The organism is Streptomyces sp. NPDC086147, assembly GCF_040702165.1.
Classification (GTDB): Bacteria; Actinomycetota; Actinomycetes; order Streptomycetales; family Streptomycetaceae; genus Streptomyces.
The window spans coordinates 958,948-1,016,618 of sequence record NZ_JBFBJO010000001.1 but is presented as its reverse complement, the minus strand read 5'-3'; the positions used below and the strand labels follow the sequence as shown (position 1 = coordinate 1,016,618).

48 protein-coding genes (2 of these 48 only partly in view) are annotated in these 57,671 nt (G+C 73.6%); 19 read left to right on the top strand and 29 right to left on the bottom strand.

The window, feature by feature from the left end:
* From AB0398_RS04765 to AB0398_RS04750, 4 genes are all read left to right on the top strand, one after another.
* Nucleotides 1-1,814, top strand: partial view of a hypothetical protein gene (locus AB0398_RS04765; protein WP_366372300.1) — the 3' portion only. It extends 355 nt beyond the left edge of the window; only the last 1,814 of its 2,169 coding nucleotides appear in the window; the start codon falls outside the window, past its left edge; its stop codon occupies nt 1,812-1,814.
* On the top strand, nt 1,750-2,475 hold the full coding sequence (locus AB0398_RS04760) for a hypothetical protein (RefSeq protein WP_366372299.1): 726 nt from the start codon (nt 1,750-1,752) through the stop codon (nt 2,473-2,475). The genes AB0398_RS04765 and AB0398_RS04760 overlap by 65 nt, the downstream gene beginning before the upstream one ends.
* Complete coding sequence (locus AB0398_RS04755; protein WP_366372298.1) at nt 2,475-3,131, top strand: hypothetical protein; 657 nt, start codon at nt 2,475-2,477, stop codon at nt 3,129-3,131. The genes AB0398_RS04760 and AB0398_RS04755 overlap by 1 nt, the downstream gene beginning before the upstream one ends.
* 97 nt (nt 3,132-3,228) lie before the next feature.
* Complete coding sequence (locus tag AB0398_RS04750) at nt 3,229-3,462, top strand: DUF397 domain-containing protein (protein WP_125661844.1); 234 nt, start codon at nt 3,229-3,231, stop codon at nt 3,460-3,462.
* Nucleotides 3,463-3,547: 85 nt separating this feature from the next.
* On the opposite strand, the gene AB0398_RS04745 is transcribed toward AB0398_RS04750, so the two are convergent.
* The 7 genes from AB0398_RS04745 to eccB all read right to left on the bottom strand — a co-directional run bounded on the left by AB0398_RS04745 (nt 3,548) and on the right by eccB (nt 10,314).
* A complete protein-coding gene (locus tag AB0398_RS04745; RefSeq protein ID WP_366372297.1) occupies nt 3,548-3,856 on the bottom strand; it encodes a WXG100 family type VII secretion target in 309 nt (102 codons plus the stop codon).
* 14 nt (nt 3,857-3,870) lie between these two features.
* The gene (locus AB0398_RS04740) at nt 3,871-4,203 is read right to left on the bottom strand and encodes a hypothetical protein (protein WP_366372296.1); all 333 of its coding nucleotides are present in this window, start codon (nt 4,201-4,203) and stop codon (nt 3,871-3,873) included.
* Nucleotides 4,204-4,234: 31 nt separating this feature from the next.
* A complete protein-coding gene (locus AB0398_RS04735; RefSeq protein WP_366372295.1) occupies nt 4,235-5,488 on the bottom strand; it encodes a S8 family serine peptidase in 1,254 nt (417 codons plus the stop codon).
* A gap of 13 nt (nt 5,489-5,501) precedes the next feature.
* Complete coding sequence (locus AB0398_RS04730) at nt 5,502-6,932, bottom strand: hypothetical protein (protein WP_366372294.1); 1,431 nt, start codon at nt 6,930-6,932, stop codon at nt 5,502-5,504.
* 22 nt (nt 6,933-6,954) lie between these two features.
* Complete coding sequence (locus AB0398_RS04725; RefSeq protein WP_366372293.1) at nt 6,955-7,413, bottom strand: hypothetical protein; 459 nt, start codon at nt 7,411-7,413, stop codon at nt 6,955-6,957.
* 87 nt (nt 7,414-7,500) lie between these two features.
* Entirely contained in the window at nt 7,501-8,757 is a 1,257-nt protein-coding gene (gene mycP / locus AB0398_RS04720; protein ID WP_366372292.1) for a type VII secretion-associated serine protease mycosin, read from the bottom strand.
* Between the two features lie 12 nt (nt 8,758-8,769).
* The gene (gene eccB, locus AB0398_RS04715; protein WP_366372291.1) at nt 8,770-10,314 is read right to left on the bottom strand and encodes a type VII secretion protein EccB; all 1,545 of its coding nucleotides are present in this window, start codon (nt 10,312-10,314) and stop codon (nt 8,770-8,772) included.
* A 191-nt stretch (nt 10,315-10,505) separates the two neighbouring features.
* Between eccB and eccE the strand changes: the two genes are divergently transcribed.
* The 8 genes from eccE (at nt 10,506) to AB0398_RS04675 (ending at nt 22,439) form a co-directional block, all read left to right on the top strand.
* Nucleotides 10,506-11,822 carry a type VII secretion protein EccE gene (gene eccE / locus AB0398_RS04710; protein ID WP_366372290.1) on the top strand — a complete coding sequence of 439 codons (1,317 nt, stop codon included), beginning with the start codon at nt 10,506-10,508 and terminating at the stop codon, nt 11,820-11,822.
* Nucleotides 11,822-12,706 carry a hypothetical protein gene (locus AB0398_RS04705; protein WP_366372289.1) on the top strand — a complete coding sequence of 295 codons (885 nt, stop codon included), beginning with the start codon at nt 11,822-11,824 and terminating at the stop codon, nt 12,704-12,706. Before eccE ends, AB0398_RS04705 begins: the two co-directional genes overlap by 1 nt.
* Before the next feature lie 217 nt (nt 12,707-12,923).
* Nucleotides 12,924-16,391 (top strand): SCO5717 family growth-regulating ATPase, encoded by a 3,468-nt coding sequence (locus tag AB0398_RS04700; protein WP_366372288.1) that lies wholly within the window; start codon nt 12,924-12,926, stop codon nt 16,389-16,391.
* Between the two features lie 192 nt (nt 16,392-16,583).
* Nucleotides 16,584-18,422: an ABC transporter substrate-binding protein gene (locus AB0398_RS04695; protein WP_366372361.1), complete on the top strand. Its 1,839-nt coding sequence runs from the start codon at nt 16,584-16,586 to the stop codon at nt 18,420-18,422.
* A gap of 3 nt (nt 18,423-18,425) precedes the next feature.
* Complete coding sequence (locus AB0398_RS04690; protein WP_366372287.1) at nt 18,426-19,487, top strand: ABC transporter permease; 1,062 nt, start codon at nt 18,426-18,428, stop codon at nt 19,485-19,487.
* Nucleotides 19,484-20,464: an ABC transporter permease gene (locus AB0398_RS04685; RefSeq protein WP_366372286.1), complete on the top strand. Its 981-nt coding sequence runs from the start codon at nt 19,484-19,486 to the stop codon at nt 20,462-20,464. Before AB0398_RS04690 ends, AB0398_RS04685 begins: the two co-directional genes overlap by 4 nt.
* Nucleotides 20,461-21,426, top strand: coding sequence for an ABC transporter ATP-binding protein (locus AB0398_RS04680; protein WP_366372285.1), 966 nt, complete (start codon nt 20,461-20,463; stop codon nt 21,424-21,426). The genes AB0398_RS04685 and AB0398_RS04680 overlap by 4 nt, the downstream gene beginning before the upstream one ends.
* Complete coding sequence (locus AB0398_RS04675; RefSeq protein WP_366372284.1) at nt 21,423-22,439, top strand: ABC transporter ATP-binding protein; 1,017 nt, start codon at nt 21,423-21,425, stop codon at nt 22,437-22,439. The genes AB0398_RS04680 and AB0398_RS04675 overlap by 4 nt, the downstream gene beginning before the upstream one ends.
* A 74-nt stretch (nt 22,440-22,513) precedes the next feature.
* On the opposite strand, the gene AB0398_RS04670 is transcribed toward AB0398_RS04675, so the two are convergent.
* The 9 genes from AB0398_RS04670 to rimP all read right to left on the bottom strand — a co-directional run bounded on the left by AB0398_RS04670 (nt 22,514) and on the right by rimP (nt 34,302).
* Nucleotides 22,514-23,482 (bottom strand): bifunctional riboflavin kinase/FAD synthetase, encoded by a 969-nt coding sequence (locus AB0398_RS04670; protein WP_366372283.1) that lies wholly within the window; start codon nt 23,480-23,482, stop codon nt 22,514-22,516.
* A 31-nt stretch (nt 23,483-23,513) separates the two neighbouring features.
* Entirely contained in the window at nt 23,514-27,200 is a 3,687-nt protein-coding gene (locus AB0398_RS04665) for a trypsin-like peptidase domain-containing protein (protein ID WP_366372282.1), read from the bottom strand.
* A 207-nt stretch (nt 27,201-27,407) separates the two neighbouring features.
* Nucleotides 27,408-28,307 carry a tRNA pseudouridine(55) synthase TruB gene (truB, locus tag AB0398_RS04660; RefSeq protein WP_366372281.1) on the bottom strand — a complete coding sequence of 300 codons (900 nt, stop codon included), beginning with the start codon at nt 28,305-28,307 and terminating at the stop codon, nt 27,408-27,410.
* Nucleotides 28,304-28,744 carry a 30S ribosome-binding factor RbfA gene (gene rbfA, locus AB0398_RS04655; protein ID WP_365546253.1) on the bottom strand — a complete coding sequence of 147 codons (441 nt, stop codon included), beginning with the start codon at nt 28,742-28,744 and terminating at the stop codon, nt 28,304-28,306. The genes truB and rbfA overlap by 4 nt, the downstream gene beginning before the upstream one ends.
* Nucleotides 28,745-28,773: 29 nt before the next feature.
* On the bottom strand, nt 28,774-29,067 hold the full coding sequence (locus AB0398_RS04650) for a DUF503 domain-containing protein (protein WP_030217805.1): 294 nt from the start codon (nt 29,065-29,067) through the stop codon (nt 28,774-28,776).
* A gap of 148 nt (nt 29,068-29,215) precedes the next feature.
* Nucleotides 29,216-32,299, bottom strand: coding sequence for a translation initiation factor IF-2 (gene infB, locus AB0398_RS04645; protein WP_366372280.1), 3,084 nt, complete (start codon nt 32,297-32,299; stop codon nt 29,216-29,218).
* A 145-nt stretch (nt 32,300-32,444) separates the two neighbouring features.
* Nucleotides 32,445-32,726, bottom strand: a complete 282-nt coding sequence (locus tag AB0398_RS04640) for a YlxR family protein (protein WP_366372279.1) — start codon at nt 32,724-32,726, stop codon at nt 32,445-32,447.
* A gap of 74 nt (nt 32,727-32,800) precedes the next feature.
* Nucleotides 32,801-33,802, bottom strand: coding sequence for a transcription termination factor NusA (gene nusA, locus AB0398_RS04635; RefSeq protein ID WP_366372278.1), 1,002 nt, complete (start codon nt 33,800-33,802; stop codon nt 32,801-32,803).
* 2 nt (nt 33,803-33,804) lie between these two features.
* Nucleotides 33,805-34,302 (bottom strand): ribosome maturation factor RimP, encoded by a 498-nt coding sequence (gene rimP / locus AB0398_RS04630; protein ID WP_366372277.1) that lies wholly within the window; start codon nt 34,300-34,302, stop codon nt 33,805-33,807.
* A gap of 180 nt (nt 34,303-34,482) precedes the next feature.
* Between rimP and AB0398_RS04625 the strand changes: the two genes are divergently transcribed.
* The 4 genes from AB0398_RS04625 to AB0398_RS04610 all read left to right on the top strand — a co-directional run bounded on the left by AB0398_RS04625 (nt 34,483) and on the right by AB0398_RS04610 (nt 37,434).
* Nucleotides 34,483-35,046: a hypothetical protein gene (locus AB0398_RS04625; RefSeq protein WP_366372276.1), complete on the top strand. Its 564-nt coding sequence runs from the start codon at nt 34,483-34,485 to the stop codon at nt 35,044-35,046.
* A complete protein-coding gene (locus tag AB0398_RS04620) occupies nt 35,043-35,459 on the top strand; it encodes a DUF4439 domain-containing protein (protein ID WP_366372275.1) in 417 nt (138 codons plus the stop codon). The genes AB0398_RS04625 and AB0398_RS04620 overlap by 4 nt, the downstream gene beginning before the upstream one ends.
* Nucleotides 35,460-35,491: 32 nt before the next feature.
* On the top strand, nt 35,492-36,400 hold the full coding sequence (locus AB0398_RS04615) for an aminoglycoside phosphotransferase family protein (RefSeq protein ID WP_366372274.1): 909 nt from the start codon (nt 35,492-35,494) through the stop codon (nt 36,398-36,400).
* A 107-nt stretch (nt 36,401-36,507) separates the two neighbouring features.
* Nucleotides 36,508-37,434: a slipin family protein gene (locus tag AB0398_RS04610; RefSeq protein WP_366372273.1), complete on the top strand. Its 927-nt coding sequence runs from the start codon at nt 36,508-36,510 to the stop codon at nt 37,432-37,434.
* Between the two features lie 59 nt (nt 37,435-37,493).
* On the opposite strand, the gene AB0398_RS04605 is transcribed toward AB0398_RS04610, so the two are convergent.
* From AB0398_RS04605 to AB0398_RS04565, 9 genes are all read right to left on the bottom strand, one after another.
* Nucleotides 37,494-39,194 carry a proline--tRNA ligase gene (locus tag AB0398_RS04605; RefSeq protein ID WP_366372272.1) on the bottom strand — a complete coding sequence of 567 codons (1,701 nt, stop codon included), beginning with the start codon at nt 39,192-39,194 and terminating at the stop codon, nt 37,494-37,496.
* Nucleotides 39,195-39,264: 70 nt separating this feature from the next.
* Nucleotides 39,265-39,810, bottom strand: coding sequence for a GNAT family N-acetyltransferase (locus AB0398_RS04600; protein WP_366372271.1), 546 nt, complete (start codon nt 39,808-39,810; stop codon nt 39,265-39,267).
* A gap of 58 nt (nt 39,811-39,868) precedes the next feature.
* Nucleotides 39,869-40,714 carry a GNAT family N-acetyltransferase gene (locus AB0398_RS04595; RefSeq protein WP_366372270.1) on the bottom strand — a complete coding sequence of 282 codons (846 nt, stop codon included), beginning with the start codon at nt 40,712-40,714 and terminating at the stop codon, nt 39,869-39,871.
* 141 nt (nt 40,715-40,855) lie between these two features.
* Nucleotides 40,856-42,013, bottom strand: a complete 1,158-nt coding sequence (gene ispG, locus AB0398_RS04590) for a flavodoxin-dependent (E)-4-hydroxy-3-methylbut-2-enyl-diphosphate synthase (protein ID WP_030217821.1) — start codon at nt 42,011-42,013, stop codon at nt 40,856-40,858.
* A 103-nt stretch (nt 42,014-42,116) separates the two neighbouring features.
* Complete coding sequence (locus AB0398_RS04585) at nt 42,117-43,424, bottom strand: site-2 protease family protein (RefSeq protein WP_366372269.1); 1,308 nt, start codon at nt 43,422-43,424, stop codon at nt 42,117-42,119.
* A complete protein-coding gene (gene dxr, locus AB0398_RS04580; RefSeq protein ID WP_366372268.1) occupies nt 43,421-44,671 on the bottom strand; it encodes a 1-deoxy-D-xylulose-5-phosphate reductoisomerase in 1,251 nt (416 codons plus the stop codon). Before dxr ends, AB0398_RS04585 begins: the two co-directional genes overlap by 4 nt.
* 34 nt (nt 44,672-44,705) lie before the next feature.
* A complete protein-coding gene (aroA, locus tag AB0398_RS04575) occupies nt 44,706-45,941 on the bottom strand; it encodes a 3-phosphoshikimate 1-carboxyvinyltransferase (protein WP_366372267.1) in 1,236 nt (411 codons plus the stop codon).
* Between the two features lie 275 nt (nt 45,942-46,216).
* A complete protein-coding gene (locus AB0398_RS04570; protein WP_366372266.1) occupies nt 46,217-47,662 on the bottom strand; it encodes an aldehyde dehydrogenase family protein in 1,446 nt (481 codons plus the stop codon).
* Nucleotides 47,663-47,822: 160 nt separating this feature from the next.
* Nucleotides 47,823-48,785 carry an EamA family transporter gene (locus AB0398_RS04565; protein WP_366372265.1) on the bottom strand — a complete coding sequence of 321 codons (963 nt, stop codon included), beginning with the start codon at nt 48,783-48,785 and terminating at the stop codon, nt 47,823-47,825.
* A 143-nt stretch (nt 48,786-48,928) separates the two neighbouring features.
* Here AB0398_RS04565 and AB0398_RS04560 point away from each other — a divergent pair, with 143 nt between their 5' ends.
* Nucleotides 48,929-49,144, top strand: coding sequence for a hypothetical protein (locus tag AB0398_RS04560; RefSeq protein ID WP_366372264.1), 216 nt, complete (start codon nt 48,929-48,931; stop codon nt 49,142-49,144).
* Nucleotides 49,145-49,190: 46 nt separating this feature from the next.
* Here the strand turns inward: AB0398_RS04560 and AB0398_RS04555 are convergent, their stop codons facing one another.
* A complete protein-coding gene (locus AB0398_RS04555) occupies nt 49,191-50,744 on the bottom strand; it encodes a PucR family transcriptional regulator (protein WP_366372263.1) in 1,554 nt (517 codons plus the stop codon).
* A gap of 83 nt (nt 50,745-50,827) precedes the next feature.
* The gene (locus AB0398_RS04550) at nt 50,828-53,296 is read right to left on the bottom strand and encodes an ATP/GTP-binding protein (RefSeq protein ID WP_366372262.1); all 2,469 of its coding nucleotides are present in this window, start codon (nt 53,294-53,296) and stop codon (nt 50,828-50,830) included.
* A 313-nt stretch (nt 53,297-53,609) separates the two neighbouring features.
* On the opposite strand from AB0398_RS04550, the gene gabT reads away from it, so the two are divergent.
* Nucleotides 53,610-54,944: a 4-aminobutyrate--2-oxoglutarate transaminase gene (gene gabT / locus AB0398_RS04545; RefSeq protein ID WP_366372261.1), complete on the top strand. Its 1,335-nt coding sequence runs from the start codon at nt 53,610-53,612 to the stop codon at nt 54,942-54,944.
* A gap of 106 nt (nt 54,945-55,050) precedes the next feature.
* Nucleotides 55,051-55,800 carry a phosphatase PAP2 family protein gene (locus AB0398_RS04540; RefSeq protein ID WP_366372260.1) on the top strand — a complete coding sequence of 250 codons (750 nt, stop codon included), beginning with the start codon at nt 55,051-55,053 and terminating at the stop codon, nt 55,798-55,800.
* On the opposite strand, the gene AB0398_RS04535 is transcribed toward AB0398_RS04540, so the two are convergent.
* Nucleotides 55,751-57,559, bottom strand: a complete 1,809-nt coding sequence (locus tag AB0398_RS04535; RefSeq protein ID WP_366372259.1) for a glycoside hydrolase family 18 protein — start codon at nt 57,557-57,559, stop codon at nt 55,751-55,753. The genes AB0398_RS04540 and AB0398_RS04535 overlap by 50 nt on opposite strands.
* A gap of 111 nt (nt 57,560-57,670) precedes the next feature.
* A protein-coding gene (locus AB0398_RS04530) for a hypothetical protein (protein WP_366372258.1) crosses the window boundary here: on the bottom strand, nt 57,671 shows a 1-nt sliver of it. 479 nt of this gene lie beyond the right edge of the window; a 1-nt sliver of its 480-nt coding sequence is all that appears in the window; the start codon falls outside the window, past its right edge; the stop codon is cut by the window's right edge — 1 of its three bases falls inside, at nt 57,671.

Sequence of the window (57,671 nt, the reverse complement as noted above, 5' to 3'; positions counted from 1 at the left end):
ACGACTTCAGCAAGGTCAGCCCCCAGGAGGCCAACACCATCCGCCACGATCCGGACCTGCGGAACGTGGAGATGTCGTACACGAGCAAGATCAACGACGCGGTCAAGGCGGTCACGGAGTTCGACGCGGACGTCAAGACCGCCCTGCTCAACGCCTCCGGCGCGGACGGCACCGCGCCCCTGGGCTTCAACGCGAAGCCGGTCGGCGACGTCGAGGCCGTCGAGGCGCTGGCGCTGTCGGAGAAGGTGCGCGAGGGCAAGGCGTCGAAGGCGGAGCTGGAGCACTACCGGGAGATCCTCGAACAGAACTCGAAGGACAAGCACTTCAGCGAGGCCTATCTCGACGGCCTCGGCGCGAAGGACGCGCTGAAGATCGCGGACCAGATGAACCTGGCGTCGAACGAGCGGGGCATCTCGGACGCCGAGAAGAAGCTCTACAACTCGATCAACGCCGGCCTCGCGGACACGATCGCCTCCGGCACGAAGGACCCGAACGGCTACGCGTACCGGCCGTTCGTGGACGGGCTCAAGAAGCTCGGCACGGAGAACCTCGCGAGCAACGTCAGCCCGACCAACGGCTACCAGATGCTCGTCACGCTGATGAACCAGGGAGACCCCAAGGCGTACGGCAAGGAGTTCCTGAACGAGATCGGCGGCGACATGATCCGGGCCGAGAAGGAGAAGCCGAACATCTGGCTGCACTTCTTCGACGGCCAGCGGCCGAACATCGTCCACGACCCGCTGGACGGGCTGCTCAACATCATGAGCAAGGACCCCAAGGACGCGGAGTACTTCCTCGACCCCAAGGCCCCCGGGAACGAGAACGAGCACCTGAAGTTCCTCCTCACGGACCGGAAGTGGCCGGACCCCGTGATGAACACCCTCTACTCGGCGCCCATGGAGATGGACGACCCCTTCAAGGCGACGGGCCTCGGCAACGCCATCCAGGCGGCGGCGACGGGGCACGAGCCGGGCGAGAAGCTCGGCCCGGTCGGGCCGCACACCGAGGGGCAGGCGCGGGTCATGCAGAACGCCGTCAGGATCCTCGACCAGGAGATGAACGGCGACGAGTTCCCCGACGAGCTGAAGAACATCCAGCAGCCGATGGCGCGCGCCCTCGTCGACTACGTGGCCGACACGCACGTGACGCTGGGCGGCCAGGAGGCCTCCTACGGCGGGATCAAGGGCAACGACGACATCACCGGCTCGGGCGACAACGCGCACATCGCGGTGGGCCAGGGCAGTCTCGTCCGTGTCATGCGCGGCATCGCCGACGACGGCGCGGCGTACTCCCTCCTCTACGAGGCGGAGCGCAACTACGGTGCCTCCGAGCTCGCCGGCGCCCCCGCGTACAACGGCGACAAGACGCACGGTTCGAGCGCGGACTGGAACGACCGGGGCCGGGACATCGGCGCGGCGATGGGCGCGCTCAACGGCATCGGCGCGGACGTCTACAAGGACAAGGGCGACGACAAGGTCGAGTGGGCCGAGGACACGGCCGAGTACGCGGCGATCGGCGCGAACGGGCTGATCGGTGAGATCCCGATCGCCGGAACCGCGGGTGGCGCCCTCATCGACACGATCAAGTACGACTGGGTCAAGGACGTCACCGAAGAGGCCGAGGCGCAGGGCAAGCAGGACGCGAGCAACAATTACGCGAGCGGCATGGAGGGCACCAACCGCCTGTTCGACGCCTGGGGAGAGAAGAATGGCACCACGGAAGACGGAGCCTGGAAGGAGTCCAAGAACAGTGCCAACGAGGCCTACGACACCGGGCGGAACGCCGCCAAGGCGCACCTCCAGCACGGCCAGTAGGCGCCGGGCGCGGTTCGCCCTGCTCGCGGCGACGGCACTGGTGGCGACGGCGTGCAGTGCCGACGCACAGCCGCGGGCGGAGCGTCCGGACGACTACGCCTGTGCGGTATCGGCCGGCTCCCCCGAGGCGAAGCTGCTGTCCCGGGTGATGCGGACGGACTCCTTCACGACCCGGAACGGCTACCCGAGCCCCCTGTTCGTCGAGAAGGCGCAGGACCGCCTGCGCGAGTACCTGAAGGAGGCGAAGGCACCCGCCGTCAGGCAGTGTTTCTTCTTTCCGGACGGACGGAGCGACGACGGCCAGACGACCGTCGAGTACGGGTGGGTCCCCCTCTCCGACGCGCGGAAGGGAACGGACGCGGCCGGCACCCGCCGCTACAGCCTGAACGGGGCGACAGGGCGGTCCGGCGACGTCACCACCGATCTCTACGTGCGGTGCGAGCTGCCCGGCGAGCTGAAGGAGCCCTCGAAGGGGGTCCTCCTCCACGCGGGCGTCTCGTTCACCACGAACCTGGGCACCGTCGAGGACCACGGCACCCAGGACCAGCAGATGTCCTTCGTCTATCTGATGACGCGCCGGGCCACGGAACTCCTCGGCTGCGAGAACGAGCCGCTGGCGAAGGACCCCGTCGTGAAGCCCCTCAACGGAAGCACCCCCTGATGATCCACGTGAAGCACATCGCCCGGAGCGCGGCGGGCGCCGCCCTCCTCCTCGTCCTGGCCGGCTGCGGGAGCGGCGGGGAGGAGGCCGGAGGGGCCCTGAGCGTGGACCGGGTGGTCGAGGTCGCCGAGAAGTCCGGCAAGGAGGGGGCCGACACGTGTCCGCTGCCCTACGACGCCGGCGCGGCGGCCGAGGCCGCGAAGCTGGACCGGAGCGTGGAGCCGGGGGCGGCCGGCGCCGAGGCCGATGAGCCCGTCGCGATCGCCGAGGGCGGGCGGACGACGGACCCGCAGTCGCCCTGGGCGGGCAAGCCGGGGGCACTGATCAGCTGCTCGTACCACCTGGACGGGGAGGACCTGAAGGTCCGCACCGGCGCTGTGAGCGAGGGGAGCGCCGTGTACCTCCAGGCGCCCGTCATCCAGGCCGCCGGCGGCATGGACCTCTCCGCGCTCAAGGCGTACACCGTCAAGGGGGCCGAGGCGAAGCCCGGGGAGGCCGTGCAGAGCGGGGACGGGAACGTGGTGACGGTCCGGCTCGACTCCGGCGGCAAGGGGGACGTCGCCCTGGTCCTGACCGTCGGCGACTCCGGGAAGACCTCGCTGGAGCGCGGCCAGGTCCTCGCACTCGCGCGGGCCTTCGCCTCCCAGGCGAAGTGAATCCCCCGGTTCCGTCTGACAGCGCGTCCGCCGGGCGTCCATGATGGGACCCGCTGCACCGTTCCACCTTTCCCACCGCACGAAGGAGCAGAGCCAGATGGGCACCCAGCAGGAGAAGGACGAGCTGTACGCGCTCGACATCAGCGGTGTCGAGTGGCAGGGAGCCCCCGGCACGAGCCCCGACGAGGAGCGCGTGGAGATCGCCCACCTGCCGGGCGGCGCCATCGCGATGCGTTCCTCCCTCGACCACGACACCGTGCTGCGGTACACCAAGGCCGAGTGGGACGCCTTCGTCCTGGGCGCCAAGGACGGGGAGTTCGACCTGCGGTAGGGCGTACGAGAACGCGGAAGGGCCCGCTCCCCCCGAGGGAGCGGGCCCTTCGCACATCCCCGAGGGGCCACGGCGCGAACGCGGTTCAGTACGACTCGGTGAAGAGGCGGGAGGCCTTCACGTCGGTGGCGCGGTAGCTGTCCTTGCCCTGCTCGACGATCTTGGCGACCTTCTCCAGCCGCTCCTTCATGTCATCGGCGCGCTTCTTGTACTTGCCCTGGAGGATCTCGTACTCGCGGTGCGCGTCACCGTCCCACGTGTCGGTGACGACCTTGAGCGCGGTGTCCATCTCCTGGATGTCCTTGATGATGTTCTGCGAGACCGCGCGGATGCGGTTCGCCATCTCCTGGACGCTCTCGTACCGTACCCGGGTGCCGGCGCTGTCGACAGACATTTCGTCCCCTTTTCTTAGAGGTTGTTGAGCGCGGAGCTGTTGTTGGCGGCGGCGAACGCGGCACGGACCTCGTCGTCGTTCGCGTTGCTGAGGTTCTTCGTCTCGCCGACGGCGTTGAGCAGCACATTCAGCAGACGGCGGATGGTGTCGTGGTCCTCGTTGAGGAGCGTCTGGGCCTGCTTGAAGCCCACCGCGCCGACACCGGTCCAGCCGGCGCTGCACGTCTCCAGGATGTTGGCGAGCTCACGCGCCTGCTTGGAGACCGCCTCACCGGTCTCCGTGATCTTGTTCTTTGCCTTGACGACCGGGTCGTCTGCGAGTCCGAACCCGCCGGCGGGAGTGCTCATTCGTGCTCCTCGGTTGGTGAGATGACCTTGCTCATGCGTCTGTCGACGCTCTCCTGCGTACTACCACCGTCACGACGGCGCCCAGGACGGCGACGACGGCGACGGCGCTCGCGGCGACGGCCCAGAGCGGGAGACCGCTCTCCTCGGACCCGGTGGCCGACCCGGTCTTCGCGGGTGTCCCGGGGCCCGTGGTCGGGCTCGTGCCGCTTGCCCCCGTGTTGTCAGGAGAGGGGGAAGTCTGCGATGCGGAGGGGGCGGGCGGCTTGCTCGCCCGCGCGGCGAGCAGCGGATTGACGTCCGGGTCGCCGGGGTTCCCCTTGCCCTCCAGGAGCACCTGGGCGGGACGCACGGAGCCGTAGCCGATGTACTTGCTCGGCACGGGCCCGTTGTGCCCGGCGGTCTCCAGCATGACCCGGAGGACCTGGTTGGCGGTCCAGTCGGGGTGGGCGGACCAGATGAGGGCGGCGGTGCCGGAGGCGACAGCCGTGGCCTGGCTGGTGCCTTGGGTGGCGCAGTACTTGTTCTTGTTCTCGGTACAGCGTCCCGGGATCTCGACGCCGGGGGCGCTGAGGGCCAGGTGCGAACCGTAGTTGGAGAACTTGGCGGTCTTGCCCTTGGTGTCGAGGGCGCCGACGGCGACGACGCCGGGAATCGCCGCCGGGTACTCCTGGTTCCCCGAGCCTTCGTTACCGGACGCCGCGAAGATCAGGGCACCCTTCTCACGGGCGTAGTCCACCGCAGCCTGCCACTCGGCGGTCTCCTTCTTGTACGCGGTTCTGCCCAACGAGATGTTGAGGACCCGGGCCCCGTTGTCGACCGCGTACCTGATGCCCCGGCTCGCCAGGACGTCCAAGCCCTCGGAGACGAAGTCACCGACCTTGACCGGCAGGATCGTGGCGTCCGGGGCGACTCCCTTGACACCGCCGCCCGTTCCGTTGCCGGCGATGATGAGGGACATGTTGGTGCCGTGGCGCTCCGCGTCCTCGCCGTCCACGCGACCGGGCCCCTCGCCCCCGTCGTAGAAGTTGCGGCCGGGCAGCACCTTCCCCCGCAGCTCCGACACCGTCGAGTCGACTCCGGTGTCGATCACGGCGACCGTGACGCCCTTGCCCGTGGCCACCTTCCACAGCTCGTCCGCCTTCATCGCGTCCAGGTACCACTGGCGCGACCGCATGTCGTCCGCCTGCGCCGCCGTCGCCGCGACGGTCCACGTCGCGACGACGGCGGTCAGGGCGCCGAGCAGTCCGACCGCTCGGCTGCGAACGGCCCGGGTGGGGAGGGACATCAGGGAAGGGCTCCTAGTCGATGACGGGCGGGACGATCCGGCGCTGTCCCGAGGTCCACGTCTCCTCGTCCTCGGACAGGTAGTCGGGACGGTTGCGCGTCTCGCGACGCTCCTCCTCGCCCGGTCCGGTCGAGGCCGGAGGACGGACGAGTCCCGTCCCGCCGGGGGTGAAGGCGCGCCCACCCGTGGTGGACGCGGCGGCGGACCCCACGGTTCCGCCCGGCTGGGTCGCCAGTCGGCGGCCCGCCACGCCGGGCGCGCCGACGGGAGTACCGCCGTGCATTCCCCCGCCGGGGCCGTGCATGCCGGCGGCGCCGCGACCGTACGGGGAGGCACCGCGCTCCTCGCCGATGACCGTGCCCATGGGCATCCGCCCCATCTGCTGGCCGGCCACGGGACGTCCGGGGACCTGCCGGCCGCCGGTGATGCCCTCGGTCCGGGGACCGGGGCCCAGCGGGCTGGGGCCCGTGAGGCCGGGGGCACGGCCGACCGGACCCGTCGCGGTCGGGCCCGGGACGACCGGACGCCCGAACTGCTGGCCGCCCTGGGGCCCGGCCTGCGGGACGAGGGGCGGAGCGAGCGGCGGGAGCACGGGCCCCGGTCCGCTCGTCGTCGGGGGCTGCAGAACCGGGGGCTGTGCCGTGGGCCGGGTCGGCGCCTCCGGCGCGACGGTCACCGAGTCGAGGTTGGTGTCCACCGCCCTGTCCGGCGGCGCGACCGGCGGAGTGGGCAGGGTCGGCGTGGTCGGTGGAGTCGTCGGCGTCGGTGTCGTCGGCGAGTTCGGTGTCGTCGGCGGGGACAGCGGCGTGACCCGGTCGGTGCCACCGGTGCCCGGCTCGGCGGACCGCAGGGACGACGAGTGGCCGGCCGGGGCGGAGCCCGTACCCGCGCCCGAGGACGTACCGGAGCCGGCTCCGCCTCCGATCCCGTACTCGTACTCTCCCTCACCTCGTCCCACCGATGTGAGCGGCTTGAACTCCGGCTGCCGCTCCGCCGCCATCCGGTCCCGCGTCGTTTCGTAGTACGACGACAGACGCTGGAGCTGCTGGATCGCCTCCTGGAGCTTCGGGCCCTTCTCGGCCTCCAGGCGGGCCTTCTCCTTCTCCGGGTCCGCGAAGCACATGCCCGCCGGCTTCGGCACGGCGGCCTTCGCCTCGGTGAGGGCCTGGCCGGCGCGCTTCATCTCGTCGGAGACGACCTTGGTGAAGTCGCCGAGGACCAGGGTCTCGGAGACCATGCCCGCACCCCACTTGCGGAACGCGTCGCCGCCCTCGCCCTCCCACTCCACACGGCTGATGTAGTGCCGCAGGTCGGAGGCGATGGCGAGGATCTTGGGCACCGCGGCCGCGAGGGCGGTGCCGCTGCCCGACAGCTCCTCGGGCTTGGCCGCCGCGATCATCGCGTACAGGGCGTCCAGGGACTTCCCCTCGAACTCTCCCGACATCGTGTGTTCCTCCCCCGTAGCGTCAGCTGAATCCGCCGGTGTCGGCGGTCCCGTGCGTCGGTGTGGTCGGCTGCTCGGGCTTGGGCGCGCCCTGGCCCTCGGTGCCGTAGTGCTTGTTGTGGTCCTTCTCGACGGACTTCTGGATCGTGGCGAAGCGCTGTCGCTCCTCTTCGTCCACGCCCGCGTATCCCTTGTCGGCGATCTGGGCGCGAATGCCCATCGCCTCGATCGTCTCGCCGAAGATCTTCGTCAGCTCTTCGAGCCGCGTGCGCACCTTGTCGTACGCGCCGTGCAGTTCGGTCGCGGCGGCGAAACCCGTGCCGTACGCGTCCGGTGTGATCTTCTGCTCGCCGATCTTCTTGTGCTCGGCGGGCGAGCCCTTCAGGTCGTCGAGCAGTTTCTGCATGCGCGTCTGGAATGTCTGGAGGGTCACCTCTCCGACTTCCAGGTCCTTCTTGCCGTTCCCGTCCGGCCCAGCCACGTCAACTCCCCCGTCCCGCAAGAACAACGGCCACTCTAGCTACTCGGTACGACAGTTCCAACTGCAAAGCCCTGTTCGAAGGACCCGTCAAGGGTGTACCCCCTTGCGGCGACGGCTGTCACGGATGACGGTGGCGGTTCCGGCCACCACGGCCACCAGGACGCCGCCGATGCCCAGCGCGTAGGTGGCGAGCCGTTCGGAGCGCTCCTGGGGCGTCTCCGACAGCGCCAGGCGGGCCGGCTCGGGGGCCGGCGGCCTGGGCGGGCCGGGGTCGGGCGTGGGCGAGGACGGCGGCGTCCCGGGGAGGTCGGCGAGGGCCCGTACGGGGTCCACCACGCCCCAACCGACGTGGTTGTCATGCCCGTTGACGGAGCGGACGGCGGTCTGCTCGATGCGGGCGACGACCTGGGCCGGGGTCCACTTCGGGTACTTGGCGCGGAGCAGGGCGGCGACTCCGGCGACGTACGGGGCGGAGAAGCTGGTGCCGTTGTCGACGCACTGGCCGCCGCCGGGGACGGTGGAGACGATGTCGACGCCGGGGGCGGCGACGCCCACGAAGGTCCCGGACTGGGAGAAGGCGGCGCGCTCGTTGTTGCGGTCCGAGGAGGCGACGGCGAGGACGCCGGGGAAGGCGGCCGGATAGGTGTTCTTGAGGGCGCCGTCCATGCCGTCGTTGCCCGCCGAGGCGACGACGACGACGCCCTTGGATATCGCGTTCGCGACGGCCCTGGCCAGGGTGGATTCCGGCGAGAGGGCCTGGGTGGTGTCCTGCGAGATGTTAATGACGTGGGCCTTCTTCGCGACGGCCCAGTCGATGGCCTCGGCCATCGTGTCGGTCTTGCCGCTGTTCTTCTCGTCGTTCTGCCGGATCGGGATGATCGTCGCCTCGGGGGCGAGCCCGACGAAGCCGGTGCCCTTGCGGGGACGGGCGGCGATGATCCCGGCGACCTTGGTGCCATGGCCGACCTCGTCGACGGTGCCGTCCGTCTTGCCGCGCTTCTCGTCGCCGGAGCTCGGGTTCTTCTTGTCGGGCTTGAGGTAGTCCTTGCCCGCCTTGGCGTCGACGGCGGTGCGCAGTTGCGGGTTGACGTCGTCGACTCCGGTGTCGATGACGGCGATCCGGACGCCCTTGCCCTTGGTGTCCTGCCACAGTTCATCGAGCAGGACCCGCTGGAGCGGCCAGGGGGTGCCCTCGATCTGCTTCTTCATGGGGAAGGTGCACTCGCCGCCGCCGTCGAGGGCGGGCCCGTCCTGCGGGGGCGCGGCGGCGGCCGCGGGGGCCGCCAGGAGGAGGGCGAGGGTGCCGGCGGTGAGCAGGGCCGCCGTGCGGTGCGTGGTCGTCACCGGTGCCACCCCCTAGGAACCCTGCGGCTGGCGCGCGCTGTTGGTGTCGAGGCGCGGGCCCTTCGAGAGGAACTCGGACCACTCCATCGGCACGAGGACCGGGGTGACCTTCTCGTAGCCGAGACGCTTCTGGGCGTCGCTGGGTTCCGGGCGCCCGTCGCTCTGCTTCTGCTCTCCCGCGCCGATCTCGGAGCGGCCGGAGTCGGAGTCGCCGTTGGCCTGGACGGCGTACCGCAGGCCGGTGTCGGTGACGAGGAAGAGGGAGCCGTCGGGCGCCTTCTGCCGGCCCTGGATCTGGGTGTAGAGGAGGCCGGTGCCGGGCGTGACGTACGTGCTGGTGCCCCCGGCGGTGATGTCGGCGGGGTAGTCGCGGCCGGCCCAGGTGGTGAGGGTCGTCCCGCCCTTCTCGTCGACGTGGGTGAGGACGCTGCAGACGGTGTCGCGGGCGCCGGAGCCGGAGGCGGCGTTGACCTGGGCGGACTTCAGGCGGGGCCAGCGGACGCCGTCGTGGAAGGGGGTGGGGTCCGGGTCGACGGAGGAGGCGTCGACGGTGGTCGCCCGGCCGTCCATGTCGAGGACGCCGGTCTGCGGGGAGTTGATGAGGAGCCAGGCGGTGAAGGGGGTGACGGGCTGGACCTTCCCGGCGAGCACGACGTAGTGCTGGGGGCCGGAGCCGGTCTGGGCGAGGAGGACCATGCCGATGCGGTTCTCGGTGCCGGTCAGGGTGTTGCCGGGTATGCCCGCGGACTCCCCGACCTTCCCGTCGAGGCGCGGGAAGTCGATCTCGTCGCCGGTCTTCAGGGTGGCGAGCCAGTCGTCGGTGACGGGCTGCGGGTCCTTGCCGAGGCCGACGAGGGCGGTGAGGAGGCCGGTGGAGTCGGCCTTCACGGGGTACTTGGTGCCGGTGTGGTCGATGAGGAACTGGGTGTTCCCCTTCTGGCCCTTGACGTACAGGACCTGCCCGTCCTTGAGCTGTCCGGCGCCCTCGGTCCGCTTGAGGTCGCGCTCGGCGAAGAGGAAGGTCGCCTTCTGGACCCCGGCGCCCCTGCCGCCGCCGGGCTGCTCGCAGACGGCCCACCGCTTGGCCTTCCCCGCGTCGTCCGCCGTGGGCAGCCGGTCGGGGGCGTAGGGGATGCCGAGGATCGGGCCGCGCGGCGGCTTGCCCTCGTCGAGCTTCTTGTCCTCGACCTGGATGACCTGGAACTTGTCGGGGGCGAGCAGGAGCCGGGCGGAGGCGAGGTTGAGGACGGGGTGGAGCAGGGTCTTCCTGCCCTTGCCCTTGCCGGTCTCCAGGACGACGTACCGGGTCGTCGACTGCTTGCCGACGATCACGCGGGTGCCGGGGTCGTCCCAGCCCTTGGGGGCGGTGGGCTTGAACATGCCCCAGGCGCCGAACCCGGCGACGACCAGCGCGGCGACGATCACTCCGGGGAGGACCGCGCGCAGCGGCCTCGGCGCCCCCTCCTCCGTACCGGAGGGAGAGGGTTGGAGGAATGCCGCCACCGTGCGCTTCTTCGCAAAGGTGTACGCGTTGAGCTCGTCCCGCCGCGATGCCATGAGTCCCCATTCTCGTCAGGCGCGATCTTCTCGCGGGGCGACCGGGGTGATGGCACCCGGGCCCCGGCCGTCGGACCGGCCCCCTACTATGCCTGCTGTCCCGTGGGGTTCGTGGGGCGGGTAGGGTGATCCGGCCGCCAAAGCCCTGGCGGGCCAGGGTCATCGGGACGAATTGAGGGGGATTCTCCATCATGGCTTCCGCGACGCGGAGGCGGCCCGCCGCGGCCTCCGCCTCCGCACCCCCGTCCGCGACCCCGCCCGCGGGGTCCGGCTCCTCGGTCGCGCCGAGGCTCCAGGCCCGTCCCGGTCATTTCGGTTCGTTCCGATTGCAACAGCTCGTACTGGTCGAGGTGGCGGCGGCGCTGCTGCTCGTCGCCTGGGCCGTGGAGCCGATGCTGCTCGTCCCGGCGGGCGTGGTGGCCGTCGTGCTCGTCCTGCTGGCCGTGGTGCGCCGGCACCGGCGCTCGCTGCCCGAGTGGCTCGGCACCTTCCTCGCGCTGCGCGCCCGGACGCGCCGGACCTCCTCGTTCACGGTGCCCGAGGGCACCGAGCCGGGGTTCGCGCCGATCATGGAGTGCGACCCGGCGCTCCAGACCCACACGTACAGCGACCGCGACCGGCGCCCGGTCGGCATGGTCGGGGACGGCACCTTCCTGACCGCGGTCCTGCGGGTCGAGTCGGACGGCACGGCGCTGCGCCCGGACCGCTCGGCGCGGCCGCTGCCGGTCGGGATCGTCCGGGACGTGCTGAGCGTGGACGGCGTCCGGCTGGAGTCGGCGCAGATCGTGCAGCACACGCAGCCGGCGCCCGCGCCGCACCTGCCCGCGCAGTCGATGGCGGCGCGCAACTACGGGCCGCTCCAGGCGCAGACGGGTTCGCCCGCGCTGCGGATCACCTGGATCGCGCTCAAGCTCGACCCCGAGCTGTGCCCCGAGGCGGTCGCCGCGCGCGGCGGCGGCATGACGGGCGCGCAGAAGTGCCTGGTGCGCGCGGCGGACCAGCTGGCGAGCCGGCTCGCGGGCGCCGGGTTCCGGGCGAGCGTGCTGACCGAGCAGGAGCTCACCTCGGCGCTCGCCACGTCCAGCTGCGCGAGCCCGATGGCGATCGCGCAGGCGGGCCGGGGCCGGGCGCAGGAGCGGCGGACGCAGGAGACCGCCAGGACCTGGCGGGTGGACGACCGCCGGCACACGACGTACTGGGTGGGCCGCTGGCCCCAGTTGGGCGGCCGGAACGGCGGCGCGGGCGCGTCGATGCCGCAGCTGGTGGCCCTGCTGACCTCGCTGCCCGCGCTCGCGACGACGTTCAGCCTGACGCTGAGCGGCGGGGACCGGCAGGAGGTGACGGTGACCGGACACGTACGGATCACCGGGCGCAGCGACGAGGAACTGGTGACCGCGCGGCACGAGCTGGAGCGCGCGGCGCGCGGGGTGAGGACGGGGCTCGTGCGACTGGACCGGGAACAGGTGCCCGGCGTCCTGGCGACGCTTCCGCTGGGGGGTGCGCGCTGATGTCCACCGCCACGCCCCAGGGCGCCCAGCCGGCCGCGGGCGCCCCCGGCGCTCCGGGAGCCCCCGGCGCCTTCGGCGCGCAGTCGGCCTCCGGCACGTACGGCGGACAGCCCGCCTCCGGTACGTACGGCGGGCAGGCCTCCCCCGCCGCTCCCCTCCCCCGGCCCACCGGACGGAGCGGACGGCCCCGGTTCGGCTTCGGGCTCGTCGGTCCGCGCCGCGACCGGCACTCCATATCCGTGGAGCAACTCGACGCGCTGGCCCTGCCGGTGGGCGACGACGGCGTGGTGATCGGCGTCGACGCCGAGGGCCGCCCCGCCGTGCTCGGCATCAACCGGCCCGTCCCGTACGACGTCACCCTCATCGGCGGTCTGTGGACCGCGCAGATCCTGGCGCTGCGGGCCGCCGCGACGGGCGCCCGGGTGGCGGTCGAGACCGGCCGCGCGCAGGCGTGGACGGCCCTCGCCCAGGCGGCGGGCGGCGGGCAGCCGTGCATCACGCTGCACGACGTGGGCCGGGTGCCGCCGCAGGGCGCGTCGGCGGGCAGTCCGGTGGTCGTGGTGCGCGACTGCGGCATGCGGCCGCCGCGCGGCCGTGTCGTGTCGGCGCCCTGGCAGTCGGTGGTGACGCTGCTCCCCTATCTGAGCCCGGTCGCGCCCCGCCTCCTGGAGAAGTCCTCCCTGGTCGGGGTCCAGCGGGTGTCCCCGGACGAGGCGGACCGGATCGGCCGCATCATGAACCTGCCGCCCCAGGAGTACGGGGCGCTGTCCACGCTCGCGGACGGGGTGACCCTCTGGTGCACCCCGGACGACCGCCAGTTCGTGATGACACAGGCGACGGACGCCGAGACCGGATTGTTGGGCGGCGCGCGCCGGATGGACTGAGCGGCGCCAACTCGCCCCCGTACGTCCCTTTTTCCGTTGTTTCGCATGGTGGGGGTTCTCACTCTGCGGCGCGGCCGGGTCACTTGGGGGCCGGACCGGGCCGCGGGGACGGGTGGGGAGGGTCCGCCGGGCCCGCCCGGGGGTTGCCCGCGCCGATTAGGGTGGAAGGGCCCCGCCCACGACGGCACACGGGTGCTCGACCACACCAGGAGGCAAAGTGAACGGCGATCGCGACGAGATCCACGGGGGTTGGAATCCGCCCGCCGACGATCAGTCCGACGCGGATCCCGCCGAGATGACGGGTGAGTTCACCATCGACTACACCCCGCCCGCCTGGTACACGCAGAACGCGCCGGGCGGTACGGGAGCGGGCGGTGCCACTCCCCCGCCGCCGAGCGGAGCGCCGGTCCCCGTGCCGGGCGTCCCGGCGGGCGGCGGTTTCGAACCCCACTGGAGCCCGGCCCCGCCGGCCCCGCCGGTGGCTCCCGCGACTCCTGCGGTTCCTGTGCCCCCGGCCACTCCCGCGCCCCTTGCGACCCCTGCGGTTCCTGCGGCTCCTGTCGCGCCGGAGCCGGCGCCGCCCGTCGCGCCCGCCGCCGTTCCGGGTGTTCCCGCCCCGGTGACCGGGACTCCGGCCGGGGGGACCCCGTCGGCGGGGATCCCGTCGGCGGCGGTGCCGCCGGTGGGCGGGACCCCGGTGGGCGGATCTCCCGTGGCCGGTCCTCCCGCCGCCGGGCCGGGGACCCCGGTGCCGGGCGGCCCCGCTCCGCAGGAGCACGCCGTGCCGGGCGGTTCGCTGCCGGACGGCTTCACGGCCGGCGGTGCCGCGCCGAGCGCCTCCGTGCCGGGTGCGCCGGTGCCCGGTGGTTCCGCGCCCGACGGCCCGGCGCCCGAGGCCGCCGCCTCCTCCTTCGGGGGCGGAGACGTGGAGAGCGGTGCCACCGTGCGCTTCTCCCCCGCCGCGCTCCGGCGCGAGTTCGCGGAGCGAGCGGCGGAGGAGGCTCGGAGCCCGGCGACGGACGCCGCGGGTGAGAGGGCGGACGCCCCCGCGGGCCCGAACGACGCCCCGGCCCCGACCGATGCTCCGGTTCCGGCCGACGCTCCGGTCCCGGCCGAGGGCGACGACGCCCCGGCGGGCTCCGACGAGACTTCCACCGAGGGTCCCGAAGAGACCGAGGCCGCCGAGCCGTCCGTGACAGGCGGCGACGACGGCGTGCGGGACGCCGAGGAGCCGGCCGAGGCCGTCGCCGCCTCCGACGCCGTCCCGGGCCCCGAGGACCGGCCGGCCGAAGCCGGCGCGGAGCCGGAGCCGGAGACCAGGGCGGTGACGGAGGCGGAGGCCACGGCCGGCGCGCCCTCGGACGCTCCCGCCCCACCGCTCCCGGCCGCCGACGCGCCGCAGGGCTTCGGCCCCGGTCCGGCCGCCCCCTACCCCAACGCCTTCCCGGCCCCCGCGGGCCCGCCGCAGGCCGGGGCCGCGCCCGGACTGCCGCCGCTGCCGCCGTCGTTCCAGCCGGCCGCCCCCGGACCCGCCCAGCAGTGGCCCGCGCAGCCGGCGCACGCCCAGCAGGCGTCCGCCCAGCCGGTGCCCCCGGCCGCGCCGCTGCCGCCCACCGCAGCCGCCTGGCCGTCGCCCGCGGCCGCGCCCACCGCGCCCGGCCCCGTACCGCCGCAGGCGCAGGAGCCCGGCGGCTACGGCTACCCGCAGCAGGCCCCGCAGGCGCCCCCGGCCCCGGCCCCGCAGCAGGGCGGCTACGGCTTCCCGCACCCCGGTACGCCTCCGCAGCAGCCCGGTTACGGCTACCCGCAGCAGCCCGGCGGTGTGCCGCCGCAGGCCCAGGAGCCGGGCGGTTACGGCTTCCCGCACCCCGGCGCCGTACCCCCGCAGGCTCCCCGGCCCCAGCCGCAGCCCCCGCACGACGCGCAGCCGCCCGTCGACCCCCGGACCGGCGGCGCCTGGCCCTCGCCCGTGACGCACGACCAGCGGGAGCGGTCCGTGCCGGGCGCCCCGCTCGGGTACAACGCGGCCGTCGAGCTCTCCTCCGACCGGCTGCTGCGGAACAACAAGCAGAAGCCCAAGTCCAGCCGCACCCCCGGTGCCGCCTCCCGCTTCAAGCTCGGCGGCAAGAAGGAGGAGGCGGAGCGGCAGCGGAAGCTGGACCTGATCCGGACGCCGGTCCTCTCCTGCTACCGGATCGCGGTCATCTCGCTCAAGGGCGGCGTCGGCAAGACCACGACGACCACCGCGCTCGGCGCGACCCTGGCGACCGAGCGGCAGGACAAGATCCTGGCGATCGACGCCAACCCGGACGCCGGCACCCTGGGCCGCCGGGTGCGGCGCGAGACCGGGGCGACCATCCGCGACCTGGTGCAGGCGATCCCGTACCTCCACTCGTACATGGACATCCGCCGGTTCACCTCGCAGGCGCCCTCAGGTCTGGAGATCCTCGCCAACGACGTGGACCCGGCCGTCTCGACGACCTTCAACGACGAGGACTACCGGCGGGCGATCGACGTCCTGGGCAAGCAGTACCCGATCATCCTGACCGACTCGGGCACGGGCCTGCTCTACAGCGCCATGCGCGGGGTGCTCGACCTCGCCGACCAGCTCATCATCATCTCGACGCCCTCCGTGGACGGCGCCTCCAGCGCGTCGACCACCCTGGACTGGCTCTCCGCGCACGGCTACGCGGATCTGGTGCAGCGCTCCCTCACCGTCATCTCCGGCGTCCGCGAGACCGGCAAGATGATCAAGGTCGAGGACATCGTGCAGCACTTCCGGACCCGCTGCCGCGGGGTCGTGGTCGTGCCCTTCGACGAGCACCTGGCGGCCGGCGCCGAGGTCGACCTCGACATGATGCGGCCGAAGACCCGCGAGGCGTACTTCCACCTGTCGGCCCTGGTGGCCGAGGACTTCGTACGGGCGCAGCAGGCGCAGGGCCTGTGGACCGGCGACGGCCAGGGCGCGCTGCCCCCGCACATGGCCCCGCCGATGCCGGGTCAGCAGGGTCCCGGCCAGTCGATGCCGGGTCAGGGGATGCCGGGTCAGCCGTACCCCGGTCAGCCGGGGCAGTACGGCCAGCCCGTCCCCGGCCAGTTCACCCCCGGACAGCCCGCGCCCGGCCACTTCGCGCCGGGACAGCCGGAGCAGCCGGGCCAGCCCGGTCAGCCGGGGCAGCCGGGTCAGCCGGGGCAGTACGGCCAGTACGACCAGCCCGGTCAGCCGATGCCGGGTCAGTACGGACAGCCCGCGCCGGGCCAGTTCGCCCCCGGACAGCCCTCCCCCGGGCAGCCGTACGCCCCCCAGGCCCCCCAGCCCGGTCAGCCCTACCCGCCGCAGGCGTACCCGGCCCCCGGCCGGACCGGACAGCCGGGACAGGACCCCGGCCCGATGCCCGGTCAGTTCGCCCCGGCCCAGCCGATGCCCGGTCAGTCGGCCCCCGGCCACCCGGCACCCGGTCAGCCGTACGCGCCCCAGGCGCCGTACCCCGGACAGCCCTACCCGTCGCAGCCCGGTCAGCCGGGTGCTCCGGGCGCTCCCGGCATGCCCCCGGCCTGGCAGCAGCAGCCCGCGCCGGGACAGGTTCCGCCGCAGGAGCTTCCCGAGCAGTACGCCGGGCAGCCGCTGCCGCCGCAGGCGCCGCCGCAGGTCCCTCCGCAGGCGCCGCCAGCCCCTCAGCAGTAGGGCGTCACAGGAGTAGACCAATGAGGCCCCGTATCGGTCGTCCGATACGGGGCCTCTTGGCGTTCCCGCAGACCACAAGGGGTTTGAGTCATCGTTGACGACGGCAGACCACCGCTGATACACCTTCGCTTCACTCACCGACAGCCCAAGATCCACGACAGAAACTCCGACGCGAGGTCACGTCCCATGGTCATGGTCACGAAGGTTCCACCCCGCCCCGCCCCCGCCCGAAGAGCCCTCCGGATCCTGCTCGCCTCCGGTCTCGCCGCCACCTCGCTCGTCGTCGTCCCCGGCACCGCGCGGGCGGAGGACGACAAGTCGGGCGGCACCACGCTCACGGTGGCGGTCTCGCAGAGCATCGACTCGCTGAGCCCGTTCCTCGCGCAGAAGCTCACCTCGACGAGCATCCACCGCCTGGCCTACGAGTACCTGACGAACTACGACCCGAAGGACGCCCGTACGGTCCCGGGCCTGGCGACCGCGTGGAAGCCGTCGCCCGACAAGCTGACGTGGACGTACACGATCCGCGGGGACTCGCTCTGGTCGGACGGGACGCAGGCCACCGCCGAGGACGCGGCCTGGACCTTCAACAAGATGATGACCGACCCGAACGCCGCCACCGCCAACGGCAGCTTCACGGCCAACTTCGAGAAGGTCACCGCGCCCGACCCGCAGACGCTCGTCATCAGGCTGAAGAAGCCGCAGGCGACGATGACCGCGCTCGACGTGCCGATCGTGCCCAAGCACGTCTGGGAGAAGGTCGGCGACTTCTCGAAGTTCAACAACGACCAGCAGTTCCCGATCGTGGGCAACGGACCCTTCGTCATCACCGACTACAAGGTCGACCAGTACATCAAGCTCAAGCCGAACAAGAAGTTCTGGCGGGGCGCGCCCAAGTTCGACGAGCTGGTCTTCAAGTACTACAAGGACGGGGACGCCGCCGTCGCCGCCCTCCAGAAGGGCGAGGTGTCCTTCGTGCCGAACCTGACGCCGGCCCAGGCCGACGCGCTGAAGGCCCAGAAGGACATCAAGGTCAACGACGCCCCCGGGCGCCGCTTCTTCGCCCTCGCCACCAACCCGGGCGCCAGGGCGCGGGACGGGAAGGGGTTCGGCAACGGGCACAAGGCGCTGCTCGACCCGGCCGTGCGCAAGGCGCTCTTCCTCGCGGTCGACCGCGCCACCCTCGTCGACAAGGTCTTCCAGGGCCACGCCGTCGAGGGCGAGGGCTACATCCCGCCCCGCTTCGGCTCGTACTTCTGGAAGCCCGACGGCGACCAGGAGCGGAGGTACGACCCGGAGGAGGCGGCGCGGGTCCTGGACGCCGCCGGGTACCGGAAGAACGGCGGGGGCAAGCGGGTCGGCAAGGACGGGAAGGCGCTGGACTTCCGGATCCTGTGCCACGCCACCGACCCGAACGACAAGGCGGTCGGCAAGTACCTCCAGGAGTGGTGGGGCGAGCTCGGCGTCGGCCTGAAGGTCGAGTGTCTGGACAGCGTCTCGGACCCGTGGGTGAAGGGCGACTACGACCTCGCGTTCGACGGCTGGTCGGTCAACCCGGACCCGGACTACGTCCTCTCCATCCACACCTGCGGCGCCCTCCCGGCCACCCCGAAGGACAGCGGGGCCACCGACAACTTCATCTGCGACCAGGAGTTCGACGGGCTCTACGCGCAGCAGGCGGTGGAGTACGACGCCGCCAAGCGGGCGGATCTGGTGAAGCGGATGCAGTCCCGCCTGTACGACACGGGGTACATGAACGTCATGGCCTATCCGAACGCCCTGGAGGCGTACCGCACGGACCAGATCGCGTCCATCACGACCATGCCCGAGGCCGCCGGGAACCTGTGGGGCCAGGACGGCTACTGGAGCTGGTGGTCGGCCGTGCCGGCGGCCTCGGCCTCCGGCGGGTCCGAGGGGAGCGGCTCCTCCACCGGGGTGATCGTCGGGATCGGCGCGGCCGTGGTGGTCGTGGTCGGTCTCGGCGTCGTCCTCGGCCTGCGCCGCCGGTCCACCGCCGACGACCGCGAGTAGTCCGTGACGACGACCAGCACCCCCGCCGACGTGGTGCGGGCCGACCAGGCCCGCACCACGGACGGCGCGCCCCGCACCGGCGCCTCCTCCGGCTACCTCCGTCACGCGGCGGGGAAGCTGGGCGGCGCGCTCGTCTCGCTCTTCGCCGTGCTCGTCACCAGCTTCTTCCTGTTCCGGATCATCCCCGGCGACCCGGTGAGGGCGATGACCCACGGCATGCCCACGTCGGCCGAGCAACTGGCCACGTTGAGGCGACAGTTCGGGCTCGATCTGCCGCTCTGGCAGCAGTTCACGGACTACTGCGCGAAGGCCCTGACGGGCGACCTCGGCACCTCGTTCCAGTTCCGCGCCCCCGTCGGGGAGCTGATCTGGGAGAAGCTGCCGGCGACGCTGCTGCTCACCGGGGTCGCCGTGGTGATCTACTCGGCGCTCGGGCTGTGGCTCGGCACCCGTTCGGCCTGGCGCCACGGCGGCCTCGGGGACAGGTTGAACACGGGGATCGCCCTGACCCTGTGGTCGGTGCCGTCCTTCTGGCTCGGTCTGCTCCTCATCATCGTCTTCTCCGTCGGCGCGGGCCCGGTCCCCGGGCTCTTCCCGACCGGCGGCATGGAGTCGGGCACGGGCGAGACCGGTCTCGCGTACGTCCTGGACGTCGCCCACCACCTGGTCCTGCCGGTGGTGACCCTGGTGGCGGTCGGCTACGCGCAGACGCTGCTCGTGATGCGCTCCTCGCTCCTGGACGAGATGGGCGGCGACTACCTGACGACGGCGCGGGCGAAGGGGCTGCGCGACGACGTCGTGCGGCGCCGGCACGCGGTGCCGAACGCGCTCCTGCCGACCGTGACGATGATCTTCATCAACCTGGGCCACGTGGCGGCCGGTTCGATCCTGGTGGAGACGGTGTTCTCCTGGCCGGGGCTCGGCGGGCTCTTCTACCAGGCGCTCAGCGTGCCCGACCTGCCGCTGGTGCAGGGCCTGTTCGTGGTCTTCGCCGGAGCGATGATCCTGATGAACCTGCTCGCCGACCTGCTCTATCCGCTGCTCGACCCCCGGGTGGGCCGATGACCTCCTCCACGACCTCCACGACGCCCGCGCCGGAACCCGCCCCGGAGCCCCCGGCGGAATCCGCCCCCGGACCCGCGCGGAAGCCGTCCTCCGCGGCCTCCCTCGCCCGGCAGCGCCGCAAGGCCTCGGCGATCCGCTTCTGGAAGCGGTACCGCACCCACCGCGCCGGTCTGTACGGCCTCGCCGGGCTCGTCCTGATCGCCCTGCTCGCGCTCGCCGCCCCGCTGCTCGTCGGCGCCGACGTGCAGTCGGTGACGGAGGCGCCGGGCACGGCCCTGGAGTCCCCGAGCGCCGAGTTCCCGCTCGGCACCGACCAGTTCGGGCGCTCGCTGCTCGGGCTGCTGGTCTGGGGGGCGCGGATCTCGCTGCTCGTCGGTCTGCTCGCGGCGGCCCTCTCGGTCGCCATCGGCACCCTGGTCGGGATCGTCGCCGGGCACTACGGCGGCTGGTTCTCGACCGTCGTCATGCGGATCACCGACTGGTTCCTGGTGATGCCGACGCTGGTCCTGGCGATCGTGCTCGCCACCGTGATGTCCCGCTCGATGTGGACGGTGGTGCTCGCGATCGGGGTGACCTCGTGGCCGACCACCGCCCGTCTGGTGCGGGCGCAGACCATCGCGGTGGAGTCGCGCCCGTACATCGAGCGGGCGACCGCGCTCGGCGGTGGCCACGGGCACGTCATGACCCGGCACGTGCTGCCGAACGTGATGCCGCTGGTCCTCGCGCAGACCACCCTCGGCATCTCGACCGCCATCCTCACCGAGGCCACCCTCGCCTTCCTCGGCCTGGGCGACCCGACGGTGGTCTCCTGGGGCGGGATGCTCCAGGACGCCCGCGAGGCCGGCGCGGTCTCCTCCGGGCACTGGTGGTACCTGGCCCCGCCCGGGATCGCGATCGCGCTCGTGGCGCTGGCCTTCACGCTGTGCGGCCGGGCCGTCGAGTCCGTGCTCAACCCGAAGCTGGGGGTGGGGCGATGAGCCTCCTGGAAGTACGGGACCTCAGGGTGACGTACGGGTCGGGCGCGGCGGCCGTGCCCGCCGTGCGCGGGGTCGACCTGACCCTGGAGCCGGGGACCAAGCTGGGCGTGGCCGGGGAGTCGGGCTGCGGCAAGTCCACGCTCGCGCTCGCGCTGCTCCGGCTGCTTCCCGCCTCGGCGCGCCTGGAGGGCGAGATCCTGCTCGACGGCGAGGACGTCCTCGCGATGTCGTGGGGGCGGCTGCGGGCCGTGCGCTGGGCGGGCGCGTCGATCGTCTTCCAGGGCGCGATGCACTCGCTGAACGCGGTGCACCGGATCGGGGACCAGATCGCGGAGCCGCTGCTCGTGCACGGCCGGGCGACCCCGGCGGCGGCGCGGAAGCGGGTCGGCGAGCTGCTCGAACACGTCGGCCTGCCCGCCGCCCGCGCCGCCGCGTATCCGCACGAGCTGTCCGGCGGGCAGCGGCAGCGCGTGATGATCGCGATGGCACTCGCCTGCGATCCGCGGCTGATCGTCGCGGACGAGCCGACGACCGCCCTGGACGTGATGATCCAGGCGCAGATCCTGCGCCTGATCGAGGGCCTGGTCGCCGAGCAGTCGATCAGCCTCCTGATGATCAGCCACGACCTGGCGGTCCTCGCCGACACCTGCGACCGGCTCGCCGTGATGTACGCGGGCCGGGTCGTCGAGGAGGGCCCGGCGCGGGAGGTGTACGAGGCGGCCGCGCACCCCTACGGGCGGGCGCTGTCCTCGGCGTTCCCGCGCATCGGCGACCCCGCCTCCCGGCGGGCGCCGCGCGGTCTGCCGGGCGATCCGCCGGACCCGGCCGACCTGCCGGGCGGCTGCGCCTTCCACCCGCGCTGTCCGGTGGCGGTGGACGTCTGCGGGGACCTCGACCTGGAACTGCGGGAGGCGGGCGCGGGGCGCCGGGCCGCCTGCGTGCACGTGGGGAGCGCTTCATGAGTACGGACACCTCCGCGCGCCCGGAGACGGGGACGGCGACCGGGTCGCTGCTCTCGGCCCGGGACCTGCGCGTGGTCTTCCCCGGACGCCGGGGAGCGCCGCCCGCCCGGGCGGTGGACGGCGTGGACCTGGACGTCGGCGCGGGCGAGATCGTGGCCCTCGTCGGAGAGTCGGGCTGCGGCAAGACGACCCTGGCCCGCTCGCTGCTCGGCCTGGTCCGGCCCACGGCGGGCACGGTCTCCTTCGACGGGGAGCCGCTCGGGTACTCCTCCGGGGCCCTGAAGTCCTACCGGAAGCGGGCGCAGCTGGTCCTCCAGGACCCGAGCGGTTCGCTGAACCCCCGGCACACCGTGTACGACGCGGTGGCGGAGGGGCTGCGGATCCACGGGTACGCGGGGGACGAGCGGGCCGCCGTCGCCGGGGCCCTCTCCCGGGCCGGGCTGCGCCCGCCGGAGCGCTTCTTCCTGCGCTACCCGCACGAGCTGTCCGGCGGGCAGCGGCAGCGGGTGGTCATCGCGGGCGCGCTGGTCCTGGAGCCCGAGCTGATCGTCGCGGACGAGCCGGTTGCCTCCCTGGACGCGTCCGTGCGGGGCGAGATCCTGGCGCTGCTGCTGCGGCTGCGCGACGAACTGGGCCTGTCGGCGCTGGTGGTGACGCACGACCTGGGGCTCGCGTGGAACATCGCGGACCGGGTGGCGGTGATGTACCTGGGCCGGGTCGTGGAGACGGGCCCGGTGGAGACCGTCCTGACGAACCCGCGGCACCCCTACACGCGGGCGCTGCTCTCGGTGCTCCCGGAGTCCGAGGGGCCGCCGGTGGTGCTGACGGGCGAGCCCCCGGACCCGTCCCGGATCCCCTCCGGGTGCCGCTTCCACGCCCGCTGCCAGATCCTCGCCTCGGGCGCGGCGGCGGCGGTCGCGGACCGGTGCCGGGGCGAGGACCTGCCGGTCCTGCCCGGCGGCGGGGCGGGCGCGGTGGCCTGCCACTGGGTGGGCGGTGGGAAGGCGGACTGACCGGGCCGAGGCGCCCGGCCCCGGGCCGGGCGCTTCGGCCACGGCGGGTCGGACCTGCCCGCGGCCCCGGCGGGTCAGACCTGCTCCGGGTGCTCCCGGTCGTACTCCCCGGTCAGCTCGCGGCAGCGCTTCACGTCGTCCGCCATCGCCAGGAGCAGGTCGTCCAGGGTGTCGAAGCGCAGCATCCCGCGCACGTACGCCAGGAAGTCGACGGCCACGTGCAGCCCGTACAGGTCGAGGCCCTCGCGGTCGATCGCGTACGCCTCGACGGTCCGCTCGGTGCCGTCGAACTGCGGGTTGGTGCCGACCGAGATCGCCGCCGGCATCCGCTCGCCGGCGGCGGTCAGCCAGCCCGCGTAGACGCCGTCCGCCGGGATCGCGGTGTGCGGCAGGGTCTCGACGTTGGCCGTCGGGAAGCCGAGTTCGCGGCCGCGCTGGGCGCCGCGGACGACGACGCCCTCGACGCGGTGCGGGCGGCCGAGGATCTCGGCGGCCCCGGCCATGTCGCCCTCGGCGACCAGACGGCGGGTGAGGGTGGAGGAGAAGGGCTGGCCGCCGCCCGCGCTGCCGCTGACGTACAGGTCGACGACCTCGACCTCGTAGTCGTAGGTGGTGCCGAGCTCGGCGAGGAAGGCGACGTTCCCGGCGGCCCGGTGGCCGAAGCGGAAGTTGGGGCCCTCGATGACGGCCTTGGCGTGCAGCTTGTCGACGAGCACCTTGACGATGAAGTCGGCCGGGGAGAGCTGGGAGAACTCGGCGGTGAACGGCAGCACGAGCACCGCGTCCACGCCGAGGCCGGCCATCAGCTCGGCGCGCCGGTGGTGCGGGGCGAGCAGCGGCGGGTGGCTGCCGGGGCGCACGACCTCGGAGGGGTGCGGGTCGAAGGTGACCACGACGGAGGGGACGCCGAGCTCGCGGGCGCGCTCGACGGCCCGCCCGACGATCAGCTGGTGCCCGCGGTGCACACCGTCGTAGGAGCCGATGGTGACGACGCTGCGCCCCCAGTCCTGGGGGATGTCCTCCAAGCCACGCCAGCGCTGCACTGTGACCGCTCCTCGTCCGCCTGTTCGCCGATTACGCAGGTCTAAGACTGCCATGCCCACGCCCGTCGGCACGCATCGGCATGGAAGTGCCGGGGAAGCGCAGCGCGTCGAGGGCCTCGATGCCGAGGAGCGGCGCCCAGTCGCCGGGGGCCGCGACGATCCAGCCGCCGAGGAGTTCGGTGAAGACGGGCCGCTCGCGGACGAGGGCGGCGAGGAGCCGGTCGAGCCGCGCGGCGCCCTCGGGGGTGCGGACGCACAGCAGGCCGGCCCGGTGGGTGAGCTGCCGGGTGCGGGGCTCGCTGCGCCGCTCCGCCTCCTCGGCGGCGGCCGTCACGAGGGCCTCCGCGACGGAGGAGTCCCCGGCCTCGGCGCCGTACCGCTCGTGCTCCAGGAGTACGTCGAGCAGCTCGGCCCGCAGATGGCGGGAGGCGCCGGTGCCGGGGGCGGCGAGCACGGGGGCGAGGGCGCGGCGGAGCGGGACGGACCGGCTCCGGACCAGATCGCCGACCAGCGGGAACAGCACGGCCCCTGCCTCGGGTCCGGCTTCGAGGCGCCGGTCCACGAAGGCGGCCACGTGCGGGGCGTCCCCGGGATGGAGGAGGGCGTGGTCGCGGACGAGGGCGGCGGCGCGGCGGGCGAGGGCGGGCGCGTCGATCCCGGCGAGGGCCTCCAGGACCGCGGCCGGGTCCCCGCCGGGGGCGTCCAGGCGGGTCCGGAGGGCGTCGAGGGCCTCCCCGGGGTGGGTGGCGAGGGCCGCGACGAGGGCGTCGACGGGGACGCCGGGCTCGGTCGCGGCGCGGGGCAGGTGCCGGGCGCGGGACTCGGGGTCGCGGACCAGGAGGCCGAGGGCGGCGCCGTGCAGGTCCCGGTCGGCGGGGCGGGCGAGGAGGGCGAGGGCGGCGTAGCGCAGGAGCTCGCGGTCGGCGGGGGCGGTGGCGCGGCCGGCGGCCAGGTGTCCGTACGCGGTGGCCGCGGCGCGCCGCTCCGGGCGCCCGTCGTCGTGGGCCCAGCGGTCGACGGCCCGGCAGAGGGCGGAGGTCTCGTCCCGGGCGAGCGCGGCGAGGAGGCCGTCGGCGAGGGGGTGGGCGGTGGCGACGAGGGCCTCGCACAGGTCGTCGATGGCGAGGTCCCGGTGGGCGTGCAGGAGGGCCTGGGCGGCGGTGGCGACGGTGGCGTGCGGGGCGGCGGGCAGCGGCCGGGCGTCGCCGAACCAGCGGCACAGGAGCGGCTGGACGCCCCGGGGGTCGGCGGCGAGCAGCTCCGCGACCGTGCCGAACCAGCGGTCCCCGCCCGGCGGGTCGGCGGTGACGAGCCGCCGCAGCAGGTCGATCCGCTCGTCCTCCCCGACCGCGAGGCCCCGCCAGAACGCGGGTCCGAAGGCGGCGAGGGCGGGGGGCCGCCCCGGGCGGGCGCCGATCCGGTCGGCGAGCAGCCGCAGGACGGGCAGGCAGGACCGGGGGTCCGGGATCCGCCGCAGGCTCTCCCCGAGCAGCCGCGCGGCCCACCAGGCCCCGTCCCCGTCCTTCCCGGCGTCCGCGAACCGGGCGAGCGCCTCGACGAGCCCGGCGAGCCGCGGCACGGACCCGCCCGCCCCCCGCTCCCGGTGTTCGAGCAGCAGCGCCTGGAGCACGGGCCCGATCCGGTGCCGGGGCACGGGCGGCGCCTCGGGGACCCCGGCGACCGGGCCGGGGAGGGCGGCGGGGGGTACGGCGGGAGCGGAGGTGCTGGGGCCCGGGGCCGTGCGGGGCCCGGGCACGTCCGGGCCCGCCGGGGAGCCGGGGCTCGCGGGGAGGTCGGGGTCGGTCGCCCCGGCGAGGGGCCGGGAGCCCGCTTCCGTGCCCCCGGGGGCGCCCGGGGGCACGAGGGGTCCGGCGGCCCCCGGGCCGGTGCTCCCGGGCGCGGGACCCGGCACCGGGCCGGGGGCGTCCGGGGGCGCGGCCGGGGCGCGGTCCTCGTGGTGGGCGTGGACGAGAGCGTGGAGGGCCGTGTCCAGGTCCAGGTGGGCGGCCTGGAGCCAGTCGGCGAGCTCCTCGTGGGCGAAGCGGTAGCCGGAGCCCGCCGGGACGAGGAGGCCCTCGGTGAGGACGGCCGGGGCCCAGCCCTCCCGCCAGGGGAACAGCTCCTCGAAGGAGGCCCGGTCGAGGACGCCGTGGCCGGGGCCGAGGCAGCGGCGGGCCGCCTCGTGGACCCGGCCGGTCACGCGCGCGGCGAGCCGGCGGACGGCGGTCCCCCGGACCGGGGGCCGGGTCCCGGCGGCGATCCGGACGGCGGTCCGCAGGCACATCAGGTCGAGGTGGGCGGTGAAGACCTCCTCGCGGCAGGGCCGTCCCGGCACCTCGCCGGGCAGCGCGGCGCGGACCTCGGCGAGCAGCCGCAGGGCGAGCGGGTGCCGGGCGTCCGCCTCGGCGAGGTCCGTCTCCCGCAGCCCGTACCCCTCGCGCACGGCCCGCGCCTCCGCCTCGGTGTACGGACCGAGGACGACGGCCGGGGGGAGCCCGCTGCCGTCGTCCCCGGTCGCGGGGCGGTGCGGGGCCTCCGGGCCGTAGAGGGCGCCGGCCCGCTCCCAGAGCTCGGGGCGGCAGGCGGTGGCGAGCCGGACCCCGTGGGCGCGGAGCCACCGCTCGGTGGCCGCGGTCCAGGCGGGGAGCCGGTGGGCGAGGAGCGGGGGCATCTCCTCGGGGCCGTCGAGAACGACGAGGAGCGGCCGGCCGGCCTCCCTGGCGAGGGCGGCGGCCCGCTCGGGGGTGGCGGTGGTGGTGTCGCCGAGGGCGCCGGAGGCGGTGACGATGCGCCCGGCCCGGTCCAGGGCGCGGCCTACGGCGTCGGCGAGGGAGTGGTCCTCGGCGCGCAGGTCGGCGCCGCGCAGCCGGACGGTGGGGGCCGGAGCCTCGCCCCGGGCCCGGCGGGCGCAGAGCGCGGCGAGGGCGGTGGTGCGGCCGGTGCCGGGGGCGCCGACCAGGGCGAGGACGGGGGCGTCCCCGGCGGTGAAGCGGTCGAGTTCGCGGGCGCACCCGGCGCGCTCGACGGGTTCGGGCCAGGGCCCGGGGTCCCGCACGGGGCCGGTGGAGGTGGCGGTGAGCTCCAGGATCCCGGCGAGGTTGAGGTCGGGGCCGTAGGCGGGGACGGTGGCGGCGTTGCGCCGCAGCAGGTCGGTGAGCGGGCCGTCGGGCCGGAGCGGAACCGCGTATCCGGCGGCCCTGCGGCCGCCGTGGAGGGCGGTGCCGAGGACGGCGAGGACGGTGCCGGTGGCGGTGTCGAGGACGGGGCTCCCCGCAGCCCGGCCGCCGCGCCGGAGCGCCTCGGCGCCCTCGGTGCCGATGGCGAGTTCGAGGGCCTCGTCGAGGTCGTGGAAGCGGTCGGCGGCGGTGTACGTGACGGTGGCGGGGCCGAGGACGCGCGCCTCGCGCCAGCCGTGGGCCTCGATCCGGACGTACGTGCCGGGTTCGATCTCGGGGCGGGTGGCGAGCGGCAGGGGGCGGACGCCGAGTCCTTCGCTGCGGACCAGGGCGAGCCCGCTCTCGGGCAGGGGGGTGACGGCCCCGGCCTCGGCGAGCCAGCTGCGGTCGTCGGGCCCGCGCAGCAGCACGCGGCTGAGCCCGTCGACGGCTTCGTGGCTGGTGACGACCGTCCCGTGGTGGTCGGCGAGGAATCCGGTGCCGCGCGTCCGGCCCGCCGGATCGCAGATCCGCACCAGCGTCGCCAGGTCCCCGCGTCCCATGGTGACGACGGTAGGCGGCCGGTGATCGGGCGACGGCGCACGGAGGTGAACGCGCCCCCTCTCACTCCCCCTTGTGCTCCGAGCGCCTCCCCGGTGGGGTGAATCTCCGTGACTTTCCGGGACAGGGTCCCGGTGGGGGAACGAGAGTGGGGCGGGTACGCGCGCGTACCCGCCCCATTCATGGGCCGTTCCCGTTCCGTCGGCTCCTCAGCCGAAGACCGCGAGGCTCTTCGCCTTGCCCCGCTGGTCCTCTACCAGTGCGAGCAGCTTCCCCTCCGGTCCGAAGACCGCGACGGGGCCCTTGGGATACTCCGGCATCTCCAGGCGGACGCCGTTGAGCAGCAGCCGGGCGCGCTTCTCGTCGACGTCCCAGCGCGGGAACGCCGCCGCGGCCGCGTCCGCGACCGGCATGACCGTCAGCTCCTCCTGGAGCCGTTCCAGGGTCCTGGCCGAGTCCAGCTTGTACGGGCCGACCCGGGTGCGGCGCAGCGCGGTCAGATGGCCGCCCACGCCGAGCCCGGCGCCCAGGTCGCGGGCGAGGGCGCGGATGTACGTGCCGGAGGAGCAGACCACCGAGACGACCAGGTCGACCACGGGGGTGCCGTCCTCGGCGACCGCCTCGCGGACGTCGTACACCCGGAAGGAGGAGACGGTGACCGGGCGGGCCGGGATCTCGAACTCCTCGCCGCCGCGCACGCGCGCGTACGAGCGCTTGCCGTCGATCTTGATCGCGGAGACCTTCGACGGCACCTGCATGATGGCGCCGGTCAGCTCCGCCACACCGGCGTCGATCTGCTCGCGGGTGACCTTCGAAGCGTCGACCGACGCCGTGATCTCGCCCTCGGCGTCGTCGGTGATCGTGGTCTGGCCCAGGCGGACGGTGCCCAGGTACTCCTTCTCGGTCAGCGCGAGGTGACCGAGGAGCTTGGTCGCCCGCTCCACGCCGAGGACGAGGACGCCCGTGGCCATGGGGTCGAGCGTTCCGGCGTGGCCGACGCGGCGGGTCTTCGCGATCCCGCGCATCTTGGCCACGACGTCGTGCGAAGTGAAGCCCGACGGCTTGTCGACGATGACAAGGCCGTCGGGCGTGGGGGTCTTGTCGCTCATTCGGCGGTGTCGTCCTCGCCCGGCTTCTTATAGGGGTCGGCTTCGCCCGCGAAGCCGGCGCCCGAGGACGCCTCCCGCACCTGGGCGTCGGAGGCCCGCGCCTTGTCGAGGAGGTCCTCGATGGTGCGCGCGTTCTCCGGGAGGGCGTCGGCCACGAAGGTCAGCGTCGGGGTGAACTTGGTCCCCGCCGCCCGGCCCACGGCCGAACGGAGGACGCCCTTGGCGCTCTCCAGACCCGCCGCGGCGCTCGCGCGCTCCTCGTCGTCGCCGTAGACCGTGTAGAAGACCGTGGCCTCCCGCAGGTCACCGGTGACGCGGGTGTCCGTGATGGTCACGTGCGTACCCAGGCGGGGGTCCTTGATGCCGCGCTGCAGCTTCTCGGCGACCACCTCCCGGATGAGGTCCGCCAGCTTCTTCGCCCGCGCGTTGTCGGCCACTGGTCCTTCTCCTTCTTCGCCTTGCTCGATCAGTCTTCATCAGTGTGGAGCCTGCGGCGCACCGACAGCAGCTCCACCTCCGGCCGGGCGGCGACGAGCCGCTCGCACCGGTCCAGCACGTCGCTGAGGTGTCCCGGGTCCCCCGTCACCATCGCGACGCCGATCTCGGCCCGCCGGTGGAGGTCCTGGCCGCCGACCTCCGCCGCGCTCACCGCGAACTTGCGCTGGAGTTCGGCGACGATCGGCCTGACGACGGAGCGCTTCTCCTTCAGCGAGCGCACGTCGCCGAGGAGCAGATCGAAGGACAGTGTCCCCACGTACATGTGTGTCCGGATGTCCCGCCGGTTCGGGGTCAGTGGCCCCGCCCACCAGAGGGCGGGTACACCAGGAACCGTACACGCAACGGCCGGGGCCGATCGACGGAATAAGTTCCGCCGACCGGCCCCTGCTCACTGCTGCGATCGGACGCGATCAGGCGCGCGGCTTCTCGCGCATCTCGTACGTCGCGATGACGTCGTCGATCTTGATGTCGTTGAAGTTTCCGAGGTTGATACCGCCCTCGAAGCCTTCGCGGATCTCGGTGACGTCGTCCTTGAAGCGGCGCAGACCGTGGATCGTGAGGTCCTCGGCGATGACCTTGCCGTCGCGGACGAGGCGCGCCTTGGTGTTGCGCTTGACCTCGCCCGAACGGATGAGGACACCGGCGATGTTGCCCAGCTTGGACGAGCGGAAGACCTCGCGGATCTCCGCCGTGCCGAGCTCGACCTCTTCGTACTCCGGCTTGAGGAGGCCCTTGAGCGCCGCCTCGATCTCCTCGATCGCCTGGTAGATGACCGAGTAGTACCGGACGTCGACGCCCTCGCGCTCCGCCATCTGCGCGGCACGGCCGGCCGCACGGACGTTGTAGCCGATGACGATGGCGTCGGAGCCCATGGCCAGGTCGATGTCCGACTCGGTGACCGCACCCACACCGCGGTGCAGGACGCGGATGTCGACCTCTTCGCCGACGTCGAGCTGGAGCAGCGAGGCCTCCAGGGCCTCGACCGCACCGGACGCGTCGCCCTTGATGATGAGGTTGAGTTCCTGGACGAGACCGGCCTTGAGCACCTTGTCGAGGTCCTCCAGGGACACCCGGCGGACGCGCTTGGCGAAGGCGGCGTTGCGCTCACGCGCGGCGCGCTTCTCGGCGATCTGACGCGCCGTACGGTCCTCGTCGACCACCAGGAGGTTGTCGCCGGCACCCGGCACGTTGGTGAGACCGAGCACCAGGACGGGAGTCGACGGGGCCGCCTCCTCGACGTTGTTGCCCTTGTCGTCGAGCATCGCCCGGACGCGGCCGTACGCGTCGCCGACCACCACGGTGTCGCCGATGCGCAGCGTTCCGCGCTGGACGAGGACGGTCGAGACCGCACCGCGGCCGCGGTCGAGGTGGGACTCGATCGCGATGCCCTGCGCGTCCTGGTTCGGGTTGGCCCGCAGGTCGAGCGAGGCGTCGGCGGTGAGGACGACGGCCTCGAGCAGGGAGTCGATGTGCAGACCCTGCTTGGCGGAGATGTCGACGAACATCGTGTCGCCGCCGTACTCCTCGGCCACCAGGCCGAACTCGGTCAGCTGACCGCGGACCTTGGTCGGGTCCGCACCCTCGACGTCGATCTTGTTGACCGCGACGACGATCGGGACGCCGGCGGCCTTGGCGTGGTTGAGCGCCTCGATCGTCTGCGGCATGACGCCGTCGTTGGCCGCGACCACGAGGATCGCGATGTCGGTCGACTTCGCACCACGGGCACGCATGGCGGTGAACGCCTCGTGACCCGGGGTGTCGATGAAGGTGATCTTGCGGTCCTCGCCGTTGACCTCGGTGCCCACCTGGTAGGCGCCGATGCCCTGGGTGATGCCACCGGCCTCGCCCGCGACGACGTTCGTCTTGCGGATCGCGTCGAGCAGTCGGGTCTTACCGTGGTCGACGTGACCCATGACGGTGACGACCGGCGGACGGGAGACCAGGGCCTCTTCACCGCCCTCGTCCTCACCGAACTCGATGTCGAAGGACTCGAGCAGCTCGCGGTCCTCCTCCTCGGGCGAGACGATCTGAACGGTGTAGTTCATCTCCTCGCCGAGCATCGTCAGCGTGTCGTCGGAGACGGACTGCGTGGCCGTGACCATCTCGCCGAGGTTCATCATCACCGCGACGAGCGACGCCGGGTTGGCGCCGATCTTCTCGGCGAAGTCGGTGAGGGAGGCACCGCGCGACAGGCGGATGACCTCGCCGCCACCGCGGGGAAGCATCACGCCGCCCACGGACGGGGCCTGCATGGCCTCGTACTCCTGGCGCCTCTGACGCTTCGACTTGCGACCGCGACGCGCGGGACCGCCGGGACGGCCGAAGGCGCCCTGCGTGCCACCACGGCCACCGGGACCACCGGGACGACCGCCGAAGCCGCCGGGACGACCGCCGAAGCCGCCGCCACCGCCGGGACCACCCGGACGACCGCCGCCGCCACCGGGACCACCGGGACGGCCGGCGAAGCCGCCGCCGCCACCGCCGGGACCGGCCGGACGACCGGCGAAGCCGGGACGACCGCCGCCGCCACCGCCGGGACCGCCCGGACGGCCGCCGGGGCCACCGGGACCACGGCCGCCGGGGCCGGGACGCGGGCCGGCAGCGGGACGCTGCGGCATCATGCCCGGGTTCGGACGGTTACCGCCGGGCGCGCCGCCCGGACGGGGAGCCTGCGGACGGGGCATGCCGCCCGGGGTGGGACGGGCGCCGCCCTGACCCTGCGGGCGCGGGGCGCCGCCGGGGCCGCCCTGCGGACGCGGGGCGCCCGGAACGGCACCGGGGCCGCCGGGACGCGGGGCACCGCCACCGGGACGCGGCGACTGCGGACGCGCCATGCCGGTGGAGCCGCCCGAGGTGAACGGGTTGTTGCCCGGACGGGGACCGGCCGGACGGGCACCGCCCGGACGGGGGGCCTGCTGGCCGCCGGGGCGCGGAGCACCCTGGCCCTGCGGGCGGGGCGCCTGCTGGCCCGGACGGGCGGCCGGGCGGGGGCCCGGGGTCGCGCCGGCGGGACGCTGCTGCTGGGCGGCCGGGGCCGCCGGAGGCGCGGTGAACTCCGGGGTCGTCGGAGCCGGGGAGGCCGGCGCCGGCTTCGGCGCGGCCGGGGGCTTCGGACCCGGGGTGGGACGACCGCCGGCGGGGGCCGGGGTCGAGGGCTTCTCCGCGGCCGCGGGCTTGGGCGCCGGGGTGGGCGCGCCAGGCTTCGGGGCGGCGGGACGTACAGCCTGCGCCGGGGACGGCGCGGGGGAGGCCTGCGCCGGCTTCGGCGCGGCGGGGGCGGGCGTCGCCTTGCGGGGCGCGCCGGGCTTGGCAGCGGTCTTGCCGGCGTTGCCGCCGGGACCCTGCAAAGCGTCAGTCAACTTGCGCACGACCGGCGCCTCGATCGTCGAGGACGCCGAACGGACGAATTCACCGAGTTCTTGGAGCTTGGCCATGACGACCTTGCTCTCCACGCCGAACTCCTTGGCGAGTTCGTATACCCGGACCTTAGCCACTTCGCTCCTTTGAGGTCCGGTTACCGCCGGACCGTCGCTACTTCATGGGCGTACTCATCGCGTACTCATCGAGTGCTCATCGCAATCTCGACCTACTTCCAACTCGCGAGGTACCTGACCGCACGGTGTTCCGTGCCGTACTTCTTCACTGCTGTGCCGATCGCTCGACATGACGGCGGAGTGCCGCGGTGTCGAGCGGACCCTGGACCCTGAAGGCCCTCGGGAACGCTCGGCGGCGGACCGCCAGATCGAGACAGACCACGGCGGGGTGCAGGTACGCACCCCGGCCGGGCAGCGTACCGCGATGATCCGGAACGCACTCGTCCTTGTTCACCACGATCCGCAGCAGATCGCTCTTGGCCGCTCGCTCCCGGCATCCCACACAGGTTCGCTCAGGGCATACGCGGGCGTGCGTCCGGCCAGACACGATTAAGTCTACCTCCCCGTACCGACCCCGCCCGTTTGGGGCAAGAATCGAACAGTTGTTGGCCAAAAACGGTCTCAGGCCCGCTCGTCCTGGTCCGCCTGCTCGGTGTCCGGACGGATGTCGATCCGCCAGCCGGTGAGGCGGGCGGCCAGGCGGGCGTTCTGGCCCTCCTTGCCGATCGCCAGGGACAGCTGGTAGTCCGGCACCGTCACCCGGGCCGAACGGGCGGCCAGGTCGACGATCTCGACCTTGGAGACCCGGGCCGGGGAGAGCGCGTTCGCCACCATCTCGGCCGGGTCGTCCGACCAGTCGACGATGTCGATCTTCTCGCCGAGCAGCTCCGCCATCACGTTGCGGACGCGGCTGCCCATCGGGCCGATGCAGGCGCCCTTGGGGTTCAGGCCCGAACGGGTGGCGCGGACGGCGATCTTGGTGCGGTGGCCGGCCTCGCGGGCGATGGCCGAGATCTCGACCGAGCCGTCCGCGATCTCCGGCACCTCCAGGGCGAAGAGCTTCTTCACCAGGTTGGGGTGGGTGCGCGAAAGGGTGACGGAGGGACCGCGGACGCCCTTGGCGACCCGGACGACGTACGTCCGCAGGCGCAGGCCGTGGGTGTAGTCCTCGCCCGGCACCTGCTCCTGGACCGGAAGGATGGCCTCCAGCTTGTCGTCCAGCCTGACCAGGACGTTCTTCGGGTCCTTGCCCTGCTGCACCACACCGGCGACGACGTCGCCCTCGCGGCGCGCGTACTCGCCGAAGGTCACGTCGTTCTCGGCGTCCCGCAGCCGCTGCTGGATGACCTGGCGGGCGGTGCTCGCCGCGATCCGGCCGAAGTCCGAGGGGGTGTCGTCGAAGTCCTTGGGCTCCTGGCCCTCCTCCAGGTCGGAGGGGTCCTCCTTGGCCCAGACGGTGACGTGACCGGTGTGCCGGTCCAGTTCCACGCGCGCGTGGCGGCGGGCGTCGGGGGTGCGGTGGTACGCAATGAGGAGGGCCGACTCGATCGCCTCGACCAGCAGGTCGAAGGAGATCTCCTTCTCATGCGCCAAGCCCTTGAGAAGCTTCACGTCGATGTCCACGGCTACGCCTCCTCTTCCTTCTTGTCCTTGCGGTTGAACTCGATCTCGACACGCGCCTTGGAGATGTCGGCGAACCCGATCCGGCGGGCGGTGGGCTTGCGCCCCTTCACGCCCGGGACTTCGAGGTCGAGGCCGTCCTCGTCCACGGCGAGGATCCGGGCGACCAGCTCGCCCTCGTCGGCCAGCTGGAGCCGGACGAGCCGGCCGGTGGCGCGCACGTAGTGGCGGTGCTCGGTGAGAGGGCGGTCGGCGCCGGGGGAACTGACTTCGAGGACGTACTCGCCCTCGCCCATCGCGTCGGTCTCGTCCAGCTTCTCGGAGATCGCGCGGCTCAGCTCGGCGCAGGCGTCCAGCTCCACGCCCTCGTCCGAGTCGACGACGATCCGCAGCAGTCCGCGGCGGCCCGCCCGGGACACCTCGATCTCTTCCAGATCCAGGTCCTTCGCGCGGACGAGCGGCTCGACGAGTCCGCGCAGCCTGTCGCTCTGGGTGGTGCTCATCCGGGTGACTCCTCGGCCGCGTGTGCTGTTGTGTGTCGTCGCGTGTCAGACCAAAGGGTATCCGGTCCGGAAGGGTGTTGCCGTCCATCGCCCCGGGGCCCGCGGGTACGCTCGCCTGCGGTGATCCGAACGATCTTCCGGTACGGACGGAGATCTTCGACTGCGGCCGAGGGAGAAGGCGTGACGACGACGGGCAGACGCGCGCTCCTCGCGGCGGGGGCGGCCGCGGGGGCGACGGCCCTGGTGGGCTGCACCTCCTCCGGCGGGGAGGGGCCCCGGCGGCCGGGCGCCGCCGAGCGGGAGGCCGAGCGGGTGGCGCGCGCCGAGGCGGCGCTGCGGGCACGCTCGGTGACGGTCGCGCGCGGACTGCTCGAACGGTACGACGCGGTGCTCGCCGCGCACCCCGCCCTGGCGCCCCGGCTGGCCCCGCTGCGGCGCTCGGTGACGGCGCACGTGAAGGCGCTCGGCGAGGGCGGTACGGGCCCGGTGGAGCCCGCCGCGGCCTCCCCGGCGCCCTCCGCCTCCCCGTCCGCGCGCCCCACCGCGGCCTCCCCCGCGCCCGTACCCGTGGCGGCCGACCCCGGGACGGCCCTCAAGGAGCTGGCGGCGGCCGAGCGGACCGCGTCGGAGGGGCACGCGGACGCGCTGCTCGCCGCCCCGCCCGAGTACGCCCGGCTGCTCGCCTCGGTGGCGGCCTCGGGCGCCGTCCACGCCTATCTGCTGACCGAAGGAGCCCGGCCGTGACCGCCCTCGACGCCACCCAGGCCGCCCTGGCCGCCGAGCACGCGGCCGTGTACGGGTACGGGGTCGTCGGCGGCCGGATCGGCGCGGAGCGCCGGTCGGAGGCCGCGGCCGCGTACGAGGCGCACCGGGCCCGGCGGGAGGTGCTGCGCCGGGCGGTGCGGGACCTCGGCGGCGCGCCGGTGGTGGCGGCGGCCGCGTACGGGCTGCCGTTCCGGGTGGCGGATCCGGCGGGCGCGGTGCGGCTCGCCGCCGTCCTGGAGGACCGGGTGGCCGGCGTCTACTCCGACCTGGTCCGGGCCACCGAGGGCCCGGCCCGGCGCGAGGCGGCCGCCGCGCTGAGGGAGGCGGCGGTACGCGCCGTGCGCTGGCGCGGCGGCGACGTAACCTTTCCTGGGCTCGTCGAGCGGGCCTGAGCCCCGCCCCGACCGAATGGAACAGCGTACGCATGGCTTTCGAACCGCCGCAGCGACTCGTCCGGGCGCTCGGTGAGACGTACGGGGAGACCCTCGCGGCCGAGTGGCTCGGGCGGCTTCCGGAGCAGGCGCGGACCGCGCTCGACCGGGACTCCCTGGACGCCGAGCGGGTGATGGCCCCCGGCGGGCGGAGCAGCCTGGTGGTGCTCGTCCGGCGGCCCGACGGCTCCCCCGCCGCCCTCAAGGTGGCACCGCCGTTCGCCCGGCCCGACCGGGAGCGGGAGGCGCTCGCCCACTGGAACGGCTGGGGCGCGGTGCGGCCGCTCGAAGGGGCCGGTGGGGCCCCGGAGGACGGTCTCCTCCTCGAACGGCTCCACCCCGAGGTGTCCCTGCGCTCCCTGCCGGAGGCGAAGGCGCTCCTGGAGGCGGCCGGGACCGTGCGGAAGCTGTGGGTCGAGCCCCCGGCGGACCACGGCTTCGAGTCGGTGGCCGGGCGGACGGCCCGGCAGGCGGAGGCGATGGAGCCGTACCGCTCCGACGCGGTGACGGGCGGGCTGACGGCGGCGGCGCTCGCGGCGCGCGAGGAGCTGGTGGCCGGGGAGGCCGAGACGGTGCTCCTGCACGGCAACTTCCGGCAGGGCAAGGTCCTGGCCGGCGACCGGGCGCCCTGGCTGGCCGTGGGGCCCGAGCCGCTGGTCGGCGAGCGCGCCTACGACCTGGCCCGGCTGGTGCGGGACCGGGTGGAGGACCTGGTGGCGGCCTCGGCGGGCGCCTCGGCGGCCCGGCGGCGGGTGAACAGGCTGGCGGACTCGCTGGACGTGGACCGGGAGCGGCTGCGGGGCTGGACCCTGTTCCGCGCGGTGGAGTCAGGGACGCGGGCGCTGACGGCGGGACGGCGGCAGGACGCGGAGCTGCTCCTGGAGTTCGCGGGCTGGCTGTAGTTCGCGGGCGGGCTGGAGTTCGCGGGCCGACTTAAGGGGAATACCCCTTTTGTACCGTTCGCCGGGCGGCCGGGCCCCGGCGTCCGGCCCGACTCCAGGGGGCCGTGATGATCGAAGAGCTGCTGGTGGCGGTGGCCGGCGCGGGCGTCGCGGCGGCGGTGTACGCGGGCGCGGCGGCGCGGGTGGTCAAGCAGTACGAGCGCGGGGTCGTCTTCCGCTTCGGCCGGCTGCGCGGCCGGGTGCGCTCCCCCGGCTTCACGATGATCGTCCCCGTGGTCGACCGGCTGCACAAGGTGAACATGCAGATCGTCACGATGCCGGTGCCCGCGCAGGAGGGCATCACCCGGGACAACGTGACGGTCCGGGTGGACGCGGTCGTGTACTTCAAGGTGGTCGACCCGGCGGACGCGCTCGTACGGGTGGAGGACTACCGGTTCGCGGTCTCGCAGATGGCGCAGACCTCGCTGCGGTCGATCATCGGCAAGAGCGACCTCGACGACCTGCTGTCCAACCGGGAGAAGCTCAACCAGGGCCTGGAGCTGATGCTCGACAGCCCGGCGATGGGCTGGGGCGTGGCCATCGACCGGGTCGAGATCAAGGACGTGTCGCTGCCGGAGACCATGAAGCGGTCGATGGCCCGGCAGGCGGAGGCGGACCGGGAGCGGCGGGCGCGGGTGATCAACGCGGACGCGGAGCTCCAGGCGTCGAAGAAGCTGTCCGAGGCGGCGGCGATGATGTCAGACCAGCCGGCGGCGCTCCAGCTGCGGCTGCTCCAGACGGTGGTGGCGGTGGCCGCCGAGAAGAACTCCACGCTGGTGCTGCCGTTCCCGGTGGAGCTGCTCCGCTTCCTGGAGCGCGCGACGCCGGACCACAAGCCGCACGGCGCGGCGCACCGGGCCCCGGAGGTGGAGATACCGCCCCTGCTCGACGACGCGTACCTCAGGAGCCGGGCGGCGGCGGAGGACGCCATCGAGGACCTGACGGGCACGTCGGTGGAGCCCACGCCCGCCCCCGCGCCGCCCCGGGAGGACTGACACGGCGACGGCCCCCGCCCCGTACACGTGGGGCGGGGGCCGTCGCGCACGGCCGGGGATCAGGCGGTCAGACGGGCGATCGCCTCGTCGACCGTCAGCTCCTCGCGCTCGCCCGTGCGGCGGTCCTTCAGCTCCACGACGCCCTCGCCGGAGCGGCGGCCCGCGACGAGGATCTTCGGGACGCCGATGAGTTCCGCGTCGGTGAACTTGACGCCCGGGGAGACGCCCGCGCGGTCGTCGACCAGGACGCGCAGGCCCGCGGCGGACAGCTTGTCGGAGACCTCCAGGGCCAGCTCGATCTGGAGGGCCTTGCCGGCGGCGACCACGTGGACGTCGGCCGGGGCGACCTCGGCGGGCCAGCACAGGCCCTTGTCGTCGGCGGTCTGCTCGGCGAGCGCGGCCACGGCGCGCGAGACGCCGATGCCGTACGAGCCCATGGTCACGCGGACCGGCTTGCCGTTCTGGCCGAGGACGTCCAGCTTGAGGGCGTCGGCGTACTTGCGGCCGAGCTGGAAGATGTGGCCGATCTCGATGGCGCGGTCCAGCTTGAGGCCGGTGCCGCACTTCGGGCAGGGGTCGCCCTCCTCGACGACGACCACGTCGACGTACTCGGTGACCTCGAAATCGCGCCCGGCGACCACGTTCTTCGCGTGGGTGTGCTCCTTGTTGGCGCCCGTGATCCAGGCCGTGCCCGGGGCCACGCGGGGGTCGGCGAGGTACGTGACCTTGTCGAGGCCCTGCGGGCCGACGTAGCCGCGCACGAGGTCGGGGCGGGCGGCGAAGTCGGTCTCGGTGACCATCTCGACGGTGGCGGGCGCGAAGTGCGCCTCGACCTTGCCGAGGTCGACCTCGCGGTCGCCGGGGACGCCCACGGCGACGATCTCGCCGTCGACCTTCACCAGGAGGTTCTTCAGGGTGGCGGAGGCCGGGACGCCGAGGGAGGCCGCGAGGGTCTCGATGGTCGGGGTGTCCGGGGTGGGGATCTCCTCGGCGGCGGGCACGGCGGAGCCGTCCACGGCCTTCAGCGCGAAGGAGACCGCCTCGGTGTTGGCGGCGAAGTCGCAGTTCGGGCAGTCGGCGAAGGTGTCCTCGCCGGCCTCGGCCGGGGCGAGGAACTCCTCGGACTTCGAGCCGCCCATCGCGCCCGCCGTGGCGGCGCAGATGCGGTAGTCGAGGCCGAGGCGCTCGAAGACCCGCTGGTAGGCCTGGCGGTGCAGGGCGTACGAGTGGGCGAGGCCCTCGTCCTCGGTGTCGAAGGAGTACGAGTCCTTCATCAGGAACTCGCGGCCGCGCAGGATGCCGGCGCGGGGACGGGCCTCGTCGCGGAACTTGTTCTGGATCTGGTAGAGGATGACCGGCAGGTCCTTGTAGGAGGACGCCTGGTCCTTCACCAGGAGGGTGAAGATCTCCTCGTGGGTCGGGCCGAGGAGGTAGTCGCCGCCCTTGCGGTCCTGGAGGCGGAACAGCTCGGCGCCGTACTCGTCCCAGCGGCCGGTCGCGTCGTAGGGCTCGCGGGGCAGCAGGGCCGGCAGGGAGACCTCCTGCGCGCCGATGGCGTCCATCTCCTCGCGGACGATGCGCTCGACGTTGGAGAGGACCTTCTTGCCGAGGGGCAGCCAGCTCCAGATGCCGGCGGCGGTGCGGCGCACGTACCCCGCGCGGACGAGGAGCTTGTGGCTGAGGACCTCGGCGTCCGCCGGGTCGTCGCGCAGCGTCTTCGCCATCAACTTCGACATGCGCTGGACCGGTGCGTTGGCCATGGTTCTCGTACTCCTGCCGGACTGGGGGTGATGGGCCCGAGGTTAGCCGGGCGGCCCCGGGGACGAGAAATCAGTTCCGGCGCGGCAGCGGCAGCGGGGCGCCCATCACGGCGTACGGGCGGGGGGCGCTCGGGAAGTGCACCCGGCGGGCGAGGTCCCGGTAGCCGAGGGACCGGTAGAGGCAGCGGGCGGGGCTCTCGGTGTCGATCGCGGAGAGGATCGAGCGCGGCTCGTCGGCCGTGTCGGTGATGGTGGTGAGCAGCGCGCGGCCCGCGCCCCGGCCCTGGAAGTCGGGGTGGACGTGGAGTTCGGTGATGGTGAAGGAGTCGTCGAGCCAGTCGGCGGTGCCGGTGGCGCGCAGGTGGGCCTCGACGACGGTGGACCACCAGTGGGTGCGGTCGTTGGGCATCCCGTACACGAAGCCGACGAGCCGTCCGCCGGGGGTGGTGGCCCCGTAGGCGCGGGCGCCGGGGCTGAGCAGGTGGCGCAGCACGATGTGGCGGCGCACGGCGACCTCTTCGGCGTCCAGGCCGAAGGCGACCGCCTGCACGGCGAGGGCCTCGTCCACCCGGGCGGCGAGGTCGACCGGCCCGATCACGATCTCCGCGTCATCCATGCGGCGCACCCTACAAGCGGGCGCCCTCCCCGGGACAGCGCCGTCCGGAGCGGCGGGCTCAGAAGAGCACGCTCATGAAGGCCCCGGTCTCCCGGAAGCCGACGCGGCGGTACGCGGCCCTGGCGGGGGTGTTGTAGTCGTTGACGTACAGGCTGACCACGGGGGCGACGTCGGCCAGGGCGTACCGCAGGACGGCGGCCATGCCGGTCTCGGAGAGGCCCTTGCCGCGGTGCTCGGGGGCGACCCAGACGCCCTGGATCTGGCAGGCCTGGCGGGTGGCGGCGCCGATCTCGGCCTTGAAGACGACCTTGCCGTCCTCGATGCGGGCGAAGGAGCGGCCCGCGCCGACGAGTTCGGCGACCCGGGCCTGGTAGAGGAGTCCGCCGTCGTTGGCGAGCGGGGAGACGCCGACCTCCTCGGTGAACATGGCCACGCAGGCGGGCATGATCGTCTCCATCTCGTCCTTGCGGACGCGGCGCACCAGCGGGTCGGGCACGACCGCGGCGGAGGGCTCCTCGGCGACCATCAGGGGCTGGTTGGCCCGGACGTCCCTGGCGGGGCCCCAGCTGGGCTCCAGGAGTCGCCACAGTTCGGTGGTGGCCTCGGCGGGGCCGACGATGGAGGAGCAGCGGCGACCGGTCCTGCGGGCCCGGTCGGCGAAGGCGCGGACGGCCTGGGGGGTGGCGCAGATCGGGACCAGGTTGGCGCCGGAGTAGCAGAGCGAGCGCAGCCGTCCCTCGGTGTACCAGCCCCACATCTCGCCGCCGAGGCGCCAGGGGTCGAGTCCGGCGAGCTGGACGCGGGCGGTCACGAACGCGTTCTCGACGGGGGCGCTCTCCAGGACGGCGAGTGCGGCGCCGAGGTCGGCGGGTTCGAGGACCCGAGTGGTGGTCTCTGTCAACACGAGGGGGCCTCACCGTGCGGTTCCGCTGATTCCCCGCACTTTACCCGGAGGGCCCCGGGGCACGCCTCCGGCAGCGGGAAGCCCCGCCTCCCGGAGCGGGGGGCGGGGCTTCTCAGGGGTTCCGCGGAAGGGACGTGCGCGTCAGCCGGCGACGGCGACCGACGGCTCGCCGCTGGCGACGCCGTCCTTCTCCATCTGCTCGGCGATCTTCAGCGCCTCCTCGATGAGGGTCTCGACGATCTTCGACTCGGGCACGGTCTTGATGACCTCGCCCTTGACGAAGATCTGGCCCTTGCCGTTGCCGGAGGCGACGCCGAGGTCGGCCTCGCGGGCCTCGCCGGGGCCGTTGACGACGCAGCCCATGACGGCGACGCGCAGCGGGACGGTCATGCCGTCGAGACCGGCGGTGACCTCCTCGGCCAGCTTGTAGACGTCGACCTGGGCGCGGCCGCAGGACGGGCAGGAGACGATCTCCAGGCGCCGCTGGCGCAGGTTCAGCGACTCCAGGATCTGGATGCCGACCTTGATCTCCTCGGCCGGCGGCGCGGAGAGCGAGACGCGGATGGTGTCGCCGATGCCCTGGGAGAGCAGCGCGCCGAAGGCGACGGCGGACTTGATGGTGCCCTGGAAGGCGGGGCCCGCCTCGGTGACGCCGAGGTGCAGCGGGTAGTCGCACTGGGCGGCGAGCTGGCGGTAGGCCTCGACCATGACGACCGGGTCGTTGTGCTTGACCGAGATCTTGATGTCGCGGAAGTCGTGCTCCTCGAAGAGGGACGCCTCCCAGAGGGCGGACTCGACGAGCGCCTCGGGGGTGGCCTTGCCGTACTTCTTGAGGAGCCGCGCGTCCAGGGAGCCGGCGTTGACGCCGATCCGGATCGGGGTGCCCGCGTCGTTGGCGGCCCGGGCGATCTCCTTGACCTTGTCGTCGAACTGCTTGATGTTGCCCGGGTTGACGCGGACGGCCGCGCAGCCCGCGTCGATCGCGGCGAAGACGTACTTCGGCTGGAAGTGGATGTCGGCGATGACCGGGATCTGGGACTTCCGGGCGATCGTCGCGAGGGCGTCGGCGTCGTCCTGGGTCGGACAGGCCACGCGCACGATCTGGCAGCCGGAGGCCGTCAGCTCGGCGATCTGCTGGAGCGTGGCACCGATGTCGGAGGTACGGGTGGTGGTCATCGACTGCACCGAGACGGGTGCGTCACCGCCGACGGCCACGGTGCCGACCTGGATCTGACGGCTCTTGCGCCGCTCGGCGAGCCGGGTCGGGACGGTAGGGATACCGAGAGAAATCGCGGTCATCTGTTGTGCAACCTCAAGGTCGTGCGTCGGCGGGCTCAGGTCTCCGAGGTTACCGCCCCGGCGGCGGAGGGCCGGACACCACCGGGTCCGGCCCTCCTGGGGTTCACGTCAGCTTCACCGGGTTGACGATGTCGGCGGCGAGGACGAGCAGGGTGAAGCAGACGAAGACGCCGGCCACCACGTACGCGGCGGGCATCAGCCTGGCCACGTCGAACGGGCCGGGGTCGGGGCGCTTGAAGAGCCGGGCCGTGTTGCGGCGGACGGACTCCCACAGGGCGCCCGCGATGTGGCCGCCGTCGAGCGGCAGCAGCGGGAGCATGTTGAACAGGAACAGTGAGACGTTGAACATGACCAGCAGGTTCATGAACCACACGAGGATCCGCTCCGGCGGGGCGTCCAGGTTCATGAGCTCGCCGGTGAGACGGGCGGCGCCGACGACGCCGACGGGCGAGTCGTCCGCGCGCTCGCCGTCGCCGAAGGTGGCGTCCCAGAGGCCGGGGATCTTGCCCGGGAGGGCGACGACGGAGTGGACGCCGTTCTCCAGGAGGTCGGTCATCCGGTCGGCGCTCTCGCCGAAGGTGAGGGGCGCCACCTCGGTCTTGGAGGCGAAGCCCAGGTAGCCGGCGTCGATGTAGGTCAGCGGCTGGACGACCCTGCCGTCCTCGTCCTTCTTCGGGACCTTGTTGGTGACGAGGGTCGGACGGAGGTCGATCCGCTGCCCGGCCCGCTCGACGGTGACCGTGGCGGGGCCGATGGTGTCGCGGATGCGGTCGGAGAGGGTGTCCCAGTCGCTCACCGGCGTGCCGTTGAAGGCGACGATCCGGTCGCCCTCCTTCAGGCCGGCCGCGAACGCCGGGGAGACGGGGTCGCCCGCCGCGCACGCCTCGCGCTTCTCGCTCTGCTCGATGACGCACTTCTGGACGCCGGCGACCCCGGTCGTCTGGCCCTCGATGCCGAGCGTCATCATCGAGCCGAAGAAGAGCGCCGCCGCCAGGACCAGGTTCATGAACGGTCCGGCGAACATCACGATGACGCGCTTCCACGGCTTGCGCGTGTAGAACAGCCGGGTCTCGTCGCCCTCCTTCAGCTCCTCGTACGAGGCCTCGCGGGCGTCCTCGATCATGGAGCGCCACGGGGAGGTGGAGCGGGCCTCGATCCGCCCGTCGTCGCCGGGCGGGAACATGCCGATCATGCGGATGTAGCCGCCGGCCGGGATGGCCTTGATGCCGTACTCGGTCTCGCCGCGCTTCCTCGACCAGACCGTGGGGCCGAAGCCGACCATGTACTGCGGGACGCGGATGCCGAAGAGCTTGGCCGTGGAGAGGTGGCCGAGCTCGTGCCAGGCGATGGAGACGAGCAGTCCGAGGGCGAACAGCACGATGCCCAGGGTGTACAGGAGCACTTCGGTCATGCGCGGGCCTCCGCTGTTGCCTTCGCTGCGAGCTCTCGGGCCCGGGCCCGTGCCCAGGTCTCCGCTTCGAGGACGTCCGGCACGGTGAGGGAGGTTCCCGCGACGGGAACGCCGTGCTCCGCCACGACCGCCGTGACGGTGTCCATGATGCCGTTGAACGGGAGCCGGCCGGCCAGGAACGCCCCGACGCACTCCTCGTTGGCGGCGTTGAAGACGGCGGGGGCGGTGCCGCCCAGCTCGCCGACGTGCCGGGCCAGGCCGACGGACGGGAAGGCCTCGGTGTCCAGCGGGAAGAACTCCCAGGTGGAGGCCTTGCTCCAGTCGAAGGCGGGGGCCGCGTCCGGGACCCGCTCGGGCCAGCCGATGCCGATGGCGATCGGGCCGCGCATGTCGGGCGGGGTGGCCTGGGCGAGCGTGGAGCCGTCGGTGAACTCGACCATCGAGTGGACGTACGACTGCGGGTGGACGACGACCTCGATGCGGTCGAAGGGGATGTCGTAGAGCAGGTGGGCCTCGATGACCTCCAGGCCCTTGTTCACCAGGGTCGCGCTGTTCACCGTGATCACCGGGCCCATGGCCCAGGTGGGGTGGGCGAGCGCGTCCTCGCGGGTGACGTGGGCCAGCTGCTCCCTCGTACGGCCGCGGAAGGGGCCGCCGGAGGCGGTGACGACCAGCTTGCGGACGTCGGCGCGGGTGCCGGCGGCGAGCGCCTGGAAGAGGGCCGCGTGCTCGGAGTCGACCGGGATGATCTGGCCCGGCCGGGCGAGCGCCTTCACCAGCGGGCCGCCGACGATCAGCGACTCCTTGTTGGCGAGGGCGAGGGTACGGCCCGCTTCGAGGGCGGCGAGGGTGGGCGCGAGGCCGATGGAGCCGGTGATGCCGTTGAGGACGGTGTGGCACGGGGAGGCGGCCAGCCGGGTGGCGGCGTCCGGTCCCGCCAGGAGTTCCGGCAGGGGCTCGGAGCCGTAGAGCGCCTTCAGGGCCTCGCGCAGCTCGGGCAGCGCCTCCTCGCGGGCGACCGCGACCGCGGCGACCCCCAGCCGGTGCGCCTGCTCGGCGAGCAGCCCGACCCGGCCGCCGGAGGCGGCCAGGGCGGTGACCCGGAAGCGGTCGGGGTTGCGCAGCACCAGGTCGATGGCCTGGGTGCCGATGGACCCGGTCGAGCCGAGGACGACGATGTCCCGGCGTCCTTCGGACGCGTCGAAGGCGACGTGCGGGTCGGCGAGGGGTGAGGGGCGGTCCGTCATGCCCCCCATTCTCGCCGCAAACGCGGCGCGGTCTTCACGGGGTGCGGACGAACGCGTCGAAGACCCGGTGGAAGTCGGGGAACGTCTTCTTCACGCAGCCGGGGTCGTCGAAGGTGACGCCGGGGGTGCGCAGGGCGGTGACCGCGAAGGACATGACGATCCGGTGGTCCCCGTGGGTGGCGATCTCGACCGGTCCGGCGGGCGTGCCGGGGTGGATCTCGATCCAGTCGGGGCCGGTGCGGACGGTGATCCCGAGGCGGCGCAGGTTCTCGGCGCAGGCGTCGAGCCGGTCGCACTCCTTGACCCGGGTGTTGGCGACGTCCTCGATGCGGACCGGGCCGTCGGCGAACGGCGCGAGGGCGGCGAGGGTCGGCATGGTGTCGGAGATGTCCCGCATGTTGACGGTGAGTCCGCGCAGGGTGCCGGTGGAGCGGACGGTGGTGGCGTCCCCGGCGACCTCGACGTCGGCGCCCATGCGGCGCAGGACGTCGACGAAGGCGAGGTCGCCCTGGAGGGCGCCGGTGCCGAGGCCGGGGACGGTGACGGAGCGGCCGGGCAGGAGCGCGGCGGCGGCGAAGAGGTAGCTGGCGGTGGAGGCGTCGGGCTCGATGCCGTACGTCCTCGCCCGGTAGCCGGTGGGGGCGACGCGGTAGGTGCGCCCATCCTGGCGCACCTCGGCGCCGAAGCTCCGCATCATGGCGAGCGTGATCTCGACGTACGGCTCCGAGACCAGGTCGGTGACGGTGATGTCGAGGCCCTCGGTGGTGAGCGGGCCGAGCATGAGCAGGGCGGTGAGGTACTGGGAGGACTGCCCGGCGTCCAGGGTGAGCGCACCGCCCTTGACTCCGTGGGCGTGGACGTCGAGCGGGTGGTGGCCCTCCTTGCCGCCGTGCCGCAGGTCGACGCCGAGGGCGCGCAGGGCGGTGGTGAGCGGGCCGAGGGGCCGTCGCCGCATCTGCTCGGAGGCGTCGAAGCGGTACGTGCCGTGGCCGGCGGCGGCGAGGGTGGGCAGGAAGCGGGCGGTGGTGGCGCCGTCGCGGCAGTAGACGTCGGCGGTCTCCGCGCCGGGTCCGGCGGGCCGGCCCTCGATGTGCCAGGCGCCGGGCTCGCGGCGGACGGTGTAGCCGAGGGCGGCGAGCCCTTCGGCGAAGCCCTCGGTGTCGTCGGAGACGAGGGGCCGCAGGAGTGTGGTGGTGCCCTCGGCCGCGGCCGCGAGGAAGAGGGCGCGGGCGGTGACGGACTTGGAACCGGGAATGTCTATGACGGTCACGGGCACCATCCTGCCGTCTCGCCCGGCGGGACGGACCCGCGTTCCGCATGACGGAACGGGCCCGGCGGGCGGGAGGAGGGCAGGGGTGAAGGCGGCCCGGCTCCCCGCACAGTGGAGCCGGACCGCCCGGTCCGGGTGGGGCGCGCGCCCCGGGGCCGTACGTGCCCGGAGGCCGTACGAGCCCGGTTCCGTACGCCCCTGAGGTCGTACGGCTCCGAGTCCGTACGGCCCGGGAGCGGTCGCGTCCCGGCGGCCGTACGGCCTCGTGTCCGGTCCTACAGGGCGAGGCCGGTCAGGACCAGGACGCGCTCGTAGGTGTAGTCGTCCATCGCGTACCTGACGCCCTCGCGGCCGACGCCGGAGCGCTTGGCGCCGCCGTACGGCATCTGGTCGGCGCGGTACGAGGGGACGTCGCCGACGATCACGCCGCCGACCTCCAGGGCGCGGTGGGCGCGGAAGGCGGCCTGCAGGTCGTGGGTGAAGACGCCGGCCTGGAGGCCGAAGTCGGAGTCGTTGACGGCGGCGAACGCCTCGGCCTCGCCGTCGGCCTTCGCGATCGTCAGGACCGGGCCGAAGACCTCGGCGCGGGCCAGGGTGACGCCGGCCGGGAGGTCGGTGAGGACGGTCGGGGCGTAGGTGGCGCCCTCGCGCTTGCCGCCGGCCAGGAGCGTGGCGCCGGCCGCGACGGCCTCGTCCACCCAGGACTCGACGCGCTTGGCGGCGGCCTCGTCGACGAGCGGGCCGACGTCGGTGGCGTCGTCCGCCGGGTCGCCGGTGACCTGGGCCTCGACGGCGGCGACGATCTTCGGCAGCAGGCGGTCGTGGACGGAGGAGTCGACGATCACGCGCTGGACGGAGATGCAGGACTGGCCGCCCTGGTAGTTGGAGAAGGTGGCGATGCGGGTCGCCGCCCAGTCCAGGTCGGCCTCGGAGGACCAGTCGGGCAGGACGACGGCCGCGGCGTTGCCGCCGAGCTCCAGGGTGCAGTGCTTGTGCGGCACGGACTCCTGGATGGCGTAGCCGACCGTGTCGGAGCCGGTGAAGGAGATGACCGGGAGGCGCTCGTCCTGGACGAGGGCGGGCATGCGGTCGTTCGGCACGGTGAGGATCGACCAGGAGCCGGCCGGCAGGTCGGTCTCGGCCAGGATCTCGCCCAGGACCAGGGAGGAGATCGGGGTCGACGGGGCCGGCTTGAGGATGATCGGGGCGCCGACGGCGATGGCCGGGGCGACCTTGTGGGCGCTGAGGTTCAGCGGGAAGTTGAACGGCGCGATGCCGAGGACGACGCCCTTGGGGATGCGGCGGGTCAGCGCGAGCCGGCCCACGCCGCCGGCCTCGGTGTCGAGGCGCTGGGCCTCGCCGCCGTTGAAGCGGCGGGCCTCCTCGGCGGCGAAACGGAAGACGGAGACGGCGCGGCCGACCTCGCCGCGGGCCCACTTGATGGGCTTGCCGTTCTCGGCGGAGATCAGCTGGGCGATCTCCTCGGTGCGCTCGGCGAGCCGCTTCGACACGTGGTCGAGGGCGGCGGCGCGGACGTGCGCCGGGGTGGCGGCGAACTCGTCGACGACGGCGTGCGCGGCGGCGACGGCCTCCTCGACCTGGGCCTCGGTGGGCACGCTGACCTTGCCGACCAGACGTCCGTCGTACGAGTTCGTGACGTCGAAGGCGGCCTCGCCGGTGGCCTCGCGGCCGGCGAGCCAGAAGGCGTGGGTGGTCGTCATTGCGTCCCGGCCCTTTCCGTATCGGGGGGTGCGAGCGATTGCTCTCGTGACACGTTAGGGCCGGGGCGGCGGGAGTGGGCTTGTCCGGTGTGGAGTGATGAGGCGGATTCCCTGTCCGAATTGGCCGAAGAAGGCCGGGGCCGTCGCCCGGGGCGCCGGCTCATCTCCTCCGCTCGGTCGACACGATCAGACAGACGCCGGCCACGACGATCGCGCCGCCGAGGAGGACGGGCCAGGTCAGGGCCTCGTTCAGGACGAGGGCGCCGAGGGCGACCGCGACGACGGGGTTGACGTACGCGTAGGTCGCGACCAGGGAGAGCGGGGCCGCCTGGAGGAGCCAGGCGTACGCGGTGAAGGCGATCAGCGAGCCGAAGACGACCAGGTAGGCGAGGGCCGTCCAGGAGCGGGTGGAGACCTCGGCGAGGTCGAGTCCGTGGTGCTCGCCGCGGAACAGGCCGACGGCGACGCCGGCGAGGCCGCCCGCGACCATCTCGTACGCGCTGGCGGCGAAGGGGTTGGCGGGCATCGGGAGGCGCGAGGAGGTGAAGGAGCCCACGGACCAGCTGAGGGCGGCGACGACCACGAGGAGGACCCCGCCGATCCGCACCTCGCCGGTCAGGCCCGGCAGGGTGAGGACGCCGAGCCCGGCCAGGCCGAGCAGGACACCGCCGAACGCGCCGGGGCCGGGCCGCTCGCCGGCGGCGGCGCGCAGGAGGACGACCCAGGCGGGGACGACGGCGATGAGGAGCGCGGCGAGGCCGGAGGGGACGGAGGTCTCGGCGAGGACGACGAGGCCGTTGCCGCCGAGGATGAGGAGCAGGCCGACGAGGAGGGCCGAACCGAGCTGCCGGCGGGTGACCTTGAGGGCGGCGGGGCCCTGACGCCAGGCGATGATCCCGGCGAGCAGCAGTCCGGCGGTGACGAAGCGGGCGCCGCCGGAGAGGAACGGCGGCAGGGTCTCGACGACGACCCGGATGCCGAGGTAGGTGGACCCCCACACGACGTACACGATGCCGAGCGCGGCCCAGACGGCGCCGGTGATCCGGCGGGCGGGAGCCGGGGGTGCGGCGGGGAGGTCGGCGAGGGTGCCGGGGGCGGCCGGGTCGACGGCGGGTTTTGTCATGAGCAGGAGAGTAGGGATCGAGGGGCGGAACGGCCAGAAATCTGCCCGCGTTCGGGCAGTGGCCCCGGAATTCGGACGGCAGGGGCGGCCGGTGACGGGAATGGAAGGATGAGGAGGACCGCAGAACCGCAGGGGGGAAACACATGTTCCTGTTCGTGATGTCCGCTGTCCTGGTCCTCGCCGTGGGCGGGTGCGTCTGCGTGGTGTGGGCGGCCCGGGGCGGCCCGCGCTGGACGCGCGGAGTGGCGGCGGTGGTGCTGCTGTGCGGGGAACTGGTGCGCGCCGGGGGCAGGGGGCAGGGGCGGGGCATCGGCGGACACAGGGGGTCGGGGGGCGACGACGGCGGCTCGGACGGCTGAGGACGGGACGAGGCGGGGGGACGGGACGGACGGACCCTGGGGGGACTTACTCCGCCCCCTCCCCCGTGGCCTTGAGGGCGAGCCACAGTTCCATCCGCACGTCCGGATCGTCCAGGGAACGGCCCAGGATCTCCTCCACCCGGCGCATCCGGTAGCGCAGGGTGTGCCGGTGGACGCCCAGGTCGGCGGCGGCGGCGTCCCACTGGCCGTGCCGGGAGAGCCAGGCGCGCAGGGAGGCCACGAGGTCGCCGCGGCCGGTGGCGTCGTGGTCGCGCAGGGCCCGGAGCATCCCGTCGGCGAAGGCGCGGACGGCGTCGTCGGCGAGGAGCGGCAGGACCGAGCCCGCCGCCAGGTCCTCGTGCTCGACGAGCGCCCTGCCGCGGCGGCGGGCGACCGAGAGCGCCTGTTCGGCCTGCTTGTACGCGGCCGCGGCCGCGATCGGGCCCGCCGGGGCGGAGAGGCCGACGACGACGCCGGCCTCCTCGGCCTCGCGTTCCGCGTACCCCCCGCAGGCGGTGACGACCGCGCCGCCGTCGGCGGCGAGGACGAGGAGCCGCTGCTCGCCCTCGGGGACGGCGAGGACCGCCTCGCCCGCGCGGGCGGCGGCGGCCTCCAGGGCCTCGGCGAGGACGGGGAGGGGCGGTTCGGCGGCCGGTTCGCCGCCGGCGGGTTCGGCGACGAGGATCCGGAAGGGGGCGTCGAGCAGCCCGCCGTACACGTCGCCGGCCACCGCGCGCGCGTGGTCCGGCTGTCCGGCGAGCATCATGCGCAGGACGGCGGCGCCGAGGCGCTGCTCGGCGGCCTGGAGGGAACGGGAGCGTTCCGTGGTGAGGGTGAGCAGGGCGATGGCCGAGTGGACGGCGTACCGCTCGCCGGTGCCGAGGGGGGCGCCGGTACCGACGGCGAGGGCGCCCCGGACGCGGCGGCCGGTGCCGAGCGACTGGAGTTCGACGCGGTCGTCCGTGTCGCCGACCACGGCGCTGGCGGGGGCGGGGCGTTCGCGCAGCCGCTCCACGTCGGGGGTGAGCCGGGCGGCCCGGCGGGCGGCCCACTCGGGCGAGACGGCGACGGGCTTGCCGGCGGTGTCGTAGAGGGCGGCCCAGCCGTCGACGTGGGCGGCGAGCCGGGCGACGACGGCGTCGGGGCCCTCGGCGAGCGCGGCCCGGGTCAGCTCGCGCTGGACCTCGAAGCCGGCGGTGACGGCGCGGTACTGGTCGGCGGAGATGGCGGCGGAGACGGCCTTGCTGATGGCGAGGAAGGGGGTCCGGCGCGGCACTTCGAGCAGCGGCAGGTGCTCCTCGCGGGCCGCTTCGAGCAGCGCCGCCGGGATCTCCTCGTGGTTCACCCCCACGGCGAACCCGAGCCCGACGACCCCCGCCCCGAGCAGCCGCCGCACGTAGCGGCGCATCGCCTCCGGGTCCTCCGCGTCGAGGGTGAGCGCGGTGGTGAGCAGCAGCTCGCCGCCCTCCATGTACGGCACGGGATCGGCGAGCTCACTGACGTGGGCCCACCGGACGGGGGTGTCGAGACGGTCCTCACCGGCCCGGACGACGAGCTTGAGGGCGGAGTGCTGCACGAGCGAGGCGAGGGTGGGCGGCATTGGGGACCGTCGGACCTTTGGGGAGGGGGGCGCCGCTCAGCCGAGTGGCGCCCCCGATTGTGCCAGGGGCGGGGGGCGGGTGCTCAGTTGCGGAGGTCTACGAGGAGGGGGGGTGTGTGCGCGCCGGCGACCGTGGTCAGGGAGACGACGGCGTGGCCGGGCGGCACGGAGTGCGCGAGTTCGGAGGCGGACCACCGCTCGCGCTCGACCTTTCGTGTCGTGACGGCGTCGGTGGTGACGGCCTTGCCCGTGATCTTCTTGCGCAGGGCGTGGATGAAACGGGTCATGGGCTGGTCGGCGAAGACCGTGTGGTGCGCCACCTCGGTGGTCTCCACCCACTCCTTGCCCCAGGTCTCGGCGAATCCCCGGCCGTCCCAGGTGCTGATGCCGGAGAGCGCCACGCGGCAGCCGACGGCGCCGAGCAGCGGGCCGTGCAACGCCTCGGGCACCTCGCCGAGGGTGCGGAGGCCGAGGACGACTCCGGCGTTGTGCGGGCGCAGCCGCTGGAGGGAGCGGACGGTGCCGGGGGTGAGCGCCCCGGTGGCGTCGTCGAGCACGAGGGAGACGAGGTGCGCGCGGCCGGTGCCCGCCCGGGCCGCCGCGAGGAACTGGGCGAGGATCAGCCGGGTGAGGAGCCGTGACGCCTCCTCGTGCCCGTGCTCCGGCAGCTCGATCCTGACCCGCAGCGGGTGGTGGGTGACGGACTTCAGCGAGAAGGGGCGTACGGCTCCCCCGTCGGCGCCGAAGAACTCGGCGAACACGGGCCGGTCGAGGAGCGACAGGCGGTCCGCGAGGAGCGGCCCCGCGTCGGCCGCGGTGCCGGCCTGCCGGATGCGCGCCTCCAGCTCGCGTCGCATCGTGGCGGCGCCGTCCGCGGGCAGCCGGTCGAGCAGCGCCGTCAGCGTCCCGGGACCCGCTTCGAGCAGTTCGCGCAGGACCGGCACGGACGGGAAGCGGCCGTGCGCCGCCCGGTAGGGGCCGAGGAGCTGGGCGAGGACGGTGGCGGCGCGCCGGGCGTCGACGTTCTCGATGTCCCCCGCCAGGCCTTCGGCGAGCAGGGCCGCCGCCTCGTCGGGGTCGGTGAGGCCGGCGTACGGGTCGAGGTCGTACGGCGAGGACGGGTCGCCCGGCCGGACCACGACGTCGTACGCGGCCTCGGGGCCGAGCGGCGCTTCCGCCGTGCCGACGGCGACGACCGCGCAGGTGCCGGTGAGCGCCTGGAGGGTGAGGGACTCGACGACCGGGCCGGTCGGGCGGCCCGTCCCGCCGGTGCCGGTGGGCCCCACGACGAGCAGTGAGGTGGCGAGCGCGGACGGGTCGAGGGCGAGGCCCGCGCCCCGGTAGGCGGCCGGGTTCCGTTCCTCGGCCGCGCAGCGCCCGATGCGGACCTGGCCCACCAGGAGGTCGTGGGCGGCGGCACGGGTCGGCAGGTCCCGGTCGCCCGAGGGGTGCGCCCAGGCCGCGGCGCCCTGGCGCAGCACGGTGTCGACGAAGGAGGCGAGCCCGCCAGCGCCGGTGCGTCCCCGCTCCAGGTTCCGGCGGACCCGTGCGCAGTCCACGTCGTTCATGCGTCCGGCGGCGAGTTCGGCGGCGAGCAGGTCCGCGGTCCGCCACTCTCCCGCCGCCCGCAGCTCGGGCCATTGCGAGAGGGGGACGGGCACGGCCGGGTCGGGCGCCGGGGCGGTGGTGTCGGCACGGGAGCGCAGCCGTTCCCGGACGAAGGCGGGCCAGGCGCCGAGGCGGGCGAAGGGCCACAGGACGGCCGCCCCGATCAGCGCGTAGACGGTGTACACGAGGACCGGTGAGGTGAGGACGTCGTATCCGCCGCCGATCAGCGTGACGAGGGAGAACACCGGCCTGGAGACCGGCAGGGCCTCCCAGCCGACGCCGGGAAAGGCGCGGGGCCAGACGAGCGTCAGGGTGATCAGGGCCGCGCCGGCCGTGAGCCCGGCGCGCACCGGAGGGCGACGGTCGGCGAGCACGTGGCGGGCGAGTTCGGCCCAGGCCCCGAGCCGGGCCATCGCGTAGAGCAGTACCGCGAAGAAGACGCCGTCGTAGACGGCCCGGGCCTCCTCGCCGTGCCAGTCGCGGGGCGAGGTGGTCCCGGTGTGCCACCAGTCGGCGGGGGTGAAGGCCATGAGCGGGATCGACTGGTACGGGACGGCGCCGCGCCGCCAGGCCGACCACAGGAGCAGCCCCACCACCAGGGGGATGAGGAGCCCGGCCACGGTGACGGGCGGGAGTCGGCGGGCCTCCTTGGGCGGCGGCGGCGGCACGTGCCGGAACCGCCAGATGCCGGGCGCGGCCTCGGGGCGCGGGGCGTCCAGCCAGGCGACCACGGGCGCGGTGGCCGCGCCGGGCCCGGCGGGGGTGCCGGGCGCCGCGGCCGGCCTGGGCGGAACGACCGGCGGCGCGGAAGGCACGGGCGGCACCGAATGCGCGGGCGGAGCCGTCGGCGGCGCCGGGTGGGGGCGGGCGGGCGGCGGCCCCGCCGGCCGTGGCACCCCGCCCCCCGTCGTGTCGCGTGACTCGTACGTGCCGTCGGTCTCCATGAACCCCTGCCCCCTGACCAGCCAGGTCGCCGCGTCTGTGCCCTCGTCAATCTAGTGGGCCCGCGCCGCCCCGGAGGGATTTCGACCACCCGTGCGGCCGATCCCCGCGGGAGACGGCCAGTGGGCGGGGCCGGCCGCCTGCCGCGGGAGCGTGACCAGGCGTCTCCCGCGCGGAGGAGCGCCCCGTCATGTCCATCCCGGACAACGACACACCCCCCACCACTCCCGATCGGCGCATGCCTCTCCCCCTCCCCCGCGCCTAGCCTGCGGAGGAAACCCACAAGTGCGTCCAGAACACCCCCAGGAGCCCCGCATGAACGCTGTCCCGCAGGAGCGGCGCGTCGTCACCGCCATCCCCGGTCCGAAGTCGCAGGAGCTTCAGGCCCGACGCCTCGACGCGGTCGCCGGTGGCGTGGGCTCCACGCTGCCCGTCTTCACCAAGCGGGCCGGCGGCGGCATCATCGAGGACGTCGACGGGAACCGTCTGATCGACTTCGGCTCCGGCATCGCCGTGACCTCGGTCGGCGCCTCCGCCGAGGCCGTCGTGCGCCGCGCCTCCGCGCAGCTCCAGGACTTCACCCACACCTGTTTCATGGTGACGCCGTACGAGGGTTACGTGGAGGTCTGCGAGGCCCTCGCCGAGCTGACCCCGGGCGACCACGCCAAGAAGTCGGCGCTGTTCAACTCGGGCGCCGAGGCCGTCGAGAACGCGGTCAAGATCGCCCGTTCGTACACGAAGCGCCAGGCCGTCGTCGTCTTCGACCACGGCTACCACGGCCGTACGAACCTGACGATGGCGCTCACCTCGAAGAACATGCCGTACAAGCAGGGCTTCGGGCCGTTCGCGCCCGAGGTCTACCGCGTGCCGGTGGCCTACGGCTACCGCTGGCCCACCGGTGCCGAGAACTGCGGCCCCGAGGCCGCCGCCCAGGCGATCGACCAGATCAGCAAGCAGATCGGCGCCGACAACGTCGCCGCGATCATCATCGAGCCGGTCCTCGGCGAGGGCGGCTTCATCGAGCCGGCCAAGGGCTTCCTGCCGGCGATCGTGAAGTTCGCCAACGACAACGGCATCGTCTTCGTCGCGGACGAGATCCAGTCCGGCTTCTGCCGCACCGGCCAGTGGTTCGCCTGCGAGGACGAGGGCGTCGTCCCGGACCTCATCACCACCGCCAAGGGCATCGCGGGCGGTCTGCCGCTCGCCGCCGTCACCGGCCGCGCCGAGATCATGGACTCCGTCCACGGCGGCGGCCTGGGCGGCACCTACGGCGGCAACCCGGTGGCCTGCGCCGGTGCGCTCGGCTCCATCGAGACGATGAAGGAGCTCGACCTCAACGGGAAGGCCAAGCGCATCGAGGAGGTCATGAAGGCCCGCCTCACCGCGATGCAGGAGAAGTTCCCGGCCATCGGCGACATCCGCGGCCGCGGCGCCATGATCGCCATCGAGCTGGTGAAGGACCCGACCACCAAGGAGCCGTACGCGGAGGCCGCCGGCGCCCTGGCGAAGGCCTGCCACGCGGAGGGCCTCCTGGTCCTGACCTGCGGCACCTACGGCAACGTGCTCCGCTTCCTGCCGCCGCTGGTCATCGGCGAGGACCTGCTGAACGAGGGCCTCGACATCCTCGAGAACGCGTTCGCCCAGATCTGATCCGCGGGCCCGTGAGGGCCCTGGTGTGAAGACTCTGTGGGGGGCCGATGGCGGGACGCGTTTCCCGCTGTCGGTCCCCCCTTCCTCTGGCGTACGGTTCCCCCGGATGAGAGAAACACCCCGGGCGGAGCCTCCCCAGCCCCGTCCGCACCGTGCCTCCGCGCACGCCGCCGGCGCCTCGTGCCCCGGCACTCCTCACCGATCGGATGGCCGCACGCCCCACACCCCCCGGGGCGCGCGGCAGCCCGGTCCTCCCGGCCGTCCTGGAACCACCCCCCCTGTTCCAGGGCGGCCGGCTCTCTTCTCGGCGCTCGTCGCCTTCGCCGTCGTGACCTGGCAGGTGCTCGTCCACGGCCCCCTGGCCAGGCTCGACGAGCGGGTCTCCCGGGCCCTGGTGGACACGGTCCCCCGGCCCCTGAGCGAGCTCGCCTCCGACCTCGGCAACATGCCCGTCGCACTGCCCGTGCTCGGCTGCGCGATGGCGTACGCGGTGTGGCGGGGGCGCGGGCGGGCCGCCCTGTGCGCGGGTCTCGCGATGGCCGCGGTCCCCCTCCTCGTGGTTCCGCTGAAGCTGTGGACCGCCCGGCCCGGGCCCCTGGAGCCGTGGGCGCACGGTTACTACCCGTCGGGCCACACGGCCACCGCGATGGTGGCCTACTTCGGCGCGGCCCTCCTCGTCTCGAACCGGCTGGTCCCCGTCGCCGCCGTGCTGACGGCGGTGACGGGGACCGGCTTGGTGCTGCGGGGCTATCACTGGCCGCTGGACGTGGTGGCCAGCCTCTGTCTGGGGCTGTGGATCCTGGCCGTCAGCTCCACTTGTATGCGTCGAAGTTCTTCGAGAACTCCCACTGGTTGAAGCGGTCCCAGTTGATCGACCACGTCATCAGGCCGCGCAGGGCGGGCCAGGTGCCGTGGGTCTGGTACGAGCCGCAGTTGACCTTCTTGGTGAGGCAGTCCAGGGCCTTGTTGACCTCGGACGGGCTGGTGTGGCCGTTGCCCGCCTGGGTGGAGGCCGGGAGGCCGATGGCGACCTGCTCGGGGCGGAGCGCCGGGAAGACGCGGTCGGTGTTGCCGGCGACCGGGAAGCCGGTGAGGAGCATGTCGGTCATGGCGATGTGGAAGTCGGCGCCGCCCATGGAGTGGTACTGGTTGTCCAGGCCCATGATGGAGCCCGAGTTGTAGTCCTGGACGTGCAGCAGGGTGAGGTCGTCGCGCAGGGCGTGGATGACCGGCAGGTAGGCGCCGGCGCGCGGGTCCTGGCCGCCCCAGGGGCCGGAGCCGTAGTACTGGTAGCCGAGCTGGACGAAGAAGGTCTCCGGGGCCATGGTCAGGACGAACTTGGCGCCGTACTTGGCCTTGAGGGTCTTGACCGCCTGGATGAGGTTGACGATGACCGGGCTGGTCGGGTTCCGGAAGTCGTTGTCACCGGTCTGGAGCGAGAGGGAGTGGCCCTCGAAGTCGATGTCCAGGCCGTCGAGCCCGTACTCGTCGATGATCTTCGAGACGGAGGTGACGAAGGCGTCGCGGGCGGCCGTGCTGGAGAGCTGGACCTGGCCGTTCTGGCCGCCGATGGAGATGAGGACCTTCTTGCCGGCGGCCTGCTTGGCCTTGATCGCCGCCTTGAACTCCGCGGGCGACTCCACGTTCGGGCACTCGGTGGCCGGGCAGAGGCTGAAGCGGATGTCGCCCGAGGTCACCGAGGTCGGCTCGCCGAAGGCCAGGTTGACGACGTCCCAGGAGTCGGGGACGTCGGCCATGCGGGTGTAGCCGGAGCCGTTGGCGAAGCTGGCGTGGAGGTAGCCGACGAGGGCGTGCGCGGGCAGGCCCTGGTTGCCGCCGTCCCCGCCGCCGCCGTTGGTCGTGGTCGCGGTGACGGCGGCGGACTTCGGGGACTCGCCCGCCGCGTTCACGGCGCTGACCTGGAAGGTGTACGCGGTGGAGGCGGTCAGGCCGGTCGCGGTGGCGGAGGTACCGGTGACCGTCTGGATCCGCGTGGCGCCCCGGTAGACGTGGTACGAGGTGGCGCCGGGGACCGCGCTCCAGGTCAGCGGCACGGTGGTGGAGGTCGGGGAGCCGGCCGCGAGCCCGGTGGGGGCGGCGGGGAGCTGGACCGGGTCGCCGCCGGGGCCGTACAGCGAGAGGTCGTCGGCCTGGTAGGCGGGGGTGCCGTACCAGCCGTGGGTGTAGATCGTGACCGAGGTGGTGGAGGGGCCCGTGGTGAAGCCGGTGCTGAGCTTCTGCCAGGCGGGGGCCGAGCCCGTCCAGGTGGAGACGTCGGTGGTGCCGGTGCCGGTAGCGCCCAGGTAGACGTAGCTGCCGCGGACCCAGCCGCTGAGCGTGTACGTGGAGTTGGGCTTCACGGTGACGGTCTGGGAGCAGCGGGCGTTGTCGCTGCCGGCCGGGGTGGCCTGGAGCGCCTTCGTGCCGCCGTGCACGGGCGACGTGACGACGGCGCCGCTGCCCGCCGTACAGGTCCAGCCGTCGAGTCCGGCCTCGAAGCCGCCGTTGCGGGCGAGTTCGGTGTCGGCGGCCTGGGCCGCGGGGGTGAGCGCGAGGAGCCCTCCGGCGGCGAGGGCGCCCGCCAGGGTCAGGGTGAGGGATCTGGAGCGGGCCACGACTGCCTCCGGGAAGGGGAGATGGAGCGGTGGGGGAATCGAAGGGAGCGCGCCACAGCATGGTCCAGACCAATCAAGTGGTCAAGACCTCTGTCCGCGCGACTCCTTCGCT

Coding starts and splice junctions, on each gene's coding strand:
- AB0398_RS04755 (WP_366372298.1), top strand. CDS start 2,475: ATGATCCACGTGAAGCACATCGCCCGGAGCGCGGCGGGCGCCGCCCTC.
- AB0398_RS04695 (WP_366372361.1), top strand. CDS start 16,584: ATGGTCACGAAGGTTCCACCCCGCCCCGCCCCCGCCCGAAGAGCCCTC.
- AB0398_RS04685 (WP_366372286.1), top strand. CDS start 19,484: ATGACCTCCTCCACGACCTCCACGACGCCCGCGCCGGAACCCGCCCCG.
- truB (WP_366372281.1), bottom strand. CDS start 28,307: ATGAGCGACAAGACCCCCACGCCCGACGGCCTTGTCATCGTCGACAAG.
- AB0398_RS04650 (WP_030217805.1), bottom strand. CDS start 29,067: ATGTACGTGGGGACACTGTCCTTCGATCTGCTCCTCGGCGACGTGCGC.
- AB0398_RS04750 (WP_125661844.1), top strand. CDS start 3,229: ATGGGCACCCAGCAGGAGAAGGACGAGCTGTACGCGCTCGACATCAGC.
- AB0398_RS04745 (WP_366372297.1), bottom strand. CDS start 3,856: ATGTCTGTCGACAGCGCCGGCACCCGGGTACGGTACGAGAGCGTCCAG.
- AB0398_RS04555 (WP_366372263.1), bottom strand. CDS start 50,744: ATGCCGCCCACCCTCGCCTCGCTCGTGCAGCACTCCGCCCTCAAGCTC.
- eccE (WP_366372290.1), top strand. CDS start 10,506: ATGGCTTCCGCGACGCGGAGGCGGCCCGCCGCGGCCTCCGCCTCCGCA.
- AB0398_RS04605 (WP_366372272.1), bottom strand. CDS start 39,194: ATGGCCAACGCACCGGTCCAGCGCATGTCGAAGTTGATGGCGAAGACG.
- AB0398_RS04540 (WP_366372260.1), top strand. CDS start 55,051: ATGAGAGAAACACCCCGGGCGGAGCCTCCCCAGCCCCGTCCGCACCGT.
- AB0398_RS04560 (WP_366372264.1), top strand. CDS start 48,929: ATGTTCCTGTTCGTGATGTCCGCTGTCCTGGTCCTCGCCGTGGGCGGG.
- AB0398_RS04585 (WP_366372269.1), bottom strand. CDS start 43,424: ATGACCGAAGTGCTCCTGTACACCCTGGGCATCGTGCTGTTCGCCCTC.
- AB0398_RS04570 (WP_366372266.1), bottom strand. CDS start 47,662: ATGACGACCACCCACGCCTTCTGGCTCGCCGGCCGCGAGGCCACCGGC.
- AB0398_RS04565 (WP_366372265.1), bottom strand. CDS start 48,785: ATGACAAAACCCGCCGTCGACCCGGCCGCCCCCGGCACCCTCGCCGAC.
- AB0398_RS04675 (WP_366372284.1), top strand. CDS start 21,423: ATGAGTACGGACACCTCCGCGCGCCCGGAGACGGGGACGGCGACCGGG.
- eccB (WP_366372291.1), bottom strand. CDS start 10,314: ATGGCATCGCGGCGGGACGAGCTCAACGCGTACACCTTTGCGAAGAAG.
- AB0398_RS04600 (WP_366372271.1), bottom strand. CDS start 39,810: ATGGATGACGCGGAGATCGTGATCGGGCCGGTCGACCTCGCCGCCCGG.
- AB0398_RS04735 (WP_366372295.1), bottom strand. CDS start 5,488: ATGTCCCTCCCCACCCGGGCCGTTCGCAGCCGAGCGGTCGGACTGCTC.
- AB0398_RS04680 (WP_366372285.1), top strand. CDS start 20,461: ATGAGCCTCCTGGAAGTACGGGACCTCAGGGTGACGTACGGGTCGGGC.
- gabT (WP_366372261.1), top strand. CDS start 53,610: ATGAACGCTGTCCCGCAGGAGCGGCGCGTCGTCACCGCCATCCCCGGT.
- rimP (WP_366372277.1), bottom strand. CDS start 34,302: ATGAGCACCACCCAGAGCGACAGGCTGCGCGGACTCGTCGAGCCGCTC.
- AB0398_RS04730 (WP_366372294.1), bottom strand. CDS start 6,932: ATGTCGGGAGAGTTCGAGGGGAAGTCCCTGGACGCCCTGTACGCGATG.
- ispG (WP_030217821.1), bottom strand. CDS start 42,013: ATGACCGCGATTTCTCTCGGTATCCCTACCGTCCCGACCCGGCTCGCC.
- AB0398_RS04740 (WP_366372296.1), bottom strand. CDS start 4,203: ATGAGCACTCCCGCCGGCGGGTTCGGACTCGCAGACGACCCGGTCGTC.
- AB0398_RS04610 (WP_366372273.1), top strand. CDS start 36,508: ATGATCGAAGAGCTGCTGGTGGCGGTGGCCGGCGCGGGCGTCGCGGCG.
- AB0398_RS04615 (WP_366372274.1), top strand. CDS start 35,492: ATGGCTTTCGAACCGCCGCAGCGACTCGTCCGGGCGCTCGGTGAGACG.
- AB0398_RS04550 (WP_366372262.1), bottom strand. CDS start 53,296: ATGGAGACCGACGGCACGTACGAGTCACGCGACACGACGGGGGGCGGG.
- AB0398_RS04665 (WP_366372282.1), bottom strand. CDS start 27,200: ATGGGACGCGGGGACCTGGCGACGCTGGTGCGGATCTGCGATCCGGCG.
- dxr (WP_366372268.1), bottom strand. CDS start 44,671: ATGACGGACCGCCCCTCACCCCTCGCCGACCCGCACGTCGCCTTCGAC.
- AB0398_RS04705 (WP_366372289.1), top strand. CDS start 11,822: ATGTCCACCGCCACGCCCCAGGGCGCCCAGCCGGCCGCGGGCGCCCCC.